Source organism: Variovorax sp. Root434, from assembly GCF_001426595.1.
GTDB lineage: Bacteria > Pseudomonadota > Gammaproteobacteria > Burkholderiales > Burkholderiaceae_C > Variovorax.
Genome location: NZ_LMEK01000026.1, coordinates 302,567 through 343,214, shown reverse-complemented (window position 1 = coordinate 343,214; position 40,648 = coordinate 302,567). Strand labels below are relative to the sequence as shown.

The following is a 40,648-nucleotide window of genomic DNA, read 5'->3' as shown; positions in this document are numbered from 1 at the left end:
ATTCAGGATGTAGAGGTTGCCGAAGCGCTCGCCCGCCTGGTAGATCGTGTCGCCCGTGTGCACGACACGGCGCTGCGGCTTGAGCTGCTCGCAGAGAAGCTTCAGTGTGTCCATGGTGTTGCGGCCCGCGCACGCCTGGCCGCCGGCGGGCAGGGTCAGGCTCGGGGAAAGCTGCGCGGTGTTCGTGGGAGCGGTGTTGAGCATCGAGACTCCTTGGTGGTCTGTCGCGTTTCGATGAATCGACGTTAGGAAGCCCTCGAAAATGAAGTAACAACGGCCTGAATCCCGGGGTGACATTTGGTCAATGCAATGGGTCCGGCGTGTATCAGCGGCACATGGTGAGACCTCTGCCACATCGAAGCGGTCCGATGCCTTGACCTGCATCAAATGCAGTGCAGCCGGCATGCCTAACCTTGGCAAGTCACACATTGACCGTTGCCATGCCCCCTTCCAACATCGTCCGCAGCCCGGAGGTCGAACCACAGCTCTCGCCGCTGGGCGTGGCCAGCCTGCTCTCGCGGGCTCGTATCCTGCAGCGCGCGGCGCTTGGCGGGACCACTCGCCCGCTGCTGCGTGGCAAGAACCTGGGCCTGCTCTGCGAGGCACAGCCCGACGAAGCGCAAGCGCTGTTCCGCCGCGCTGCGGAAGAACTCGGCGCGCACGTGGCCGTGATGCGCTCGAGCCTGTCTCCCGCAAGCTCCCCTCAGGAAGTGCAGCACACCGCCCGCATGCTCGGCCGGCTCTACGAGGCTATGGAATGCCAGGGCGTGGACCCGGTACTCGTGCAGCGCATCGCGGAACATGCCGGCATCCCGGTGTTCGATGGCGCTGCCACGAGGGCCCATGCGGCCGACCGGCTTGCGGAGATGCTCGGGGACACGACCTCACGGGCCGACAACCGTCGCTTCATCCTCCAGGCAATGTTGCTGGAAGCCATCGGCTAAGCCGCGATGCCCGCCGCATTCGCGGTTGATCCAGCGCAATACGCTTCTGCTGCCTCCTTCCTACAGTGGATTCCACGGCCGCCACGGCTGAGCCAGGACGACCGGCTCCCATCCATTCACAGCAAGGAATCACTCATGAAGACCGATACCCAATTGCGCAACGACATCCAGGCCGAGCTGACCTGGGCCCCCGACGTCAAGTCCTCCGACATCGGCGTGATCGTCAAGGACGGCGTGGTCACACTCACCGGCCATCTCTCCAGCTACGCCGAAAAGTACGCGGTCGAGCGCGCCGCGCAGCGCGTGTACGGCGTGAAGGCGCTGGCGATCGAACTCACGGTGAAGCTGCCTTTCGACAACCAGCGCACCGACGCCGACATCGCCCTGGCGGCCGAACGCGCGCTCGAATGGAACGTGCTCGTGCCCGACGGCAAGATCCACCCGATGGTCGAGAAGGGCTGGCTCAGCCTCAGCGGCGAGGTCGAATGGGACTACCAGCGCAACGCCGCCGAGGTCACCGTGCGCAACCTGATGGGCGTGACCGGCGTGTCGAACCTCGTGAAGGTCAAGCCCAGGGTGAGCCCCGCCGACGTCGAGAAGAAGATCCACGAGGCGCTCTCGCGCCAGGCCGACCGCGAGGCCCGCAAGCTCTCCATCTCGGTGGACGGCTCGCTCGTCACGCTGCGCGGCACCGTCCACTCCTGGACCGAGCGCGATGCGGTACAAGGCGCCGCATGGGCCACGCCGGGCGTCACGGTGGTGGTGAACGACCTGCTCGTGGACGCCTGAGATGCGCGTCGCGCTCGTCACCGGCGGAACCTCGGGCATCGGGGCGGCCACGGCCGAGGCCCTGCAGGCGGCGGGCTACCGCGTGGCGGTGAACTTCGCGAACCGCGCGGAGGCCGCGCAGGCCTTCACCGCGCGCACCGGCATTCCGGCCTTCTGCTGGAACGTGGCGGATCACGCCGCCTGCCAGGCCGGTGTCGCGCACGTGGAGTCCGCGCTCGGCCCCATCGACGTGCTGGTCAACAACGCGGGCATCACGCGCGACACGATGCTGCACAAGATGAGCCTGGAGCAGTGGCGCGAGGTGCTCGACGTGAACCTGGGCGGCTGCTTCAGCATGTGCCGTGCCGTCATCGGCGGCATGCGTGAACGCCGCTTCGGCCGCATCGTGAACATGGGCTCGGTCAACGGCCTGTCCGGGCAGGCGGGTCAGGTGAATTACGCGGCTACGAAGGCTGGGCTCGTGGGCTTCACCAAGTCGCTCGCGCTGGAAGGCGCCTCGCGCAACATCACCGCCAACGTGGTGGCGCCGGGCTACACCGACACCCCCATGGTGGAGGCTGTCGCGCCCGAGACGATGGCGAGGATCCTGTCGGACATTCCGGCTGGCCGCCTCGCCACGCCCGCCGAGATCGCGCGCGGCGTGGTGTTTCTCGTCGCGGACGAGTCCGCGTTCATCAACGGCATCACGCTGTCGATCAACGGCGGCAAGTACATGGACTGAAGCGGCGACGCCCCTGCCTTCATCCTTTCCGGCGAGCCCGCCATGTACACCACGTCCCAGGCACGCTCCTTCGACCCCGCCGAACGGCTCGCGCCGACCATGCGCGCCATGGTGCTGAACGCGGCCCTGCTGCCGCTGGAGCTCGAGCGGCGCAACATTCCGCAGCCCGGCCCGGGCGAGCTGCGGCTGCGCGTGCTGGCATGCGCGGTCTGCCGCACCGACCTGCACGTGGTCGACGGGGAGCTGCCGCTGCCCGTGCTGCCCAAAGCGTTGTCCACACCGTAGCCAGCATCGGCCAGCACGCAGTGGTGCGGCGCGCCTTCATCCAGCAGCGTGCGCAATTGCCGCAGCGCGATCTGCGTCTTCGTGGCGAAGCGCACTTCGTCAGGAACGCCGGCCTTGCCACGGCGTTCAGGATCCGACGCCCAGTCCTCGGGCAACCGCCGCGCGCAGCACCCACGAGATGTGCGTCTCGACCAACTCGACGCGCGCCGGTCTCCCGCCGCAATGATTCGCGCAGTGCCTGCACCAATGTCGTGTCCATCTGCCTTGTTTCCGATTCAGCGACCACGAGAGTGAATGAAGAGGCGCCATGCCGCCCAGCAGCCCGGCAGCGCGGCCCACAACGCCCAGTGCGGCGGCAGCGTTGCCAGGCCGAACCATGCGCCGACGCCCGGCACGCCGGTCAGCAGGACCCAGACCCCGCAGACGCCCACCAGCAACGCATGGAACACCGCATTGGTGTGCGTGCGCCCCAAGCCGGCGCCACGGAACCACAGCAGCAGCAACAGGTTGCTGAGCACGATCGAGCCCAGGCTCGCCAGGCGCAGCACCTCCGCCGAAGCACCGCGCTCCCGGCAGACCCATTGCACCAGCGCCACGCCGGCAAACGCAAGCCCGCCGAGCGCCAGCGCACGGGCGGCCGAGGCCAGCGAGAACAGCGTGTCCTCCTTGCGGCGCGGCGGCACGTCCATGCTGTCGTCCGGCGCCGGCTCGGCCTCGAACACCAGCGAGCAGGCCGGGTCGATCAACAGCTCGAGCAGCACCACGTGCAGCGGCAGCAGCAGCACCGGGCCGCCCAGCACGACCGGAATCAGCGCCACGCCGACGATGGGCACGTGCACCGCAAACAGATAGCCCAGGGCCTTGCGCAGGTTGGTGAAGATGCGCCGGCCGGCGCGCACGGCGTCGACCAGGGAGGCGAAGTTGTCGTCCGTCAGCACCAGCGAGGCGGCCTCGCGCGCGACGTCCGTGCCGCGCTGGCCCATCGCGACGCCGATGTCGGCCGCCTTGAGCGCGGGCGCGTCGTTGACGCCGTCGCCCGTCATCGCGACGACCTCGCCGCGCTGCTGCAGGGCCTGCACGATGCGCAGCTTCTGCGCCGGATCGACCCGCGCGAACACCTGCACCTCGCGCACGCAATCCCGCAGCGCATCGTCGTCCATGCCGGCCAGCGCCGCTCCGGTCATCACATGCGTCGTGCCGCCATCGACGAGCCTGGCCTGCCGCGCGATCGACCGCGCCGTGAGGGCGGCATCGCCGGTGATCATCACCACGCGCACGCCCGCGCGCCGGCACGCCTGCACGGCAGCGGGCACCTCGTCGCGCAAGGGGTCCAGGAAGCCGAGCAGGCCCAGCGGCGCAAGCCGAAGACCCTCGGGCAGCGCGGCGTCGTCGCCGGCCGCGAGAGCGCGGCCCTCGGCCACCGCGAGCACGCGCAGGCCGGCGGCGCTCCAGCGGTCGGCCGCCTCGCGCAACTGCTGCATGAGCGCCCCATCGGCTTCGCAAAGACCGAGCACGGCCTCCGCCGCGCCCTTGACCACCACCGCCTGGCCGGGCACGCCGGGCGCGTGCCACCAATGCACCACGTAGGGCGAGCCCTCGCGGATTCCCCGGCGCACACCGGGCACCCAGGCCGGATCGGCGCGCAGGCCCGCAGCCTCGGCGGCCGCGCGCACGGCCCGATCCATCGGTTCGACGCCCTCCGCGTTGCTGGCGCGGACCGCAGCCTGCAGTAGGCGATGGAAGCGCTGCGCCGCAGGCTCACCCGCTTCGCGCAACTCGCATTCGCCGGCACCGTCGTGCAGGGCCGCCAGCGCCATGCGGTTTCGCGTCAACGTGCCGGTCTTGTCCACGCACAGCACGGTGATGGTGCCGAGCGCCTCGATGGCCTGGGGCTGGCGGGTGAGCACGTTCGACTTGGCAAGACGCCAGGCGCCGAGCGCCAGCATCACGCTCCAGACGACGGCAAACTCCTCGGGGATCAGCGCCATCGCCAGCGTCAGGCCGACCAGCAGACCCTGGGTCCAGGAGCCCTCCCGCAGCGCGAACACGGCGGCCGCGGCCAGGCAGGTGAAGGCCGCGAGCCAGGCCACCCGCCGCACCAGCAGCTTCAACTCGTCCTGCAGCCGGCTGGCGCGCGGCGCGAGTTGCGCGATGGACCGATGGATGGCGCCCAGTGCCGTGTGGGCGCCCGTGCCGGTCACCTCGGCCACGCCGTCGCCGCGCACCACCAGGCTGCCCGCGAGGAGCGCGTCCGCCCGGCCTTCGCCGTCGCCATCCGGGCTGCCGGGATGCTTGGCCAGCGGCATCGACTCGCCGGTGAGCAAGGACTCATCGACCTGCAGCCCGACGGCCTCGACCAGCCGCGCGTCAGCGGACAGGCGGTCGCCTTCATTCACCAGCAGGCAGTCGCCGCGCACGAGTTCACGGCTCGCGATCCGAACGGGGCGCCCCTGCCGCACGACGGTGCAGCGCGGGCTGGACAGGTCCTTCAGCGTCTCGAGGACCCGCTCGGTGCGCTGCTCCTGGTAGATCGACAGCCCGCCCACCAGCAGCACCGACACCGCGAGCATGCCGGCCTCGCCCAGATCGCCGAGCATGGCATAGAGCGCCGCGGCGGCCAGCAGCAGCATGAACATCGGCTGCGTCAGCGCGCCCCAGGCGATGCGGACCAGGCCCTTGCGGGAAACGGAGGGCAGGACATTCGGGCCGTCGCGGCGCAGGCGCTGCGCGGCTTCGGCATCGGTCAGGCCCTGGAGCGGTTGGTCGCGCACGGACGTCTTCCTTCGGTTGCTTGGGGCCGAGCCTGGCGCCGGATGGCAGGACCGATGCGCCCCAAGGGCTGCGCAGCCGAGCCTCGGCGCCCGCCGCCTCAATGCGCCATCAGGACCGGCACGGTCATCTGTGCGAGGATCTGCCGCGTGACGCCGCCCAGCACCCGTTCGCGAAACCGCGAATGGCCGTAGCCGCCCATCACGAGCAGGTCGGCACCGAGATTGGAGATGCGCGACAGCAGTGCGTCCGCGATGTCGATCTCGGTCACCTCCCGCTCCGACCTCGCCTGGATGCCGTGCCGCTGCAGGAATTGGATCATCTCCGGAATGAGAAGCCGCTGTTCGTCGCCCTCTTCGCCCGGATGCCGATACGAGACCAGCGTCACGCGCGATGCCCCCAGCAGCGCCGGCAAGGCCGTATGGATGGCGATGGCGGACTCCCGCGAACCGTCCCAGGTGACCACGACGTTCTTCGCGGGGGCGCTGAAGTTCCCGGCGCAAGGCACGATCAGCAGCGGGCGCCCGGCTTCCATCAGCACCTGCTGCACCAGGCCGTGCACGGTGGTGTCCATCGCATCCGATTCGTCGTCCTGGCCGAGCACCACGAGATCGCTTGCGCGGCCGTGTCGGACAACGGCGTCGACCGTCGCCCCATCGACGAGGCGAACCTCGTATGACAAGTAGCCCGACGCATGGATGCCTTCCCTGAATTCCCGGCTGATGGCCTCAGCGCGCAGCCGCAGGTGGCTGGCCGCATCGGCGATGTAGTCGGTCATGCCCGTGGCGATGGCATCGATCGGAATCACGCCGTCGTACAGGCCCGTGGGCACCAGCCCGACCAGGTGGCCTTCATGGGCCTTCGCCCACTGCGCCGCCAGCGCGGAGCGCGCCGCGCTGCGGTCGGAGCGGTCCAGGTGAACGAGGATGGTTCTGAAGTTCATGGGGCAGCCTGCTCGGTGATGCGCGGCGCCCGGCGCGGAATATGGGCGGTGCGCGAATCTTCGGGCGCGCGTTGCGCGGGCACCTTGATGCCGATCAAGTCAGCGCCGGATCACGCATTTGTCGTACAGGTGCGGGGCCCGGCGGGGTCGTAGCGGCATCGAAGCCCTACGCCTCATGATCACCTTGAGCGCATGTGTCTCGGCGGCTTCGAGCCCGCATGGACGATTGGGGAGGTATGCCATCTCCGGCATGCGCCTTCGCTGCCAATACGCCACATCAACGAACTCCGCGCCGCACGGCCGGGGGTCAAAGACCGGCTTCGCGCAGCCTCTGCACCAGATCGGCTTCTTTCTCGTGCCGGCGCACGGGCACCTGCCGACGGAACGCGGACAGACAGAGCAAGAGCATTTTCTTCATGTGATTCCTTGCGGTAGGCATTGGACTGGCGGATGGATCGCATCCGCATGCATGCAGGATGCCGCACGCGGATGCCGCGCGAGTTGACGAACATCAAACGCCTGCAATCGACCCGACGGTGTCCGTCTCCCCTTCTTCCCCGTGCGATGCGCCGTGGTCCTTCAGGGTGCCGATGAACATCAACAGCCGACAGAGCTTGTCGTGCGGGCTGTCGACCGAGCCACCGTACAGGCTCTGCACCACGTAGATGTCGGCGCCGCACGGGTCGGCCAGCGGACGCAGCTTGCGCTCGCCATCCTCGAACACGCGCTCCTCGTGCGGCGACAGCGCCACATTCAGCGCGTCGGCGAGCGACCACGCGAAGAGATGGGCCGCTTCAAGGGAGAACATGAGCATCGATTGCTCCTGGCGGCCATGTTCCGAAAGGCTAGGCTCGCGGCCGCTCATGCGTCCTGACATCGATCAAGCCCCAATGAGGTCCCATGTGGCCCGGACTTGCGCTGGATCAAACCTCACACTGAGAGTTGGCAGTACATTGAACGAACCGATGAATCAAGGGCAAAAGCCGGAGATTCAAAGCTGGCAATGGTGAATCCCCCTCGGGGGAGTTCATGGCGTCGTACTCCGACATCATGGGGATGAAGGCAACCCCAGACTGCCCAGGCGTCAAAGGGCCGGGCGGGGACCTTCGCCAAGCCCGCCATTCGCAAGAAGGGCGGGCTTCTTTTTTTGCCGAGGGCGAGAGCGGATCTCACTCGCGGCTGCGGCCCAGGTCAGCGAGCCCGCGCAGCCATTTCCCGCACTGCGCATCGCTCATGCCTTCGACCTGCCCGACCAGCGTTTCGTGGATCGGGGCCATGTCCGCGAAGCCGAGGATGCCCCCGCTCCAAAGCCTTCAGGCTGTGCGCGCGGTAGTATCAGCGCATTCACCGAGAGTTTGCGCTGGGTCAAGCGCGGGACATGATGTCCGCCATATGGTTGGCACCCTCCAACTCGTTGTTACCGCTCGACCGAAGATCGGTCCGTGCACCGAACATGCATGATTTCTGGCTCGGTTTTCAGTTGCTCCTACTGCTCGGGGCGGCCAACAACGCGCCCATCGCAGCCAAGCGGATGCTTGGCGCCCGGTGGTCCAGCCCGCTGGATGGAGGCCTCAGGCTACGTGACGGGCGACCGCTCCTGGGGCCGTCGAAAACCGTAAGAGGCGTGGTTGCATCCGTTGCCACGTGCACGCTGTGTGCGTGGCTTTTCGGCTCTGCGCCCGGGATCGGCGCCCTCATCGCGGCGGGTGCCATGGCCGGCGATGCGCTTTCCAGTTTTGCCAAGCGGCGCCTGGCGATCGAACCGAGCGGGCGGGCGTTGGGGATCGACCAGATTCCGGAGTCGCTATTGCCATTGTTGGCGGTCCAATCCCTGCTGGGCCTGTCGTTCCTGCAGGTCGCCGCGATCACGGCCTCCTTCGTATTGCTGGAGATACCCTTGGCGCGGCTGGCGCATCGCCTCGGGCTGCGCGATCGGCCCTACTAAGAGCGGCTAACGAAACGGTGCGAGACGGCGAAGGCAGATGATGCACCAAGCCAGAGAGAGCAGTGCGACATGAGAAATCCCAGCCAACTCCTGGGCCGCGTCGCTTCTCAACTGCGCATCCGACTTCATGATCTTTCCTTTCGGCTCTGTTTCAACGGGGATACAGGACGCATGCGTACCTGCATGGGGGCCGCGCCTCGCGCCAGCTCCCCGACGCGTCCATCCTGCGGCGTCGCGACAAGTAGCGCTTGCGCAAGCGCAAAGTCGTCGGAACGGGATACAAACGCAAGCGTCTTCTATGCGAAGCGACGGATGCTCGGCAACGGCTCGTTCACGCCGGCGGATGGGCCGCTTGCTCCTGCTCGAGAAGGCGCTTTCGTTCCTCGACCCACCACGCGGGAGTATCTTCCCGCAGCAGTTCGGTCGTCGACGAGAAGGGATGAAAGCCATGCGCAATACACTTCGCGGCCTGGCCGTCCTGGCATGTCATCTCTGCCGAGGCACCGAGCCAGTCCGGTGGTAGCGGATGCAGAGCGAAAGGATTGTGGATCAGCACCGTGCCTTCGTTCCACTGTTCTCGCTGCGCACCCCGCTGGCCCACTTCGTAGGCATAGCATGCCGGCGTGGAAGCGTCCCCGTCTTCCGCAAGGCAAGCTCCATGGCGCAGCATCCTTGCTGCGCTGGCTGCGTGCTCTTCCTGTCCAAGTCGATTGAACTTCGCGATCGTGGCATCGTTGCAGAACAGGACGCCCGAGACATGCTCGGCGTCCTGATGGCCGAAGAAACCGTCCGGGAACAAATCGCCGAGTTCCTGCAACTGGCCGGGACCTCCGAAGAGGAAATGCAGGAGCGCAGATGGAGCGCCATGAGCCAGTCTGTGGTCGAAGTCCTGAATGGCGAAGACGAAGGGGTGGCCATCCGCATGAGGCGCACGCCAACGCTGCTGATGCAGCCGTCGAAAGAGAATTCCGCCCAAGCCGTGCGCTTGTGGCTCGGGGACGGCCAACCGTGGCGACGTAGCCTGGCCTTCGGCCCCGGTGACCGGCGTTCCGACAGTGAAGGCGTCAACGGCAGCCGTCGTGCTGGCCTTTGCCAGCAAGAAGGCAGGGGCCTCATGCTTGAGATCGATTCGATGGCCTGCGGCCTTGAACAGCGCAAAAAGGAAGAGCTCAAAGAGGGCATCATCGAAATCCCTCCCCTGCAGATACGCGAAGTAGTCGGGCCGCATGTCGCGAATTTCACTACCGTGCAGTTCGCTCACCAGTCCGCGCGCGGGCGCAAACTCGGCCCGATCGCGGAGCAAGCGAAATCGCGGATGCAACTCTGCTTCGGATCGCACCGTCTGCTTGAACAGGTCGTGCGCGGCATCTGCCATGGCGCAGCCAGTGCCGGGGCGAGTTTTCGAGTCGAGAACCATGGATTCCTTTCGACCATTCCCTTGGCGCAAGGGCACGCTTGCCGTCACTCTAGGCGAGCGAGGGCGGCAGTCGATTGCGGCAGATCAAGGCGCAAGCCGACAGGTCTCGGCGCCGGACTGCACCGGCAATCGCCCTTCGCGCCCCCCGGACCCATCAAGGGCGAAAGCCGGAGATTTGAAGGTGATAGCGAGGAATCCCCTTCGGGGGAGTTCATGGTGTCGTCCCGACACCGTGGAGATGAAGGCAACCTCAGACTGCCCAGGCCTCAAAGGGCGGGTGGGGACCTTCACCAAGCTCGCCATCCGCAAGGATGGCGGGCTTTTCTTGTGTCGAGGGCGGGAGCGAATCTCACTCACCCCCTGCGGCCCAGGAAGGTCCGCTCTCCATGCCAATCCGGTGAGCGGCCTGGTCAACAGCTTGCGCGCGCTGATGCTGGTAGGGGGCGGAGTTGATCGAGCGCAACCCCTCGCCGGGAGCTGCGCCCTAGGCTTCGATATCCGTTCCTTTTCTTCTTCTTGTTGGAGCCGCCATGAAAACCCAATGGATCGTCGTCGCCAATGCCGCATCGGCGCGCATTTTCCGCCGTGAATCGTCCAAGGCGCCCCTCGCGCCGGTCGCGGCATTCACCCACGAGGAAAGCCGCCTGCATTCAAGCGCCCTGGGCACCGACCGCCCCGGCAGCCAGGCGGCCGACAACAGCCAGGGCCTGAACCATTTCGAACCGCGCAGCGACCCGCATCGCAAGGAACATCAGCGCTTCGCGAAGGAGATCGCCCGGCGGCTCGACGAAGGCTTGAAGGCCGGCGCGTTCGGCACGCTCACCGTCTTCGCATCCGATCCCTTCATGGGCGAACTGAAGGCCGAGTTGAGCGAAGCGGTCAGCCAGCGGCTGCAGGCCGCGCACAACACCGACCTCTCCCACGTCGGCATCGCGGAGCTGGAGCGCCGCATCTGCGACGCGCAATCCACCGCGCTGTGACGCCATGAACTCGACCGCAAGCCCAGCGCCCGCGCAGGCGCTCGACGTCGGCCACTGGCATTGCGAGTTGCAGGCCCGCCCCGTGAGCGCGGTCTTCCAGCCCGTGGCCATCTGCCGGTTCGCACAGGGAGAGCCGGTGCAACTGCCCCCGGACACGGAACCGTACGCCACGCAGGCGGAGGCGCTTCGCCACGCTCAGCAGCAGGCCGTGAGGTACATGCGCCAACGGTAAGGCGGGCGGGCAGCGGGCCGGTCAGGGCTTCGCATGGCCGACTGTCTGCGCGAGCGCGATGCGATGCGTGGCCGGAAGGCCGAGCGCCTGTGCGAGCTGTTTCCGATCGATCATGGCCCGAACGACCGTGGCCAGGCCCGCGGCCGCGCAATGCAGGTACACGTTCTGCGCGATGCAGCCCGCGTCGGCGCCTGCGAGAAACGGCCGGTCCTTGGCATCGACTTCGGTCATGCGCCCCAGATCGGCCACATAGACCAGGTTGAGCGGCGCGGTCCCGACGAAGTCCTGCAGGCCCGTGTGCGCGCGCAGGTCACCCACCCTGATCAGAAACAGCCGATGCGTGCGCGGCTCGTATCGATAGGTGCCTGCGGCCAGGACCGCATAGATGTCGATCTCCTTCCAATTGTGCGCGGAAGGCGCGGTGCGTCCGCCTTGCTGCTCGCGATTGACGCCACAGGCCGCCCAGAGCAGCGCTGACAGCGCCGCGAGCGACAGCCCGTCGGGCAGGAAGGCCCGCGTGCTGCAGCGCCGTTCGAGGGCCTGGTCAAGCGACATCGACGTGGGCGCCGGTGACGGCAGGGCCATGGATTCGCCGACGGTGTCGAGCAGGAAGGTTGTCATGCCAAGACCTCAGAAGTTGACGACGCGCGCCAGCACGTCTCCGCTACCGAATGAATCTCCGGCAGCCACGCAAATCTGTTCGAGCACGCCATCGTGCGGCGCTTCGACATTCACATTCTGTTGCACCAACACTGCCCTGGCGAGCACCTGGCCCGCATGGACGCGATCACCTTCGCACGCCAGCCAGCTTTCGATGAAAGCTGCGTCGCCGGCCTCCAGCGACTCCCAGCGTGCGGGGTCCAGGATGACTTCACTCATGGTGGCTCTCTCCTTCGAGGTTCGGGAGTCGCGAGCATGGCTGCGGTACAGTGCGGGAGCCTTGACCTGGCTCAACATTCACACGGCCGGCTCAGCGCCGCCCGAGCCGTGACGGCCGAGCGGCTCCGGGCGGTCAGCTCGCGGCGCATCGCGTACATCGTGGCCAGCGGCTGCGATGCACGCAACGCCCGCGCCAGCTGCTGGTGTCGCGAATCACCGAGCAGGCCCTCGTCCTTGCCGAGCCAGGGGCTGGGCACCCTGCTCTTCGAGCGCCTGATCGAACATGCGCGCCGCCGCGGCATCGGGCGCCTGGTCGGCTTCGTGCTGCGCGAGAACACGCGCATGCTGAAGCTCTCGGCCGCCATGGGCTTCAGGGCCGATCCGTCGGAGCCGCCGGCCTCGGGCCTGCGGCGAATGGTGATAGACCTGTTGCCTTCAGCAATCCCGACGTGATCGTCGGCGTGAAGCCGTAGTAGCGCTCGTTCAGGTAGCGCGCGACCTCCACGATGTCCTCGTCGCGCCAGCCGAGCGAGGCGGCCTGCTGCCAGCGGCGGACCTGTTCCTCGAGGCTGTTCCAGTCGGTGGCCAGTCTCCTGCTGCGCCAATGCATCTGCGTGCTGTGGCAGGCGATGCAGTTCGTGTTGTAGAGCAGCTCGCCGCGCGACTGGGCCTGGGCCGCTCCCCCCTGCAGGGCCATGACAGCCAGCACGGCCGCCGTCAGCCGGAACAGCCCCGGCGCGCGCCGCTTGAGGCTGCATCGATGGTCGTCCAGAGGGGGTTGGATCGGGCGCATGTTCATCTCCTGTTCGACCGCACGCGGTGAAGACGCCATCGTCCGCGCGGCGGCAGCGCGCTCGCTTGATCCAGCGCAACGGATGCGGCGCTGCGGATGCCTAGAGTGGCAATCCCATCATTCCCTTCACGGAGCGTCCCGCATGAACACCGCACCTTCTCGCTTCGATCGCATCGAAAACCTCTTTCCCGACGTGCTGCGCCGCTGGGCACGGCCGATGCAGTTGCTCGACGACACCGAGCTGCCGGCCGACATCCGCGTGGACGTCTGCGAAAACGACAAGGAATACCTCGTCACCGCGGAGATTCCCGGTGCGAAGAAAGAGGACGTGCGCGTATCGGTCGACGGCAGCTACGTCTCGATCTCCGCCGAGATCAAGAAGGACCAGGAGCAGAAGCACGGCCGCTCCATCGTCAGGGAGACCTACCGCGGCAGCGTGTCGCGCGGCTTCTCGCTGGCCAGCGAGGTGGACGACAAGGGCGCTGTGGCCAAGCTCGAGGACGGCGTGCTGCGCCTGACGCTGCCCAAGCGCGAAGGCGGCGCCCATCACGTCCTGAAGATCGAATAACCGCGAACTCCTCAGCGTTCCAGGCGGCCGTCCACGACGCGGATGATCCTGTCGCAACGCGCCGCCAGCAGCGGGTTGTGCGTGACGAAGAGAACCGCCATGCCGTGTTCGCGGTTGGCCTGTCGCAGCAGTTCGAACACGGCGTCGGCGGACTTGGTGTCGAGATTGCCGGTCGGCTCGTCGGCCAGCAGCAGCGGCGGCGCCATGGCCAGCGAGCGGGCCACCGCCACACGCTGCTGCTGGCCGCCGCTCAGTTCGGTGACCCGGCTGTCGCGCCATTTCGAAAGGCCCACGCTGTCGAGCAGGGCCGCGGCGCGCTGTGCCATGCTGTCGTTGAAGAACGTGGCGTCGCCGAGCATCGGCATCATCACGTTCTCGAGCGCCGTGAAGCCGGCCAGCAGGTTGTGGTACTGGAAGACGAACCCGATGTTGTGCCCGCGCAGCCGCGTGAGCGCATGGTCGTCGAGCGCACCGGTTTCCTCGCCGCCGATGCGCAGTGATCCGCTCGTGGGGCGGTCGAGCAGCCCGACGATGTTCAGCAGCGTGCTCTTGCCCGAACCCGAGGGTCCCATCACGGCGCAGAACTCGCCGCGCTCCAGCGCGAGGTCGATGCCATGCAGCACCTCGGTCTCGTTCGCAAGCCCCCGGTTGAAGGTCTTGCGCACATCGTGCAGGCGAACGACCGGTTCAGCCACGGATGGCCACCACGGGGTCGAGCCGCGCCGCGCGCAGCGCCGGGGCGAAAGCCGCCGCCAGGCCGGTGAGGGTCGCCAGCAGCAGCGAGGCGGCGAACAGGCCGGGCTCGATCGCCAGCGGGAAGAGCGGCGTGCCGTCGGGGTTGAGCGCATAGCGCTGCCACAGCAGCAGCGCCACCAGACCCATGCCCGCTCCGCCCAAGGAACCGAGCAGCCCCAGAAGCCCGCCCTGCAGCAGGAAGACCCGCAGCACCTGCCCGCGCGAGATGCCCATCGCGCGCAAGATGCCGATCTCCCGCGACTTCTGCACGACCGACACCACCAGCACGCTCGCGATGCCGAAGGCCACCGACAGGCCGACGAAGAAGCGGATGGTGGTGTTCGAAGTCTTCTGCGCCTGCACCGCGGTGAAGAACTGCGCGTTGGTCGCGATCCAGCTGTCGGCCTGCACGCGGTTGGCGGCCGTGATGCGCTGGGCAATGGTCTCGGCGGCGTAGATGTCCTTCACCGTCACGTCGATGGCCGACACGCCGCCCACCAGACCCAGGAGGCTTTGCGCCGTGCGCAGCGCCACGAAGGTGGTGCGCTGGTTGGCGGGTTTACTGCCCAGGTCGAAAAGCCCGGTCACCGTGAGCGTCTGGTCGCCGCCGCCAGCCGCTGACACGCGCAGCTTGTCTCCGACCGTCACGCCGAGGTCGATCGCCAGGTCGGTGCCGACGAGGATGTCGCTCGGCGTGAGGCGCGTCGTTCCGCGGACCATCTTCTCGGGCAGCGTCACGATGCGGAAGTAGAGGGCCGGATCGACGCCGATCACCGAAATGGCGCGGCTGGCTTCGCCCCGGATCACGAGCGCGGAGCCGCTCGCGATGGGCGACACTACCGCCACTTCAGGCATGGCGCGGACCTGGGCCGCGAGCGTCTGCCACTGGTCGATCGACTTGAGCCGCTGCAGCGGCGCCTGGACGATGGCGTCCTCCAGCGGGCCGGCGCCTGCCGCCCGCACCGGCCCCAGGGGCCGCGCCACCTCCTTGGGCGGCAGCAGCTGAATGTGCGCCTGGGCCGTCAGCACGCGGCGGATGAAATTGGACTGCAGGCCGGCGAGCAGCGCTGACATGAACACGATCACGGCCACCCCGATGGCAATGCCCGCGACGATGAACAGGGTCTGCATGCGCCCCTCGCGCAGGAAGCGCAGCGCCACGATCCATTCGAAGGGCGCCCATCGGTTCATGGCGACGGCACACGCGTTTCGGTGGGTACGGCGACCGCGCGCAGGCGCAGGCCGTCCCGGATGCCGCTCGTCTTCGCGGGCAGCACGAGATCGCCCGCACGCAGGCCGTCGAGCACCTCGCTGAAGCCGCCGCCGCGCAACCCGAGGCGCACCGGCTGCCGCCGCGCGCGGCGTCCGTCCACCTTGAAGACCCAGGGATCGGCGCGGTCGGCGTCATGCAGCGCATCCGACGGCACCAGCACGGCCTGCGGCCGCCGTGCCACCTGGATGTCGACCGACACCGTCATGTCCTGCCGCAGGTAGGACGGTGGATCGGGCACGTCCAGCTTGACTTCGACCGAGCCGCGCTGCACGTCCACGCCGGGATTGATGTAGGCCAGTTCGGCCGCCAGGCGCTGCTCGGGGTAGGCGTCCGCCGATGCGAGCGCCTTCTGCCCGAGCGCGAGCGACTGGAGGTTCTTCTCGTCGATCTGCACCACCAGCTGCGTCTTGCCGGCCGGCGACAGCACCATCAGTGCCTTGCCGGGCTGCACCACGTCGCCGGGCTCCACGGCACGGTCGATCAGCGTGCCGGCCGCTGGCGCGACGATGGTGGCGTAGACAAGGCGCGAACGCGCCGCAGCCGCGCCAGCCCTCGCCTGGTCGAGCGAAGTGGCCGCCACCGCTTCGTCGCTTCCGCCGGCGCGTACGCTGTCGAGCTGGCTCTGGCTGGCGCGCAGCTGCGATTCGGCCAGGTCGACCGCCTTGCGCACCTCGTCGAGCGCGGCCTGCCCGACGAAGCCCTGGTTGAACAGGTCGGTATTGCGGCGCAACTGTGCGCGTGCGTTGTCGAGGTTCACCTGGGCCTGCCGCACGGCCTGCGCGGCCACCGGCGCCTGGACCTCGCGCAGCTGGCGCAGCCGCGCCCGCGCCTGCGACACTGCCGCATCCGCCTGCGCCACGGCGGCGGCCAGCTCCGCGCTTTCGAGCTCCACGAGCACCTGGCCCGCATTCACGCCCTGGCCTTCCGCCACGGGCACGCGCTTGACGGTGCCGGTGACCTGGGTGCCGATGTTCACGCGGTGCGGTGCCTCCACATGCCCGCTGGCCACCACCGACTGGACGAAGTCGCGCTGCACGACCGCGTTCGCCTCCACGCGTGGCCCGAGCAACCAGCGAGGGCCGAGCCATGCGGCCACGGCCAGCAGCGCTGCCACGGCGAGACCGCCCGCCGCATGCGGCCTGACGGCGGACCATAGACGCGTGGAGCGCCGCGGCAATCGCGTCGGCGGCGCCTGTGCTTTCGGCAGAGCAGGATTGCATGAGTACATGGCGGGCTTGCGGTCCTGAAGCGGTGCGGATGGAATGGCTGCCAGTCTCTTCCCATTGCCCCGCGCCGCCTTGACACGCATCAAGGGCGTGCGAGTTCGGGCCATGTTGACGTTGCGCAAAGCCACCGCTGGCGGCCGGGCTAAGAATCCGTGTGTCCGTCGCGCCGGGGACTGGCGACGGGTGCCTGTCTTCGAAGCGGTCCCGAGGAGAACACCATGTCCCTGTATGCGCACATCCTGGTTCCGCTGGACGGCAGCCCCACCGCCGAACGCGGCCTGCAGGAAGCCATCCGCCTGGCCGGCGAGCTCAGGGCCAGGCTGCGGCTGCTCCACGTGATCGACGACTTTCCGATGCTCGCGGAGATGTCCGCGATCTCCAGCTTCGAGGCCGGCCTCCAGAAGATGCGGCAGTACGGGGAATCGGTGCTTGCCAAGGCCCAGGCCCAGGTGACGGCGGCCGGGCTGGTGGCGGAGACCGTGCTGCGCGAAATCACGGCGGGGCGCATCGCCGACATCGTCGTCGAGGAGGCCACCAGGACGGCCTGCGACCTGATCGTGATAGGCACGCACGGCCGCCGCGGCATCGGACGCGCGCTGCTGGGCAGCGATGCCGAGCAGATCCTGCGCAGCACACCGGTTCCCGTGCTGCTGGTGCGACAGGAAAAAGCCGCCTGATGGGGCCGACCCGTGAATGAATTCAGTGCTTTCACAATCAACCAAGGAAAGCGCCATGACATCCAGAAAACTTCGCTTCCTGCTGGCCCCGCTCGCCGTTGCGCTGAGCAGCATCGCCTTTGCCGCGGACAACACCGCGCCGGGCCAGCTGAGCCCGCTCCCGGGCGTGACCCGGAAAGCCGGAGACGCCGCCAGCCGGGCCGCGAGAGATGCCGAGAAAGCGGCGCGCGAAGCGGCCGACGCCGCGAAGGCCGCTGCCGACAAGAGCCGGGTCGCCACCGGCAAGGTGTCGAAGGCGCTGGCCGAAGGCGTGCGCCGCGCCGCCCGCAAGGCGGCCGAGGCCGCCACCCGGCTGGAAGAAAAGGCGAGCACCTCGGCAAGCCGGGCGCTCGACGACAGCAAGGAAGCCGCGCGCAAGGTCGAGGAAGAAAGCAAGAAGGCCTCGGCCGCCACCGCGGAGGCATTGCAAAGGGCGCAAGAGTCACTCAAGCGTTCCGCCGAGGCCAGCAAGGAGGAAGCCGAAAAGGCCGCTCAGGCCACGCGCGAGGCGCTCGACAAGGCCGTGGAAGCCACGCGCAGCGCCGCAAAGGCCGCCGCGGATGCTTCTGCGCGGACGGTCGAGGCCATGAAGCACGCGGCACGCCCCGCTGGCACCGAAAAGAAGTAGCACCGTGCCGGCGTCCTCTGAAAAGGATGCCCCCACTCCCGTCAATGGGCCATGAGGACAGGGATGGGAGTGCGCGCAAGAACGTCGTGCGTGACGCCGCCCAGGATGCGTTCCCGCGCCCGGGCGTGTCCATAGCCCCCCATCACGATCAGGTCGGCTGCCAGCGCCGACGCGCGGGCCTGCAACGCATCGCCGGTTTCCCCGGCTGCCGCGCAGCGCTCGACATCGGCCTGGATGCCATGCCGCAGGAGCCAACTGCTCAGGTCGCCGGGGCACGGTGAGGCGGCCGATTCGGTGGTGCCGTCTGCCAGCAGCGACACCACCGTGACGCGGCTTGCCTTGCGCAGCAGCGGCAGCGCGCCGTACACCGAGAGTGCCGCCTCCCTACCGCCGTCCCAGGCCACCAGGACCCGGTCCGCCGCGCCATCTAAACGCCCCGCGCACGGCACGATGAGAACGGGCCGGCCCGCGTGCAGCATGACCTCTTCGGGCAGTTGCCGCGCCCTGGCGTCCACCGCTGCCTGGCGGTCCGGCTGTCCGACGACGACCAGGTCGCTCCCATGACCATGGGCAATGACGGCATCCACGGGGTCACCATCCACCAGCCGGATCTCGCAGGACGGCGAACCCGTGTCGCGCAGCCGGCAGCGAAAGACATGCGCGATGGCTTCGGCCCGCCGGCGCTGGTTCAGCGAGGCCGCGGCAACGAGAGCGGCGGTCTGTGCCGCTTGCGGGAGCGCCACCATCGCACCGACCGGCACACCCGTGGGAACGATGCCGAGCAGGTGGCTGCCGTGCTGCCTTGCCAGCCGGACCGCGAGCAAGGTGCGGACCTCGCAGCGCTCGGTGTGGTCGAGATGGAGGGCGATCGTCGAGAGCGTCATGGCTTCTTTCGGGACGGCGATGCTGGCGTCAGCGCCGTGCTCAATGTGCACAAGGCGCCGGCCACCACCGCCTGCCGGGGCGCGGCGTCGGCGGCGCCATGGCCAAGGCCCGCCAGTCTTCGGCCTGCGCGATCGCCTCTGTCTCGGCGCAGGTCTCGGCTGCGCCGTCGCGCAAGGAGTGCGATCCGAGTTCCAGGCAGTGCGCCGTGCTGGTTTCCAGCATTTCGAGCGTGTGCAGCCAGATGCTCCACTGCGCCTTGCAAAGCGCCAACGGGAAAGTGAAACCGGTGCTCATGGCAATGTGTCCTCTGGACATGTGATCCGGATGCCCGAATGCTGACGGCATGAAGCTCCCGGTGCCTTGCGCGGGATCAAGGTCGCGCACGGCGCAGCCCATGCCTTGACCTGCGTCGACTCGGTGGCGACCGGCGTGACCGGCCTCGGTAGGCCACGCATCGATCATTGCCATGCGGCTTCCCCAAGAAAACCGCGGCCCCGAGGAAGCGACGACACAGCGCCCGCCGCCGGACGCGCGCGCTTGATCCAGCGCAATGCAGCCGGGCCGCCTGCTTCCCAGAATGGAAGCCATGAGCGCCGCCCCGTTCCCCGGCAGCGGCCGCCCGCGATTCATTCATTGCAAGGAATCCGCCATGAAGACCGATACCCAATTGCGCGACGATGTCCAGGCCGAGCTGAACTGGGATCCGGCAGTCAAGGCTTGCGACGTGGGCGTGATCGTCAAGGACGGCGTCGTGACCCTCACCGGCCACCTCGCCAGCCACGCCGAGAAATATGCCGTCGAACTCGCCGTGCAACGCGTGCATGGCGTGAAGGCGCTGGCCATCGAGATGACGGTCAAGCTGCCGTTCGACAACCAGCGCACCGACGCCGACATCGCGATGGCAGCCGAGCGCGCACTCGAATGGAACGTGCTCGTGCCGAACGGCAAGATCCACCCCATGGTGACAGAAGGCTGGCTCACGCTGAACGGAGAGGTCGAGTGGGACTACCAGCGCAGCGCCGCCGATGGTGCCGTGCGCAACCTGATGGGCGTGACCGGCGTGTCGAACCTCGTGAAGGTCACGCCGAAGCTCAGCCCCGCCGATGTGGAAAAGCAGATCCACGACGCGCTCTCGCGGCAGGCCGACCGCGAAGCCAGCCGGCTCTCCATCACGGTCAACGGCTCGCAGGTCACGCTGCGCGGCACGGTGCACTCCTGGGCCGAGCGCGATGCGGTGCAGGGCGCCGCATGGGCCACCCCCGGCGTCTCGGTGGTGGTGAACGACCTGCTCGTGGACGCCTGAGCTGACATGCGCGCGATGGTGTTGAACACGGCGATGCTGCCCCTCGAACTGGAGCGGCGCAGCATCCCGCAGCCCGGTCCCGGCGAACTGCGCCTGCGCGTGCTGGCCTGCGCGGTCTGCCGCACCGACCTGCACATCGTCGACGGTGAACTGCCGCTGCCCATGCTGCCGATCGTGCCGGGGCACGAGATCGTGGGCGTGGTGGAAGCGCTCGGCGCCGGTGTCGAAGGCCATCGTGTCGGTGACCGCGTGGGCGTGCCTTGGCTGGGCCACAGCTGCGGCTGCTGCGCCTTCTGCACCGAGGGCCACGAGAACCTGTGCGACGCGCCGCGCTTCACGGGCTACCACCGCGACGGCGGCTTCGCGAGCCATGTGATTGCCGAGGCGGCGTTCTGCCTGCCGCTGACCCTGCCCGAAACCGACGCGGCCCGCGTTGCGCCCCTGCTCTGCGCGGGCCTGATCGGCTGGCGCAGCCTGAAGGCAGCCGGCGAGGACGCGCGCCGGCTTGGCCTCTACGGATTCGGCGCCGCGGCGCACCTGGTGGCGCAGGTCGCCGTCGCGCAAGGGCGCGAGGTTTACGCGTTTACCCGGCCTGGCGACCATGAGACGCAAGCCTTCGCGCGCAGCCTCGGCGCCGGATGGGCCGGGGGCTCGGACGAGTGCGCGCCCGAAGCGCTGGACGCAGCCATCGTCTTCGCGCCCGCCGGCGAGCTGGTGCCGACGGCGCTACGCGCAGTGCGCAAGGGCGGCCGGGTGGTCTGCGGCGGCATCCACATGAGCGACATCCCGGCCTTTCCCTATCGGCTGCTGTGGGAGGAGCGCTGCGTGGTGTCGGTGGCGAACCTCACGCGCGCCGACGCCCGCGAGTTCCTCGAATTCGCGCAGACGCATCCGCTGAAGGTGCATGTCAGGACCTATCCGTTGAGGCAGGCCAACGAGGCGCTGGCCGATCTGCGCGCAGGCCGGATCGAAGGCGCCGCGGTGCTGGTGCCCTGAGCGGGCCGGCCATCGGATTTCAGAGTTCCTGCGCGTCGCGATAGTCGGGCACGGTGCACGGCCAGCCGTGGCGCTCCTCGATGGCCAGCCGAAGCGCGTCGGCCGCCGCCGGTTCCCCGTGGGTCACAAAGACGCGGCGCGGTGCGCGCTGGGCGTCGAGCCAGGCGAGCAGCTGGTCGCGGTCGGCGTGGGCCGACAGGGTGTCGAGGCTGGCCACCTCCGCGCGCACCGGCACGTAGGCACCATGGATCTTGATCGCGTCCGCGCCCCCCAGCATGGCCGCGCCGCGCGTGCCTGCAGCCTGGAAACCCGCGAACAGGATGGTGTTCCGGGCATCGGGCGCATAGGCCTTCAGATGGTGCAGCACCCGCCCGCCCGTGGCCATGCCGCTCGCGGAAACGATGATCGACGGAAAGCCCAGCGTGTTCAGGCGCCGCGACTCCTCGACCGTGTTGACGATGATCGTCTGCTCGCGCATGGCGGCGCACTGCTCGGCGCTCAAGCGGTGCTCGTCTGGGTGCCTCTGGTAGATGCGCGTGGCGTCCGCGGCCATGGGGCTGTTCAGGTACACCGGCATGTCGGGAATGCGCCGCGCCTGCTTGAGCAACTGGATGCAATGCAGCAGCGTCTGGGCGCGCCCGACCGCAAAGGCCGGGATCACCACGATGCCGCCGCGCGCGGCGGTCCGGTTGATCACGCCAGCCAGGTCGCCCAGCGTGTCCGACACAGGGTGCTTGCGGTTGCCGTAGGTGGACTCCACCACCACGTAGTCCGCCGGCTCGGCGACCTCGGGCGGGCGCATCAGCAGATCGTCGCTGCGCCCCAGGTCGCCCGAAAAGAGGATGCTTGCCCCTTCCCCCCAGCCAATGCGCACGCTGGCGGCGCCCAGGATGTGGCCCGCGCGGTGCAGTTGCCACGACCAGCCGGGCCACGGGGCGCACTCCTGGCCGAACGGCAGCACCTCGAAACGCTTCAGGGCCGTGCGCGCATCCTGTTCCGTATACAGCGGCAGCGCCGGCTTGTGCTTCGAATGGCCGTGGCGGTTGGCGAAGTCGGCATCCTCTTCCTGCAGGCGGCCCGAGTCGGGCAGCAGCAGTTCACAGAACTCGCGGGTGGCCGAGGTGCCGTACACCCTGCCCTTGAAGCCAAGCTGGACCAGCCGCGGCACGTAGCCGCTGTGGTCCATGTGCGCGTGCGTCAGCAGCACGGCATCGATGCTGGCAGGGTCCACCGGCAGCGCGTCCCAGTTGCGCAGGCGCAGCTGCTTCAGCCCCTGGAAGAGTCCGCAATCGACCAGCAGCCGCCGGCCCTCGTGCGTCAACAGGTATTTGGAGCCCGTGACGGTGGCGGTGCCGCCGAGAAAATCGATGCGCATGCCGTTGCTCCTGTGGTCTGGTGCGAACGGCTCAGTGCGACATCAGCACGGGCAGCGTCATCGACTGCAGCATCGATTCAGTGACGCCGCCCAGCACCCATTCGCGCGCCCGGCTGTGGCCGTAGCAGCCCATGACCAGCAGGTCCGCGCCCAGGTCGGCGCCGAAGGAAAGCAGCTTGTTGCCGGCATCCTCGTCGTCGTCGTCGCCGCCGGGGTGCAGCTCGAGATTGCGGACGCCCTGCACCCGCAGGTAGTTCTGCAGGCTCTGCAGGGAGGCCTGCGCGTCCTCGCCATAGGCCACGGCATGCACGCGGGACGCCGTGCACAGCCACGGCAGCGCGGCCGTCACCGCATGCGCGGCCTCGCGCGTTTCCTTCCATGCCACCAGCACGTTGTGGCCGATGGGGCCGATCGGGCCCGTGTAGGGCAGCACCAGCGCCGGCCGGCCGCTTTGCACCAGCACGCTCGGCAGGAAATCGCCGGGCAGTTCGCTGTCCATCGGGTCGTTCCGGTCACGCTGGCCGAGGATGAGCAGGTCGGCATAGAGCGCGCGCCGCGCGAATCCCCACGGGCCGTCGCTCTCCGGTTCGGCCCAGTGCAGGCGCTGCGAGCCCGCGCCGTGCCTCATGAAGGTAGCGTGCATCTTGTCGCGTGCATCCTTGTCGATCTCCTGCATGATCGCGACCGCTTCCGCCGCGGCCTCGATGGCGTACGGGTAGCGCATGAGTGCGGACAGAGTGCACGGCCGGGCGGTCACTTCGGCATCGAAAGTCTCGGCCAGCTCGCGGGCCAGCTTGATGCGCTCCACCGTGCGCTCGGAGTCGTCGAGATGAAGCAGGATGGATTTGGGGGTCTGCATGAAGGCTCCTGGAGCTTGCGGAATGCGATCAGCCGACCTTAGGCCGCCCCTCCCCGCGCGGCCTTGCGCTGGATCAACCGCCCGCGAGCTTTCGCGCCGCCGCGCCGATCTTGATCGGGCGCAAGGCCGGAGCGCGCAGACAGGCCTAGCCTTGGGCTCCCGCTTCGCCCTCCCGGCGTAGCGACGACACCCTGTTGCAGTGACACGCCCTTCGCACGCCAACGCCTCCGTCCCCGAGCCATGGTGGCTCGGCGCCAGCGCGGCCGCTCCCTGGGGACTGTCGCAGCTGCAGGCCGACGAAGCGCGTGCACACTGGGGCCCTAACAGCTTCGAGCCGCAGGCGAAGCGCTCCCTGCCCATGCAGTTCCTCGCACGCCTGCGCAATCCGCTCGTCCTCGTGCTGCTCGCCGCCAGCACGATCTCGGCGGCCACCGGCGACATCGCGAATGCCGGGATCATCGTGCTGCTGGTGTTGCTGAGCGTGACGCTCGACTTCGTGCAGGAGCACCGCGCCAGCAACGCCGCCGAGAAGCTGCGCGCCGCCGTGGCGCTGCGCGCCAGCGTGCTGCGCGACGGCGCCACGCTGGAGATTCCGGTGACCGAGGTGATGCCGGGCGACCTGATGCTTCTGTCGGCGGGCGATCGAGTGCCGGCGGACGGCCTGGTGTTGGAGGCGCGCGACTTCTTCGTCAACCAGAGCCTGCTGACCGGCGAGTCCTACCCCGTGGAGAAGCGCCCGGGCGCGCTGGACGGTCATGCCACCGAGCTGCAGGACGCCCTCAACGCGGTGTTCATGGGCAGCACGGTGGTCAGCGGCAGCGCGCGCGTCGTCGTCATGGCCACCGGCTCGCGCACCGCGCTCGGCGAAGTGGCGGGCAGCCTGCAGGCCGAGCCGCCGCCCACCGCGTTCGAGGTCGGCATGCACCGCTTCGGCCTGATGATCATGCGGCTGACCCTGCTGCTGGTGTTGTTCGTGCTGCTGGTCAACGTGATCCTGCATCGGCCGCTGCTCGACTCCTTTCTGTTCGCGGTGGCGCTCGCCGTCGGGCTCACGCCCGAGCTGCTGCCGATGGTGGTGTCGGTCACGCTCTCGCGCGGCGCCATGCGCCTTGCCGGGCGCCGCGTGATCGTCAAGCGCCTGGCCTCGATCCAGAACCTCGGCGCGATGGATGTGCTGTGCACCGACAAGACCGGCACCCTGACCGAAGCGCGCATCAGCCTGGCCCGATGCGTCGACGCGGACGGCCGCGACAGTGCGCGGGTGCTGATGCTGGCCCGCCTCAACAGCACGTTCGAGAGCGGCCTGAAGAGCCCGCTCGACGAGGCGCTGATGGCGCACCCGATGGACACCGCGACCTGGACGAAGATCGACGAAGTGCCCTTCGACTTCGAGCGCCGGCGCGTCTCGGTGCTGCTCGACCGGGGCGATGCGCGCTGGCTGGTGGTCAAGGGTGCGCCGGACGATGTGCTGGCACTGTGCAGCCGCTTCGAGCGCGACGAAGGCCGCTCGCTGGCGCCGCTGGACGCGGTCGCCCTGGCGCAGCTGCGCGAGCGCTGCCACGCGCTCGAACGCCAGGGCCTGCGCGTGCTGGGGGTGGCCTGGCGCGACGTGCCGGCGGACCATCCGCATGCCGACGTGCGCGACGAGAGCGCGCTGGTGTTCGCCGGCTTCGCCGCCTTCATCGACTCGCCCAAGGCCGGCGCGGGCGAAGCCATGGCCGCGCTGGCGAAGAGCGGCGTCCACGTGAAGATCGTGAGCGGCGACAGCGAGTTGGTGACCCAGCACCTGTGCGCCCTGCTGCGCATTCCGGTGGCGGGCGTGCTGACGGGGCAGGAAATCTCGGCCATGGACGAGACCGCGCTGCGCGCCCGCGTGGCCCGCACCACCCTGTTCTGCCGCGTCAACCCGGCGCAGAAGAACCGGATCATCCTGGCGCTCAGGGCCCGCGGCCACGTGGTCGGCTACCTGGGCGACGGCGTCAACGACGCCCCCGCGCTACGCTCGGCCGATGTCGGACTGACCGTGGACAGCGCGGTCGACGTGGCGCGCGAGGTGGCGGACATCGTCATGCTCGACCACGACCTCGCCGTGCTGCATGAAGGCGTGCGCGAAGGGCGGCGCACTTTCGGCAACGTCATGAAGTACATCATGATGGGCACGAGTTCCAACTTCGGGAACATGCTGAGCATGGCGGGCGCCTCGCTGCTGCTGCCCTTCCTGCCGATGCTCCCGGCGCAGATTCTGCTCAACAACGTGCTCTACGACCTGTCGCAGGCGGCCATCCCGCTCGACCGCGTGGATGCCGCCGACCTGCACCGGCCCCGCACGCTCGACATGAAGTTCATCCAGCGCTACATGTGGCTGTTCGGCGCGATCAGCTCGGCCTTCGATGCGCTGACCTTCTGGCTGCTGATCCAGGTGCTGCACGCGGACGCCCCGCTGTTTCGCACCGCCTGGTTCGTCGAGTCGCTGGCCACGCAGGTGCTGGTGATCTTCGTGATCCGCACCCGCGGCCGGCCCTGGACCAGCCGCCCCGGGGCAGCGCTCTCGCTGGCGTCGCTTTTCGTGGTGGCGGCCGCGCTGCTGCTGCCTTTTTCGCCGCTTGCCAGGTTCTTCCATTTCGAGCCGCCGCCCGCGATCTTCTTCGCCTGGCTGGCCGGCATGCTGGCGGCGTACCTGGCGCTGGCAGAGCTGGCCAAGCGATTCTTCTACGCCCGCCTGGCGGGCGCCGCGCCTTCGAGGACGCGCCGGCATTCGCCTCGCCGCAAGGCCGGGGTCTGATCCACCTCGATGCGGTGCGCCGTCCGGCCGCTGCGACGCATCTTGATCTGAACCAACGTGCCGGGCCATGGCCTGCCTAAGCTCGCAGCAAACACACCCGGAGACCTTTCATGTTCAAGCGCATCCTCGTCGCCACCGACGGTTCCGTGCTCTCGAAGAAGGCCGTCGCAAGCGCAATTGCACTGGCTGGCCAGAACGACGCCGATCTCGTGGCGCTCCACGTGGTTCCACGCTACCCCAGGAGCTACTTCGAGGGCTCCATGACCGTCTCCAACGAGGACGTCGGCCGCGTCGAGAAGCAATGGACCGACAAGGCGCTGGCGATGCTCGACGCCGTGAGCGCGCGTGCCAAGCAAGACGGCGTGCGCATCAAGACGGCCACGGTCAGCTCCGACCTGGTGGCAGAGTCGATCATCGCAGCTGCGAAGAAGCACAAGAGCGACCTGATCGTGATGGCATCGCACGGCCGAAAAGGCATCAAGCGATTGCTGCTGGGCAGCGAGACGCAGCACGTGCTGGCGCACTCGACGCTTCCCGTGCTGGTCCTGCGATAGGCCGCCGCCGTCGACTTGCCTTGCGCCACCTCAAGGCGCAGCGCGCCATCGTCCGGATACTGGCAGTCTTCTCATCCTGCAATTTGAGGAGCCAGCCATGGACCAACGAATTCTTGTCCCTGTCGATGGCAGTCCGACATCGCAGCGCGGGCTGGCCGAGGCCATACGCCTCGCGAAGCTGAGGCAAGGGCGGCTGCGGGTGTTCCATGCGATCGACGACCGCCTCCTCGAGGAAGCCAAGGCCTCGGCGACGATGGCCGGCGTCGAGGCGGAGACGGTACTGTGCGACAGGCTCTCCGGACCGGTCTATGAACTGGTGTCGGATGCCCTGGCGTTCGAATGATCACGTCCAGCGTCGTGGTCGCGATGCCCGGGAACGGGCAGCTCGCCGACGAACTAGCCGCCCGCCTCGGATTGGAGCGCGGCGCGGCCACGGTGCGGCACTTTCCCGATGGAGAGTCCTATGTGCGCATCGAGTCGCCGGTCGACGGACGCGGGACGTTCATCGTCTGCACGCTTGACCGGCCCGACGACAAGCTCGTGCCTCTGTTCCTGCTGGCGGCGGCGCTGCGGGAGGCCGGCGCACGGTCGGTCGGCCTGGTCGCGCCGTACCTGGCCTACATGCGGCAGGACCGGCGCTTCCAGCCCGGAGAGACGATCAGCGCCCAGCATGTGGGCGCATGGATCTCGCGATCTGTCGACTGGCTCGTGACCGTCGACCCCCACCTGCACCGCATCACCGATCTGTCCCAGGTCTGCCGCGTTCCGTCGGGCGTCGTCCATGCCGCGGGGAGCGTGGCGCAGTGGATTCGAGCGCATGTGCGCACCCCTCTGCTGATCGGTCCCGACGAGGAAAGCGCCCAATGGGTCGGCGCGGTGGCGCTGCATGCCAATGCCCCCTTCGTCGTGCTGAGCAAGACGCGCCGGGGCGATCGCGATGTCGAGGTCTGGCTGCCCGATGTCGAGCGCTGGCGCTCGCACACGCCGGTGCTGGTGGACGACATCGTCTCGACCGCCCGCACCATGATCGAGACGGTCGGCCCTCTGCGCCAGGCCGGGCTCGCCGCCCCCGTGTGCGTGGCGGTCCATGCGGTGTTCGCGCAGACGGCATTCGAGGACCTGCGTTCTGCCGGTGCAGGCGAAATCGTCAGCTGCGACACCATCCGCCACCCGTCCAATCGGATCCCGCTCGCTGCGGCCATTGCCGCGAGCGTCCGCAGGCTTCTGCCCGCCTGAATCCTTGATCTGCCTCAACACCGGACAGGCTTGCGCCGCACAAGATCCTCTTCTGCCTGCAAGGAGAAAACGCATGTCCTTCCTGTCGAAGAACGTCGGCCCCCTCGATCGCACGGCGCGTGTCAGCGGCGGCATGCTGCTCATCGTGCTCGCTGCCACGGAAATCATCGGCCGGTGGGGCTACATCGGCGTGGTGCCGCTGCTGACCGGATTGATCGGCACCTGTCCTCTCTACTCGCTCTTCGGCTTCAGCACCTGCGCTCGCGCCAGGCGCTGAACACACGGCGAGGCGTCCCATGTCCGTGCTCCAGTGGCTTGCCGTCGTGCTGGTCGGGGTGCTGTTCGCTGCGGGGGCTTGGCTTGCACTGAACATGTTCGTTTTCTGGGTCACGCTCGACTGAGCCCAGGAAAGTGTGCCCATGTGCCTGAACCTCCTGAGAGCGCTGTCCGAAGCGTCGCTGCCCTGCACCCAGGCCGATTCCGCAGTGATCGACAGGCTGCGCCTGCTCGGCGCCGCCGATCTGGTCAAGGTGCTGATTCCATCGGCGCGCGTCGACTGCGACCACCGCCAGCGGCAGGACCCGGCCACCGTGCTCGAGATCACGCCCCGTGGATGGGAGGCCCTGCGCACGAGCAGGGCCGAGGATGAAATGCCACTGATACCGACGATTGACACAGTGTTTCCGTCTGATGCGCAGCATTGATGCTGGCGTCAAGCACGGGGTCCAAATTGAGATGGCGCGATTCGTCTTCCGATTGCAATGACTGACGCAAGCGCAAACGCTCAAGGAGACCAAGATGGACACACTCAATGCATCCGGTGGTTACGAACTTCGGTTTCATCCCTTGTTCGCCAATCACCGCGCCTTCGCCTTTCCCTGTGACGCGGTCGGCCATGTCGACATGGACTCGCTCAGCGAGCCGATGCTCAACAACTACCTGTATGCACGTGCGGTGATGGGGCTGGAGCTGTCCTGGCCCGAGGTGCGCCTGAACCGGCCGCACTGACCTCCGGCGGATGAAGGGCGCGCGGCCCCGAAACGAGGCTTTCTTGGCCCAGGCGCTGCACCAGCCCTTGGAATTGACCTGCTATCCGGGAAACAGCGTGCAGTTTCCCAGGGCATCGGTCGGCGTGGGTTGCCAGAGCGAGCAGCCGCTGCAAGTCTGGCTGTTCTCATGCTTGGGGAATCTCTTCGCATCGGCCCGGGCCGAATCGGCCACATACCCCAGGGCCACGGACTGCGGATCGCGTTCATCGAGCTTCGCCTGCTCGCCCGGGCGTTGGCGGACCTGATGGCCCTGCGCAACCATGGCTGCATGCCGGGGCCGAACACGCAGATCGCCTTCATCGGCGACCCGCTTTCCGGGCGCGCGAAGAGCTTTTTTTCGAACTCGCCCGCAGGGAAGGTCTCTGCCTGCGCCTGCTCAATCCTTCCGGCGCGGTGGGCGACGTGGCTTTTTTTGGTCGACGCCGTCGACCCGGACCATTGGAGTCTCGATGCCCCTTCGGGTCTGATCGATGCCGCAGAGTGCGCGCAGGACCACCGTTTCGCGCTCCAGGCGATGCTGCTTGCCACAATGTCAGCCTGAGCCGGACGGCGCGCCTTGTATCTGTAGCGCTCACGGCGCGGCTTCGATGCGCACGACCGGCAGTTGCGCGCGCACGAAACTCAGGGCGTACTGGAGCTCGCCGAGGCTCTCGGCATGCAGCGTGAAGAGCGGTTGGCCGCGTTCGACGCGGTCCCTCACGCGCACGTGCATCGAGGCACCCGCAGCCGGATCGCGCGGCGCGCCGGCCAGCTTGGCCATGCGCGCCACCAGACGCGTGTCGATCGCCGACACCACCCCAGCGGCGGGCGCCGTCACGCAGTGCGTGTGGGCGGCCTTCGGCGGCACGCGCAGGCCGCCCTGTGCTTCGCAGATCGCAATGAACCGGGCGAGCGCGCGCCCGTCGTCCAGGACCCCGCGCGCCAGCGCGTTGCCGGCGTCCGGCGCCGCCTTGCCCGCCAGCTCGAGCAGGAGTCCCGCCAGCAGAAGCGCGCGTTCGCGCAGGTCCGACGGCGCATCGGCGCTGCGTTCGAGCACCGCCATTACATCCATCGCTTCGAGCGCGGGACCCACGCCGCGGCCGACCGGCTGGCTGCCGTCGGTGAACACCGTCTGCACATGCAGGCCCAGCGCCGCGCCCACCGATACCAGGCTGTGCGATAGCTGGCCGGCGGTGGCATCGCTGCGCACCTTGGCCAGGGGGCCGACCGGAATGTCGATCAGCACGCGCTGCGAACCCATCGCGGCCTTCTTGGACAGGATGGAAGCCACCATGAGGCCCTCGCTGTCGATGCCGAGCGGCCGCTCCACGCGGATGAGCATGTCGTCCGCGGGACTGACGCGCATGGCGCTTCCCCACGCAATGCAGCCACCTTCGCGCTCGACCACATGGCGCATCGCCGCCAGGCCCAGGTCGACGGGCGCGAGCGTTTCCATCACATCGGCCGTGCCGGCCGCCGAGGTGATGGCGCGCGACGATGTCTTGGGCATCACCAGACCGCAGGCCGCGATGATCGGCACCACCAGCAGCGTGGTCCGGTTGCCGGGCAAGCCACCGATGCAGTGCTTGTCCATCACGGGCGAGGTGCCCCAGTCGATGCGCTCCCCGACGTCGACCATGGCGCGGGTCAGCGCCACGGTCTCGTCCAGGTCGAGGCCGCGGCCGGCGCAGACCGTCACGAAGGAAGCCAGGTGGATGTCGGGCAGGCGCCCGCGGCTCACGTCTTCCATCAGGGCCCGCAGAGCCGCATAGTCCAGCCTGCCGCCGTGGACCTTGTTGCGCAGGTGCGCCAGCGAGTCGAGGATCGGCGGGTGCCGCACCACCAGCTCCTCGCCCTCGGCGGCGCCCATCAGGTTCCAGGCCACCTCCGACAGCGCGATCTCGTCATTGCGCAGCCAATCGCCGCTCACCTGGTGCAGGATCGCGAACAGATGGCGCCCATTGGCGATCAGCTCGACCTGCGCTTGCGACTGGAAGCCCTCGGCCCGGCACACGGCGCAGTCGCTGCGCATGTAGACCACGGGCTGCTGGTAGGTGTCAATGCCGGCGCGTCGGGCCAGCAGGCGGTTGTGTGACATGGGCGCTCCTTGGCGTCATGAAGCTTGGCACGCGCCCCGCGCCCGGAGCTTGATGCCCGTCAAGCCGGCACCCCGGCGCTCACTCATGTCGGTCCAGCTTGACGGCTCGCAACCGCAGCGCGTTTGTGATGACGCTCACTGATGACAGCGCCATGGCCGCTGCCGCGACCACCGGCGACAACAGCAGCCCGAAGAATGGGTACAGTACGCCGGCCGCCAGCGGGATGCCGGCCACGTTGTAGGCGAAGGACAGGAACAGGTTCTGGCGAATGTTCCGCATCGTTGCCTGCGAGAGAGTCCTCGCGCGTACGATGCCCATCAGGTCGCCCTTGAGCAGCGTGATGCCGGCGCTTTCCATCGCGACATCCGTTCCCGTGCCCATCGCGAGGCCCACCGTGGCCTGCGCCAGGGCCGGTGCATCGTTCACCCCGTCGCCGGCCATCGCGACCACCCGACTGCGGACTGGAGGCGCTGGACGACGGCTGCCTTGACTTCGGCGAACACTTTCATGGGCAGGCGGGAGCGGACCTGTTCAAGGACGCTTACACGCTCCAATTCCTGGACCTGCCAGCCGCGCACACGGAAGCCGACCTCCACCGGGGCTTGCTGGCCCGGCTGCGCACGTTCCTGATTGAGCTCGGACGGGATTTTTGCTTCGTCGGCTCGGAATTCCCGCTTCAGGTGGGCGGGCGGGACTTCGCACTGGATTTATTGTTCTTCCACCGCGCGTTGAACTGCCTGGTGGCCATCGAACTCAAGGTCGAACGCTTCGAGCCCGAGCACCTTGGCAAACTGAACTTCTACCTGGAGGCGCTGGATCGCGACGTCCGCAAGCCCCACGAGAACCCCGCCATCGGCGTCCTGCTCTGCGCCTCCAAGGACAACGAGGTCGTCGAGTACGCGCTGAGCCGCACGCTGTCACCGGCGCTCGTGGCGCAATACAAGACACAGCTGCCCGACAAACAGCTGCGCGCCGGCAAGCTGCACGAGTTCTACGGACTCACGACCTCGGCGCCAGACACGTCAGCGGATCGCTGAGCAATTTGCCCGCGATCGAGAAACCTGCCCATGCGTTTTTCTCGGCCGCGACCGAAGACAACACTTCGCGGTGCGTCTGCATTGAGAAGGCGGAAACCCGGTTCAATGCTGGGCGCGCCTTCCGATGCGGCGCCATTCGGGGGCAATCGTTGCGGCGACGTCGGTCACATGAGGCGATTGAGCGTTGCATGAGCGCGGCGGAACGCTGCTGGACGCCCGCTTGCGCCGACATGCCGATCCGTAGCCCTTCCAGGTCCAGCTGGGCGAGAGTCGCACGACACCGGACCACGGGTATCGTTTCACGGAACTCCTGCACGGACTTCACTGCGACTTCATCCGGGTCGCGCACACTGCCTCTCGACAGTGGTTCGGCGCTGCTAGAGGCCAGGGAGAAAAAAACCGCTCAGGGGAACCGCCTCGATGCCGGCCGCTGTCACTCTTCATGCGCAGTCCATCGCCCAATGCGTCCACAGCGGGCAAGGCTCAGGAGCCCATCGACGCCGAAGTGATTGTCCGAATGCACACCGCGCTGGAGCGACCAACCTGCGCTTCGGTGATCGGTCCTGTTTCACCGGACGCCGTGCCTCACGGTGCAGGCTCGAAAGGAAAGAAGGACGGAACGAAGGGAGAAAGGTGTCAACGCACCCGATCAGCCGTTGCGCCCGAGCAGGCCCGTCCCCGCGCGCCTCACTCGCGCAACGTGAACACGACCGAGAGGTAGGACACCGGCCCACCTTGAATAGCCTCGATCCCGTGCAGTGCGGTTGCCTCGAACAGCAGCGAGTCCCCTGCCCTCACCGTGACCACCTTGGCGCCATAGCGGTAGCTGACCTCCCCGGACAGGAAGTACAGGAACTTGAGACCCGGGTGCTGGAAGATCACATAGGGATCGGCACCGGGTAGCAATGTGACGAGGTAGGGCTCGACGAACAGGTTGCCGGACAACAGATGCCCCAGCAGCTCGTAGCGGTAGTCTGACACCGCACCGACGCGATCAACCACAACGCCCTGCCCTGCGCGCACATGGCAGAAGTCCGTGCGGCGCGCCTGATCGCCGAAGAAGCGCGACGCCGGCACACCCAAACCGTTCGCCAGGCGCTCCAAGGTTTCCACCGAAGGCGAGACCAGCCCGCGCTCGATGCGCGAGAGCATCGAGGAAGAAATCCCGGAGGCCTTTGCCAAAGCACCGGCAGACAACCCAGCCGCCATACGCAACGCCCTCACCTGCGCACCGATGCGCGCCGCAGACAGGCTGCGCACGACCGATGCGGGTTGCCTCGACCGGGTGCGCGTGATCGACGCCGGCAGCTTCGGCGAGCGCCCGGTAGGAAACGGAGACGGAAGCCGGACATTTCGCATGAACAGAGACCCCTAGTAGAAGCCGTAGGCCTGCCGATTGTGACTCAAACGCGGCTGACGCAAAAGCAGCTTTCTCGAAGACTTCCCCTGTGACAAGTTCTAGGAATTCTTCGAAGCAGCCCGAAGCCTCGGCAAGGGAAGTGCTTGCGTTGAATTTGATCCGGCAGCGCGGATTAAGGGGATGGTCGCAAGAGGCCCTGGCGTTCGAGGCAGGGCTGCATCGGACCTTTGTCGCTCATGTTGAACGTCAAGCTCGCAACATTTCACTCGACAATCTTGAGCGTCTCGCATTGGCATTGGAGCTCAGGCCGTATCAACTTCTCGAAGAATAAAAGCCGTCGCTTTTGCGAGGCGATCATCGAAATTCGCCCTACGTGAAGCGCGCACCAAGGCTCACTACGCCCACGGAGAATCATCAAGCACCGCTCACTCCAAGCACGAATAGGTGAAAAGAGGCGCTGACGCGCCTCTGTGATCGCACTCGGCCATCGAGGCCACGCGGTTCGCTCCCACCACGATGTCGTCGCAGTTCCCGAGCGAATGCAAACCCGGTCGCCAAATGTTCGCAGCACGGTAGCCCTGTAAGTCAGAGACAGCTAAGGCTACGCTGAAGTAGCTACCCTTTTTTCGGCATCGAGCGTGCTGCACGCTTTGGATTGCGCTGATCGGCACTCAGGGATGACAGTTTTTTTCCCGTGTTTGTGCATCGGCGCGCTGCTTTCGGCGGCCTTCGCCGTTTTACGGACGCACGCGCACCAGCAGCAGCCCTCGGCTCATGTAGATGTTGGCCAGCGCAAGGGCCGTGAATGCCCTGGTCGCGTTCTTGTGAAGTCCACGGTATCGCACCTTGCTGAAGCCCCACAGTCTCTTGACGACACGAGTTGCGAGGTCATGCTGTCCTGCATCGACCAGCCGACGATGCGACGCGAGTACAGGTCGAGCACCGTAGCACCTGACTTGAACCAGCTGGCCTCCGCGACTGCTGGGCGATTCAAGTATCCCCGAGCCCCCATTTACCAATCCGCATGGGGTGTCGTCAGCGGCTTCTGAAAGTCCTCGCGCAGCACAACAGGGAACCCTCGGTGACAGGCTTGTCACACCCCCGCCTGCTCCGACGAGACAGCCCTTGCGTCCAACGTCAGTGTGTCAAACAAGTTAGTTGCAGCACGCCGTAAGGTGGGATCTACACGCCAGCAGTCGCACTCGAAAGAATCAGACGAAGCTCTGCTTGAATCTCCTCGAGCGGTTTGGTGCTCCGCGATGCATTGCACATTGCCGCTGTGCCTTCCATGGCACCAACCACTAGCGTCGCGAGTCTTCGGGCGCGTCCCGCACTAACGCCCTCCGCACACAAGGACCTCTCAATCAGCCCCAGCCACTCGGCAAACGCATGAGCGACCAGATCCAACAGGTGATCCGGCACCACATCTTCGTCCGATTGCCCCCGTCTGCGGCGCCCCCTGTACCGATACAGCCAATACAGGGCACCTGCCTCGAACTGGGAGGTTCGCAGCACTTTCAGCCACATGCCAATGAAGGCATTCAATCCTGCCACCGCCCCGCAGTGCTTCAGCAAGGGGCCAATGGCTGACCCACCTCCTCTGCCGAGGCAACGGCCTCTTCAAAAAAGCTGCAATCTGCCACCGGGGAAATGATGCCGCAGTGCGCCCCGGGGTTCCGCGAGCTGAGCGCTCGCGCCTCGACCTTGCCCAATCCACGCCGGCGTAGCAGATCCAACGCGCCAGCGACCATGTTCCTTCGTGTCCTCAGAAGAGGCTCTTGCTTCGCCAAGTTGCTGCAAAGTTGGCGACATACCAGAGATATGACACATGACATACTTTGAGGATGCTGCACCTGTGCCCACTCGCCCCGGGGAAGAAGACCGACATTGCAGGATTCATCGGCCGAAATCGACCGACGTTCAAGCACGCTCGTTGACCACCAACCCCGTCCACATGAGATTTTGTAACGAGCATCTTCTGAACAAATATCACTGATCGATATCGCCATGACCATCATCACCGTCACTACCCCCGAGGGCCGACTCAGCAGGGAACAGTGTCGGCGCCTCGCCGAAACGCTAACCGACGCCGTACTCATTCCGGAGGTTGGGCAGCACTCGCCAGTGGCCCGAGCCGGGTTCCAGGTGCATTTCACTGAGCGAGCCCTTGATGCCATGGCAATCGGCGGAAAGCTGCTGCTGGATTCTTCACCTAGGCCAGATGTCATGACCATGAACGTCGTCGTCATGGATGCAGCTTGGCCGGCGACCGTCCGCGAAGCAGTTCTTCAACGCGTGTTGGCGGCGCTCGCACAAGCATGCGACATGCCACGCCCTTCCCCCACCTGGTGGGTCACTTTCCAAGTCATTCACGAAGCCACTTGCGCAACACGTTCTCGTGTACATCGAGGTCGCGTGCAGCCTGTGCCACCGACACGCCTCGTTCCTTCACCAGCTTGACCGCCTCAAGCTTGAACTCTCGGCTGAATTGCCTTCTCGTTCCCATGAACCACCTCCGGTTTCATCTTCCACCTTAACAAGGTGTCTTTGAAACCGGCAGCAGCCCAGTTCGACGTCCGTCGCCTTCGACTGACTCTCAACGTCACGCGCGCCGCTTCTATCCAGTCGTCGACACTTCGCCGCAAGATGGCACGAAGCGCGAGCATCAGAACAGTGACATTCACCCGGCTCGTGCAGCTCCATCGCGATCTTGAAGATCCTGCGCAAATTTAGCTGCATGCGTACGGGTACGGACACAGAAGGCCTGCGCCCTCAGGATGCGGTCGCGTTGTGAGTCACTGGTGCCGGAATCGTAGGCTGGCTGGGCGCAGCCTCGCCCTCGCGCGGGCACCTGCGGATGGTGTTGCGAGAGAGCAGATCAGGGTTATCGTGAGGGTCAAACTTAGATGGAAATCAACATCTGGCAGGCCACGAGTCGTTCGCAGGCGTGGAAACACGGCTGCCGCGGTTTATTGAAGAGGTTTACAACGCCAAGCGGCTGCACTCAGCGTTCGGCGACCGCCCAACCAGCGAATTCGAATCCCAACTCGCTCAGCAGGTGGCTTAGTTCCGATGAACCCAGTGCTCCAGTCGATGGGGTTCAGTCCAAGCCGCTGCGTCGGCCCAGCTCGCCGAGCGCCCTGTACTCAGTCGGCGTCAGGCCCTTGCGTTTGAGGAAGTGCCTGTTGAAATTCGAAATGTTGTTGAAGCCGACGGCATAGCAGATGGCGCTGATCTGGCGATCGCTATGGAGGAGCAACTGACAGGCCTTGGCCACCCTCAGTTCGGCAACGAAGGCGGTGAATGTTCTGCCGGTGAGCTTGCGGAACTGGCGGGAAAGCGCCGCCTCGTGCATCCCGACCATGGCGCCGATCTCGGGCAGGCTGAATTCCTGCATGTAGTTCACCCGGAGGTAGTCCAGCACGGCGTAGATCTTTTCCGACCGGCAGCCAGCCAGGGGTTGCGCCTGCCCGTACTTCAGCTTCGTCAAGACCCTTGCGTCCTTCCATCGCGCGAGCTCGTCCAGAAGCGCCGAAAAAACCGAGAAACGCTCCAGCCCTCGGCTTTGCTCGATTCGCGCCAAGTACTTCATAGCGGCTTCCCGGAACCCGACGAACTCGACGCCCTGATGGGCCCTGTCCAGAAGGCTTTCGGCCTCGCGCAGCTCCGGCAGCAGGACCATGCTCTTGCGCAAGGGTGCATCGGCGAATCGCAGAACGGGATTCGTCGCCGCGCGAGCGCCATCGGCCGTGCCCGTGAACCGAAAGTTGTGCGGCAGGCGCGGGCCGATCAGGACGACATTGCCCGATGCGAAGCTGTGGATCTCGTCACCGACGAAAGCACAAGCGAACGGAGCCATGATGACGTGGAGTTCGAAATCCTGGTGGTAACGCAAGCGCCCGGGTTGCCATGACACGCCATGCTCCGAAAAAGACAGGCAGGAATTCATATCGAACAGCGACTGCCGAGGCTGCGGGTCCCTCGACTGCCTATCGTCGAATTCGGGAAGCTGCAGCAAGGGATTGCAATCTTCCCCACTGGCGGCAATCGCCGGTTGTCGGAAACTCATCTGCATGATCTGAAGGCTATCTCGCCGGCGTCGACACCGATGTCCTGCGAACGCAGCGAGCGCCCGCCTATTTCACCAAGGAAACGATGGAAACGCCGTGGTCGGCCAGGTGCAGGCTCACCGGCGCGCCATGCGCCAAGGTCTGCCTGACTTCGGGCGACACCACGAAGATCTCGCCGAGCTGGCTGGAGAACGTGTACTCGACAGTGCTGCCGACGTAGGTTCTCTTGATCACCCGCGCCGCGAGGCCGTCGTTGGAGACGGGCCTGATGACCCAGGCCTCCGGACGCACCGCGACCTTCACGGGGCCCTGACCGATTCCCGCAGGTGCGGCGATGCTCAGGGTACCCAGGCCAACCCGTCGCTGTTCATCGCAAAGCCCATCGAACAGCATGGCCTCGCCCATGAAGCCCGCAACGAATTCGGATTGCGGCGATTCGTACAGTTCGTGCGGTGCCCCGCGCTGCGCGATCACCCCCTGATCCATCACGATGATGTGATCGCTGACCGCCAGCGCCTCGCTCTGGTCATGCGTCACGTAGGCCACCGTAAGGGAAAGGCGCTGCTGCAGCGAGCGGATCTCCTCGCGCATGGAGCGCCGCAGCCGGGCATCCAGGTTGGACAGCGGCTCGTCGAACAGGAGCACAGCAGGCTCCAGCGCAAGCGCACGCGCCAGCGCGACCCGCTGCTGCTGGCCACCCGAGAGCTCGCTGGGCATGCGCTCGTTCATGCCCTTGAGGCCCACGGTCTCGAGCATCAGCCCCGCCTTTTCCCTGGCCTGAGGCGTTGGCAGGCCTGACATGCGCAGCCCGTAGGACACGTTCTCGATGACGCTCATGTGCGGGAACAGCGCATAGCTCTGGAACACAAGGCTCACGTTCCGCAGCGCCGCACCGAGCGTGGTGACATCCGTGCCGTCGATGAAGATGCGGCCCGAGCTAGGGCTTTCCAGGCCCGCGATCATCCGCAGTGTCGTGGTCTTTCCGCATCCCGACGGTCCGAGGATGGTGGTCAGCGTTCCCTTCGGAACACCGAAGCTGATGTCCTTGACGACCATCGGCGCGCCGGCACCCGTGCCGTAGCTCTTGGAGACGTTCTTGAATTCGATGCCGTACATGAGTTTCTTTCGCTGGAGGATTGGGATCACGGCGATGCAGTTGCCGCCGGGCTGCGATTTACGTCGGACGCGCCGGCGGGTGTTGCCGCCGCGGAAGCTCTTCTGCCCAGGCGGCGATTGCCGACCCGCCACTGGACCAGGCCCGTGACCAGTGCCATCAGAACGATCAGGACGGTGCTGTATGCCAGGGCCACGCCATAGTCGCCCTGGCCCACTCGCCCGATGATGAAAGTAGTGGCCAGTTCCGTCTCGGCCGTCACGAGGAAGATCACCGCGGAAACGGTGGTCATCGATCTCACGAAGCTGTAGATGAGCGATGCGGCCAGAGCAGGCTTGAGCAGCGGCAGCGTGACCGACCAGAGCGTCCGCGCCGTCGAGGCGCGAAGCATCAGCGAGGCCTCGTCGAGCGACTTGTCGAGCTGCTTGAATGCCGCGGCACCGGCCCGCACGCCCACCGGGAGATTCCGGAAGATGAAGCACATCACGATGATCAGGCCGGTGCCGGTCATCTCCAGCGGCGGAACGTTGAACACCAGGACATAGCTGACGCCCAGGACGGTCCCCGGAATCGCGAAAGCCATGAGCGCCGAGAACTCGAACACGCCCTGCGCGCGGAACTGGACACGGGCCAGCAGCCAGGCGATCAGCAGGCCCATGCCCGCCGTGAGCGGTGCCGCAATCGCGGCCAGCCGCACCGTCGTGAAGAGCGAGTCCCAGGCCACGCCGATCCATTGCACGGCACCACCCTCGATCGCAACCTCGAAGGCGGTGCGGAAGTGGGCAAGGGTCGGCGAATAGTTCCGTCCCCAGGTCTGCACGAAGCCGCCGCAGAACGCGAAGACGTAGACAACCAGAGTGAAGATCAGCCAGGGCACGACCACGCACAGCGCCGCGCGCCGCAGCCCGTCGGGCAGGCGCATCGCAAGCCCTGCGTCGCCCTTGCCCGAGACGGTGGTGAAGTTCTTCCGGCCGAGGACGCGGCGCTGGAGCGCGAAGACGCCCAGGGCGAACACGGTGAGGATCAGCGCGAGCGCGGCTGCCTTGCCCTGATCGAACTGGGCGCCGACGATGGCGAAGAAGATCTCCGTGGACAGGACCGAGAACTGCCCGCCGACGACGATCGGGTTGCCGAAGTCGGCGATGCTTTCGATAAAGCCGACGAGAAACGCGTTCGTGAGCCCCGGCAGCATCAACGGGAAGGTGACGTACAGGAAGGTGCGCCAGCCGCCCGCGCGCAGGGTCTGCGATGCCTCTTCGAGCGAAGGGCTGATGCCCTCGATGACGCCGCGCACGATCAGGAAGGCGATCGGTGTGAACGCGAACAGCTGCGCAAGCCAGACGCCGAACCAGCCATAGAACCAGCGCGTAGGCTCCACTCCGAAGGCCCATTCGATCAGTTGGTTGACGATGCCCGCCCTCCCGAACAGGAGGATGAGGCCCAGTCCCACGACGAAGGGAGGCGTGATGATGGGCAAAGGCGCGAGGAATCGAAGCGCGTTGCGGATTCTGGAGTCGCTGCGGTTCTCGATCAGGGCCAGCAGCGTTCCGAGCACCGTCGTGGTGAGGCCGGTCAACGTGGCCAGTGCCAACGTGTTCCACGCGACGCCGCAGCTCTGCGCGGAGTATGCGCAGCCGATGCCCCAGATCCGCTCGCTTGCGATCCGTGCGAGCCAGGCCGCGACACTGGGGTGGCCGCTGTCGTCGAGGAAGGCGCTGGACAACGACCTGAAGACCGGAAAGGCGACGAAGGTGACCAGCAGGCTACTGGCGCCGAGCACCGCCGCCGCGACGAACAGGTCGCCGCGGAATGCGCCGGTTCGCGCCATGCCGAATGCGGCCAGCATAAGAAGCGAACACAGTACCAGCATGGCCCCCCAGCCGAAACCTGGCTGGCTTGCGCCGTGGATCACGCTGGCCGCGGGCAATCCGATGGCGAAGCCCTGGAGAAGCATTCCCGCCACGCCCAACGCGCTGCACCAGGCGAGGAGGCGGCCCTGGGCGACCCCAGGCGCCATGCGCAGGGACACCAGCGCAACGAACAGCGGCCAGACCCCAATGGCAAGCCAGGGACGCCGATGCAGCAGGATCTGGGCGAGCGCGCTGGA

Annotated in this window: 46 protein-coding genes and 4 pseudogenes (1 of these 50 only partly in view); 24 read left to right on the top strand and 26 right to left on the bottom strand. The window is 67.1% G+C overall.

The annotated features are described in order from the left end of the window. Positions 1-204 (bottom strand): annotated as a pseudogene (locus ASD05_RS26390) (Crp/Fnr family transcriptional regulator); the annotation flags it as partial. A gap of 236 nt (positions 205-440) precedes the next feature. Between ASD05_RS26390 and ASD05_RS26385 the strand changes: the two are divergent. The 4 genes from ASD05_RS26385 (at position 441) to ASD05_RS26370 (ending at position 2,739) form a co-directional block, all read left to right on the top strand. Then, positions 441-944 (top strand): ornithine carbamoyltransferase, encoded by a 504-nt coding sequence (locus tag ASD05_RS26385; RefSeq protein WP_056598754.1) that lies wholly within the window; start codon positions 441-443, stop codon positions 942-944. 135 nt (positions 945-1,079) lie between these two features. Further along, positions 1,080-1,733 carry a BON domain-containing protein gene (locus ASD05_RS26380; RefSeq protein ID WP_056598751.1) on the top strand — a complete coding sequence of 218 codons (654 nt, stop codon included), beginning with the start codon at positions 1,080-1,082 and terminating at the stop codon, positions 1,731-1,733. Between the two features lies 1 nt (position 1,734). After that, on the top strand, positions 1,735-2,454 hold the full coding sequence (gene phbB / locus ASD05_RS26375; RefSeq protein WP_056598748.1) for an acetoacetyl-CoA reductase: 720 nt from the start codon (positions 1,735-1,737) through the stop codon (positions 2,452-2,454). Positions 2,455-2,496: 42 nt separating this feature from the next. Next, complete coding sequence (locus tag ASD05_RS26370; protein WP_056598745.1) at positions 2,497-2,739, top strand: hypothetical protein; 243 nt, start codon at positions 2,497-2,499, stop codon at positions 2,737-2,739. On the opposite strand, the pseudogene ASD05_RS29830 reads toward ASD05_RS26370, so the two are convergent. The 4 genes and pseudogenes from ASD05_RS29830 to ASD05_RS26355 all read right to left on the bottom strand — a co-directional run. Then, positions 2,706-2,894: pseudogene (locus ASD05_RS29830) on the bottom strand (transposase); the annotation flags it as partial. The gene ASD05_RS26370 and the pseudogene ASD05_RS29830 sit on opposite strands and share 34 nt — an antisense overlap. 120 nt (positions 2,895-3,014) lie before the next feature. Further along, positions 3,015-5,510, bottom strand: a complete 2,496-nt coding sequence (locus tag ASD05_RS26365; protein ID WP_056598741.1) for a cation-translocating P-type ATPase — start codon at positions 5,508-5,510, stop codon at positions 3,015-3,017. Between the two features lie 98 nt (positions 5,511-5,608). After that, positions 5,609-6,451: a universal stress protein gene (locus ASD05_RS26360; RefSeq protein WP_056598738.1), complete on the bottom strand. Its 843-nt coding sequence runs from the start codon at positions 6,449-6,451 to the stop codon at positions 5,609-5,611. A 511-nt stretch (positions 6,452-6,962) separates the two neighbouring features. Further along, entirely contained in the window at positions 6,963-7,265 is a 303-nt protein-coding gene (locus ASD05_RS26355; protein ID WP_056598735.1) for a ribose-phosphate pyrophosphokinase-like domain-containing protein, read from the bottom strand. 639 nt (positions 7,266-7,904) lie between these two features. Here ASD05_RS26355 and ASD05_RS26350 point away from each other — a divergent pair. Then, a complete protein-coding gene (locus ASD05_RS26350; RefSeq protein ID WP_056598844.1) occupies positions 7,905-8,396 on the top strand; it encodes a CDP-archaeol synthase in 492 nt (163 codons plus the stop codon). Between the two features lie 331 nt (positions 8,397-8,727). Here the strand turns inward: ASD05_RS26350 and ASD05_RS26345 are convergent, their stop codons facing one another. Continuing rightward, positions 8,728-9,771: a hypothetical protein gene (locus tag ASD05_RS26345; protein ID WP_235508103.1), complete on the bottom strand. Its 1,044-nt coding sequence runs from the start codon at positions 9,769-9,771 to the stop codon at positions 8,728-8,730. A 572-nt stretch (positions 9,772-10,343) separates the two neighbouring features. Between ASD05_RS26345 and ASD05_RS26340 the strand changes: the two genes are divergently transcribed. Both ASD05_RS26340 and ASD05_RS26335 read left to right on the top strand, forming a co-directional pair. Next, entirely contained in the window at positions 10,344-10,793 is a 450-nt protein-coding gene (locus ASD05_RS26340; RefSeq protein WP_056598729.1) for a host attachment protein, read from the top strand. A 4-nt stretch (positions 10,794-10,797) separates the two neighbouring features. Next, positions 10,798-11,025 (top strand): hypothetical protein, encoded by a 228-nt coding sequence (locus ASD05_RS26335; RefSeq protein WP_056598726.1) that lies wholly within the window; start codon positions 10,798-10,800, stop codon positions 11,023-11,025. Positions 11,026-11,046: 21 nt separating this feature from the next. Here the strand turns inward: ASD05_RS26335 and ASD05_RS26330 are convergent, their stop codons facing one another. Together ASD05_RS26330 and ASD05_RS26325 are read right to left on the bottom strand one after the other, a co-directional pair. Further along, positions 11,047-11,646 carry a SagB/ThcOx family dehydrogenase gene (locus ASD05_RS26330; protein ID WP_056598723.1) on the bottom strand — a complete coding sequence of 200 codons (600 nt, stop codon included), beginning with the start codon at positions 11,644-11,646 and terminating at the stop codon, positions 11,047-11,049. Positions 11,647-11,655: 9 nt separating this feature from the next. Further along, complete coding sequence (locus tag ASD05_RS26325) at positions 11,656-11,904, bottom strand: biotin/lipoyl-containing protein (RefSeq protein WP_056598720.1); 249 nt, start codon at positions 11,902-11,904, stop codon at positions 11,656-11,658. A 36-nt stretch (positions 11,905-11,940) separates the two neighbouring features. On the opposite strand from ASD05_RS26325, the gene ASD05_RS30870 reads away from it, so the two are divergent. Beyond that, positions 11,941-12,357: a GNAT family N-acetyltransferase gene (locus ASD05_RS30870; protein WP_235508102.1), complete on the top strand. Its 417-nt coding sequence runs from the start codon at positions 11,941-11,943 to the stop codon at positions 12,355-12,357. Here ASD05_RS30870 and ASD05_RS26315 read toward each other — a convergent pair. Then, positions 12,275-12,697, bottom strand: a complete 423-nt coding sequence (locus ASD05_RS26315) for a cytochrome c (protein ID WP_157610293.1) — start codon at positions 12,695-12,697, stop codon at positions 12,275-12,277. The genes ASD05_RS30870 and ASD05_RS26315 overlap by 83 nt on opposite strands. 142 nt (positions 12,698-12,839) lie before the next feature. Here ASD05_RS26315 and ASD05_RS26310 point away from each other — a divergent pair, with 142 nt between their 5' ends. After that, entirely contained in the window at positions 12,840-13,265 is a 426-nt protein-coding gene (locus tag ASD05_RS26310; RefSeq protein WP_056598714.1) for an Hsp20/alpha crystallin family protein, read from the top strand. Positions 13,266-13,276: 11 nt separating this feature from the next. On the opposite strand, the gene ASD05_RS26305 is transcribed toward ASD05_RS26310, so the two are convergent. The 3 genes from ASD05_RS26305 to ASD05_RS26295 are packed head-to-tail and all read right to left on the bottom strand — an operon-like array spanning position 13,277 to position 16,387. Next, the gene (locus tag ASD05_RS26305) at positions 13,277-13,960 is read right to left on the bottom strand and encodes an ABC transporter ATP-binding protein (protein ID WP_056598712.1); all 684 of its coding nucleotides are present in this window, start codon (positions 13,958-13,960) and stop codon (positions 13,277-13,279) included. Further along, complete coding sequence (locus tag ASD05_RS26300; RefSeq protein WP_056598709.1) at positions 13,953-15,191, bottom strand: ABC transporter permease; 1,239 nt, start codon at positions 15,189-15,191, stop codon at positions 13,953-13,955. Before ASD05_RS26300 ends, ASD05_RS26305 begins: the two co-directional genes overlap by 8 nt. Next, positions 15,188-16,387: an efflux RND transporter periplasmic adaptor subunit gene (locus ASD05_RS26295; protein WP_235508101.1), complete on the bottom strand. Its 1,200-nt coding sequence runs from the start codon at positions 16,385-16,387 to the stop codon at positions 15,188-15,190. The genes ASD05_RS26300 and ASD05_RS26295 overlap by 4 nt, the downstream gene beginning before the upstream one ends. A 330-nt stretch (positions 16,388-16,717) precedes the next feature. Here ASD05_RS26295 and ASD05_RS26290 point away from each other — a divergent pair, with 330 nt between their 5' ends. Next, positions 16,718-17,176 carry a universal stress protein gene (locus tag ASD05_RS26290; protein ID WP_056598702.1) on the top strand — a complete coding sequence of 153 codons (459 nt, stop codon included), beginning with the start codon at positions 16,718-16,720 and terminating at the stop codon, positions 17,174-17,176. Between the two features lie 55 nt (positions 17,177-17,231). Further along, positions 17,232-17,843 carry a hypothetical protein gene (locus ASD05_RS30315; protein ID WP_056598699.1) on the top strand — a complete coding sequence of 204 codons (612 nt, stop codon included), beginning with the start codon at positions 17,232-17,234 and terminating at the stop codon, positions 17,841-17,843. A 41-nt stretch (positions 17,844-17,884) separates the two neighbouring features. Here ASD05_RS30315 and ASD05_RS26280 read toward each other — a convergent pair whose 3' ends face one another. Continuing rightward, positions 17,885-18,727 carry a universal stress protein gene (locus ASD05_RS26280; protein WP_056598696.1) on the bottom strand — a complete coding sequence of 281 codons (843 nt, stop codon included), beginning with the start codon at positions 18,725-18,727 and terminating at the stop codon, positions 17,885-17,887. Positions 18,728-18,767: 40 nt separating this feature from the next. Further along, positions 18,768-19,196 carry a hypothetical protein gene (locus ASD05_RS30550; protein WP_200955501.1) on the bottom strand — a complete coding sequence of 143 codons (429 nt, stop codon included), beginning with the start codon at positions 19,194-19,196 and terminating at the stop codon, positions 18,768-18,770. Positions 19,197-19,377: 181 nt separating this feature from the next. On the opposite strand from ASD05_RS30550, the gene ASD05_RS26270 reads away from it, so the two are divergent. Then, entirely contained in the window at positions 19,378-20,031 is a 654-nt protein-coding gene (locus ASD05_RS26270) for a BON domain-containing protein (protein WP_056598838.1), read from the top strand. Positions 20,032-20,037: 6 nt separating this feature from the next. Continuing rightward, positions 20,038-21,027 carry a zinc-dependent alcohol dehydrogenase family protein gene (locus ASD05_RS26265; protein ID WP_056598690.1) on the top strand — a complete coding sequence of 330 codons (990 nt, stop codon included), beginning with the start codon at positions 20,038-20,040 and terminating at the stop codon, positions 21,025-21,027. Between the two features lie 19 nt (positions 21,028-21,046). On the opposite strand, the gene ASD05_RS26260 is transcribed toward ASD05_RS26265, so the two are convergent. Both ASD05_RS26260 and ASD05_RS26255 read right to left on the bottom strand, forming a co-directional pair. Continuing rightward, on the bottom strand, positions 21,047-22,402 hold the full coding sequence (locus tag ASD05_RS26260) for an MBL fold metallo-hydrolase RNA specificity domain-containing protein (RefSeq protein ID WP_056598687.1): 1,356 nt from the start codon (positions 22,400-22,402) through the stop codon (positions 21,047-21,049). A gap of 31 nt (positions 22,403-22,433) precedes the next feature. Next, positions 22,434-23,261, bottom strand: a complete 828-nt coding sequence (locus ASD05_RS26255) for a universal stress protein (protein ID WP_056598684.1) — start codon at positions 23,259-23,261, stop codon at positions 22,434-22,436. Between the two features lie 199 nt (positions 23,262-23,460). On the opposite strand from ASD05_RS26255, the gene mgtA reads away from it, so the two are divergent. The 7 genes from mgtA (at position 23,461) to ASD05_RS26220 (ending at position 28,841) form a co-directional block, all read left to right on the top strand. Beyond that, positions 23,461-26,043: a magnesium-translocating P-type ATPase gene (gene mgtA / locus ASD05_RS26250; protein ID WP_056598681.1), complete on the top strand. Its 2,583-nt coding sequence runs from the start codon at positions 23,461-23,463 to the stop codon at positions 26,041-26,043. 110 nt (positions 26,044-26,153) lie between these two features. After that, positions 26,154-26,597 (top strand): universal stress protein, encoded by a 444-nt coding sequence (locus ASD05_RS26245; RefSeq protein ID WP_056598677.1) that lies wholly within the window; start codon positions 26,154-26,156, stop codon positions 26,595-26,597. A 97-nt stretch (positions 26,598-26,694) separates the two neighbouring features. Further along, a complete protein-coding gene (locus ASD05_RS26240; protein ID WP_056598674.1) occupies positions 26,695-26,940 on the top strand; it encodes a universal stress protein in 246 nt (81 codons plus the stop codon). Further along, positions 26,937-27,833 (top strand): ribose-phosphate pyrophosphokinase, encoded by an 897-nt coding sequence (locus ASD05_RS26235; RefSeq protein ID WP_056598671.1) that lies wholly within the window; start codon positions 26,937-26,939, stop codon positions 27,831-27,833. Before ASD05_RS26240 ends, ASD05_RS26235 begins: the two co-directional genes overlap by 4 nt. Before the next feature lie 73 nt (positions 27,834-27,906). Then, on the top strand, positions 27,907-28,110 hold the full coding sequence (locus ASD05_RS26230; protein WP_082572370.1) for a DUF2892 domain-containing protein: 204 nt from the start codon (positions 27,907-27,909) through the stop codon (positions 28,108-28,110). A 142-nt stretch (positions 28,111-28,252) separates the two neighbouring features. Beyond that, positions 28,253-28,537 (top strand): hypothetical protein, encoded by a 285-nt coding sequence (locus ASD05_RS26225; protein ID WP_157610291.1) that lies wholly within the window; start codon positions 28,253-28,255, stop codon positions 28,535-28,537. A 94-nt stretch (positions 28,538-28,631) separates the two neighbouring features. Next, positions 28,632-28,841 carry a hypothetical protein gene (locus ASD05_RS26220; RefSeq protein WP_056598665.1) on the top strand — a complete coding sequence of 70 codons (210 nt, stop codon included), beginning with the start codon at positions 28,632-28,634 and terminating at the stop codon, positions 28,839-28,841. An 81-nt stretch (positions 28,842-28,922) separates the two neighbouring features. On the opposite strand, the gene ASD05_RS30865 is transcribed toward ASD05_RS26220, so the two are convergent. Then, positions 28,923-29,054 carry a high-potential iron-sulfur protein gene (locus ASD05_RS30865; RefSeq protein WP_235508110.1) on the bottom strand — a complete coding sequence of 44 codons (132 nt, stop codon included), beginning with the start codon at positions 29,052-29,054 and terminating at the stop codon, positions 28,923-28,925. On the opposite strand from ASD05_RS30865, the gene ASD05_RS26215 reads away from it, so the two are divergent. Further along, a complete protein-coding gene (locus ASD05_RS26215) occupies positions 29,010-29,423 on the top strand; it encodes a hypothetical protein (protein ID WP_056598662.1) in 414 nt (137 codons plus the stop codon). The genes ASD05_RS30865 and ASD05_RS26215 overlap by 45 nt on opposite strands. A gap of 30 nt (positions 29,424-29,453) precedes the next feature. On the opposite strand, the gene ASD05_RS26210 is transcribed toward ASD05_RS26215, so the two are convergent. Then, on the bottom strand, positions 29,454-30,959 hold the full coding sequence (locus ASD05_RS26210; protein ID WP_056598660.1) for a thymidine phosphorylase family protein: 1,506 nt from the start codon (positions 30,957-30,959) through the stop codon (positions 29,454-29,456). Between the two features lie 79 nt (positions 30,960-31,038). Next, positions 31,039-31,386, bottom strand: a complete 348-nt coding sequence (locus ASD05_RS26205; RefSeq protein ID WP_056598657.1) for a hypothetical protein — start codon at positions 31,384-31,386, stop codon at positions 31,039-31,041. Between ASD05_RS26205 and ASD05_RS26200 the strand changes: the two genes are divergently transcribed. Further along, a complete protein-coding gene (locus tag ASD05_RS26200; protein WP_414930068.1) occupies positions 31,374-31,997 on the top strand; it encodes a PDDEXK nuclease domain-containing protein in 624 nt (207 codons plus the stop codon). The two genes, ASD05_RS26205 and ASD05_RS26200, sit on opposite strands and share 13 nt — an antisense overlap. A gap of 687 nt (positions 31,998-32,684) precedes the next feature. Here the strand turns inward: ASD05_RS26200 and ASD05_RS26195 are convergent. Further along, on the bottom strand, positions 32,685-33,206 hold the full coding sequence (locus tag ASD05_RS26195) for a helix-turn-helix domain-containing protein (RefSeq protein WP_235508109.1): 522 nt from the start codon (positions 33,204-33,206) through the stop codon (positions 32,685-32,687). On the opposite strand from ASD05_RS26195, the gene ASD05_RS30860 reads away from it, so the two are divergent. Continuing rightward, on the top strand, positions 33,136-33,372 hold the full coding sequence (locus ASD05_RS30860; RefSeq protein WP_235508112.1) for a hypothetical protein: 237 nt from the start codon (positions 33,136-33,138) through the stop codon (positions 33,370-33,372). The genes ASD05_RS26195 and ASD05_RS30860 overlap by 71 nt on opposite strands. 73 nt (positions 33,373-33,445) lie before the next feature. After that, positions 33,446-33,688, top strand: a complete 243-nt coding sequence (locus tag ASD05_RS29815; RefSeq protein ID WP_082572365.1) for a helix-turn-helix domain-containing protein — start codon at positions 33,446-33,448, stop codon at positions 33,686-33,688. 406 nt (positions 33,689-34,094) lie between these two features. Here ASD05_RS29815 and ASD05_RS30310 read toward each other — a convergent pair. The 6 genes and pseudogenes from ASD05_RS30310 to ASD05_RS26175 form a co-directional block, all read right to left on the bottom strand. Beyond that, a pseudogene (locus ASD05_RS30310) lies at positions 34,095-34,232 on the bottom strand (IS5/IS1182 family transposase); the annotation flags it as partial. A gap of 307 nt (positions 34,233-34,539) precedes the next feature. After that, positions 34,540-34,884 (bottom strand): hypothetical protein, encoded by a 345-nt coding sequence (locus ASD05_RS31125; protein WP_056598652.1) that lies wholly within the window; start codon positions 34,882-34,884, stop codon positions 34,540-34,542. A gap of 841 nt (positions 34,885-35,725) precedes the next feature. Continuing rightward, positions 35,726-35,863 (bottom strand): annotated as a pseudogene (locus tag ASD05_RS29805) (transposase); the annotation flags it as partial. A 594-nt stretch (positions 35,864-36,457) separates the two neighbouring features. Then, a complete protein-coding gene (locus ASD05_RS26185; protein WP_056598649.1) occupies positions 36,458-37,432 on the bottom strand; it encodes an AraC family transcriptional regulator in 975 nt (324 codons plus the stop codon). 61 nt (positions 37,433-37,493) lie between these two features. Continuing rightward, positions 37,494-38,543 carry an ABC transporter ATP-binding protein gene (locus ASD05_RS26180; RefSeq protein ID WP_056598646.1) on the bottom strand — a complete coding sequence of 350 codons (1,050 nt, stop codon included), beginning with the start codon at positions 38,541-38,543 and terminating at the stop codon, positions 37,494-37,496. 26 nt (positions 38,544-38,569) lie between these two features. Further along, positions 38,570-40,648: the 3' portion of an ABC transporter permease gene (locus ASD05_RS26175; protein ID WP_056598643.1), read on the bottom strand. 144 nt of this gene lie beyond the right edge of the window; only the last 2,079 of its 2,223 coding nucleotides appear in the window; its start codon lies beyond the right edge, outside the window; it ends in the stop codon at positions 38,570-38,572.

Bases quoted from the DNA above. Each gene is read 5' to 3' on its own strand.
- ASD05_RS26330 (WP_056598723.1), bottom strand. From the start codon at position 11,646: ATGACAACCTTCCTGCTCGACACCGTCGGCGAATCCATGGCCCTGCCG.
- ASD05_RS26260 (WP_056598687.1), bottom strand. From the start codon at position 22,402: ATGCGCATCGATTTTCTCGGCGGCACCGCCACCGTCACGGGCTCCAAA.
- ASD05_RS26270 (WP_056598838.1), top strand. From the start codon at position 19,378: ATGAAGACCGATACCCAATTGCGCGACGATGTCCAGGCCGAGCTGAAC.
- ASD05_RS26235 (WP_056598671.1), top strand. From the start codon at position 26,937: ATGATCACGTCCAGCGTCGTGGTCGCGATGCCCGGGAACGGGCAGCTC.
- ASD05_RS30860 (WP_235508112.1), top strand. From the start codon at position 33,136: ATGCGCGAGAGCATCGAGGAAGAAATCCCGGAGGCCTTTGCCAAAGCA.
- ASD05_RS26310 (WP_056598714.1), top strand. From the start codon at position 12,840: ATGAACACCGCACCTTCTCGCTTCGATCGCATCGAAAACCTCTTTCCC.
- ASD05_RS26360 (WP_056598738.1), bottom strand. From the start codon at position 6,451: ATGAACTTCAGAACCATCCTCGTTCACCTGGACCGCTCCGACCGCAGC.
- ASD05_RS26280 (WP_056598696.1), bottom strand. From the start codon at position 18,727: ATGACGCTCTCGACGATCGCCCTCCATCTCGACCACACCGAGCGCTGC.
- ASD05_RS26225 (WP_157610291.1), top strand. From the start codon at position 28,253: ATGTGCCTGAACCTCCTGAGAGCGCTGTCCGAAGCGTCGCTGCCCTGC.
- ASD05_RS26345 (WP_235508103.1), bottom strand. From the start codon at position 9,771: ATGGCAGATGCCGCGCACGACCTGTTCAAGCAGACGGTGCGATCCGAA.
- ASD05_RS26300 (WP_056598709.1), bottom strand. From the start codon at position 15,191: ATGAACCGATGGGCGCCCTTCGAATGGATCGTGGCGCTGCGCTTCCTG.
- ASD05_RS26350 (WP_056598844.1), top strand. From the start codon at position 7,905: ATGCATGATTTCTGGCTCGGTTTTCAGTTGCTCCTACTGCTCGGGGCG.
- ASD05_RS26355 (WP_056598735.1), bottom strand. From the start codon at position 7,265: ATGCTCATGTTCTCCCTTGAAGCGGCCCATCTCTTCGCGTGGTCGCTC.
- ASD05_RS31125 (WP_056598652.1), bottom strand. From the start codon at position 34,884: ATGTGGCTGAAAGTGCTGCGAACCTCCCAGTTCGAGGCAGGTGCCCTG.
- ASD05_RS26180 (WP_056598646.1), bottom strand. From the start codon at position 38,543: ATGTACGGCATCGAATTCAAGAACGTCTCCAAGAGCTACGGCACGGGT.
- ASD05_RS26290 (WP_056598702.1), top strand. From the start codon at position 16,718: ATGTCCCTGTATGCGCACATCCTGGTTCCGCTGGACGGCAGCCCCACC.
- ASD05_RS26230 (WP_082572370.1), top strand. From the start codon at position 27,907: ATGTCCTTCCTGTCGAAGAACGTCGGCCCCCTCGATCGCACGGCGCGT.
- ASD05_RS26385 (WP_056598754.1), top strand. From the start codon at position 441: ATGCCCCCTTCCAACATCGTCCGCAGCCCGGAGGTCGAACCACAGCTC.
- ASD05_RS26340 (WP_056598729.1), top strand. From the start codon at position 10,344: ATGAAAACCCAATGGATCGTCGTCGCCAATGCCGCATCGGCGCGCATT.
- ASD05_RS26245 (WP_056598677.1), top strand. From the start codon at position 26,154: ATGTTCAAGCGCATCCTCGTCGCCACCGACGGTTCCGTGCTCTCGAAG.
- ASD05_RS26210 (WP_056598660.1), bottom strand. From the start codon at position 30,959: ATGTCACACAACCGCCTGCTGGCCCGACGCGCCGGCATTGACACCTAC.
- ASD05_RS26265 (WP_056598690.1), top strand. From the start codon at position 20,038: ATGCGCGCGATGGTGTTGAACACGGCGATGCTGCCCCTCGAACTGGAG.
- ASD05_RS26335 (WP_056598726.1), top strand. From the start codon at position 10,798: ATGAACTCGACCGCAAGCCCAGCGCCCGCGCAGGCGCTCGACGTCGGC.
- ASD05_RS26195 (WP_235508109.1), bottom strand. From the start codon at position 33,206: ATGGCGGCTGGGTTGTCTGCCGGTGCTTTGGCAAAGGCCTCCGGGATT.
- phbB (WP_056598748.1), top strand. From the start codon at position 1,735: ATGCGCGTCGCGCTCGTCACCGGCGGAACCTCGGGCATCGGGGCGGCC.
- ASD05_RS30315 (WP_056598699.1), top strand. From the start codon at position 17,232: ATGACATCCAGAAAACTTCGCTTCCTGCTGGCCCCGCTCGCCGTTGCG.
- ASD05_RS30550 (WP_200955501.1), bottom strand. From the start codon at position 19,196: ATGGCAATGATCGATGCGTGGCCTACCGAGGCCGGTCACGCCGGTCGC.
- ASD05_RS26215 (WP_056598662.1), top strand. From the start codon at position 29,010: ATGCTTGGGGAATCTCTTCGCATCGGCCCGGGCCGAATCGGCCACATA.
- ASD05_RS26370 (WP_056598745.1), top strand. From the start codon at position 2,497: ATGTACACCACGTCCCAGGCACGCTCCTTCGACCCCGCCGAACGGCTC.
- ASD05_RS26255 (WP_056598684.1), bottom strand. From the start codon at position 23,261: ATGCAGACCCCCAAATCCATCCTGCTTCATCTCGACGACTCCGAGCGC.
- ASD05_RS30870 (WP_235508102.1), top strand. From the start codon at position 11,941: ATGGCTGCGGTACAGTGCGGGAGCCTTGACCTGGCTCAACATTCACAC.
- ASD05_RS26380 (WP_056598751.1), top strand. From the start codon at position 1,080: ATGAAGACCGATACCCAATTGCGCAACGACATCCAGGCCGAGCTGACC.
- ASD05_RS26240 (WP_056598674.1), top strand. From the start codon at position 26,695: ATGGACCAACGAATTCTTGTCCCTGTCGATGGCAGTCCGACATCGCAG.
- ASD05_RS26325 (WP_056598720.1), bottom strand. From the start codon at position 11,904: ATGAGTGAAGTCATCCTGGACCCCGCACGCTGGGAGTCGCTGGAGGCC.
- ASD05_RS26185 (WP_056598649.1), bottom strand. From the start codon at position 37,432: ATGCAGATGAGTTTCCGACAACCGGCGATTGCCGCCAGTGGGGAAGAT.
- ASD05_RS26220 (WP_056598665.1), top strand. From the start codon at position 28,632: ATGGACACACTCAATGCATCCGGTGGTTACGAACTTCGGTTTCATCCC.
- ASD05_RS26315 (WP_157610293.1), bottom strand. From the start codon at position 12,697: ATGCGCCCGATCCAACCCCCTCTGGACGACCATCGATGCAGCCTCAAG.